41 protein-coding genes (1 of these 41 cut by a window edge) are annotated in these 42,375 nt (G+C 60.1%); 16 read left to right on the plus strand and 25 right to left on the minus strand.

Going from position 1 to position 42,375, the window contains the following annotated elements:
• The 5 genes from FBY04_RS04530 to FBY04_RS04550 all read right to left on the minus strand — a co-directional run.
• A protein-coding gene (locus FBY04_RS04530; protein ID WP_084321453.1) for a LysR family transcriptional regulator crosses the window boundary here: on the minus strand, nucleotides 1-844 show its 5' portion. Its footprint begins 56 nt before the window's first position; 844 of the gene's 900 nt are visible here — the first part of the coding sequence; it begins with the start codon at nucleotides 842-844; its stop codon lies off the left edge, out of view.
• Between the two features lie 121 nt (nucleotides 845-965).
• Nucleotides 966-2,102 (minus strand): FAD binding domain-containing protein, encoded by a 1,137-nt coding sequence (locus tag FBY04_RS04535; protein ID WP_145314641.1) that lies wholly within the window; start codon nucleotides 2,100-2,102, stop codon nucleotides 966-968.
• Between the two features lie 38 nt (nucleotides 2,103-2,140).
• Nucleotides 2,141-3,253, minus strand: a complete 1,113-nt coding sequence (locus FBY04_RS04540) for an alkene reductase (protein ID WP_145314642.1) — start codon at nucleotides 3,251-3,253, stop codon at nucleotides 2,141-2,143.
• A 37-nt stretch (nucleotides 3,254-3,290) separates the two neighbouring features.
• Nucleotides 3,291-3,935, minus strand: a complete 645-nt coding sequence (locus FBY04_RS04545; protein WP_084321459.1) for a DsbA family oxidoreductase — start codon at nucleotides 3,933-3,935, stop codon at nucleotides 3,291-3,293.
• 112 nt (nucleotides 3,936-4,047) lie between these two features.
• The gene (locus FBY04_RS04550; RefSeq protein ID WP_145314643.1) at nucleotides 4,048-4,965 is read right to left on the minus strand and encodes a LysR family transcriptional regulator; all 918 of its coding nucleotides are present in this window, start codon (nucleotides 4,963-4,965) and stop codon (nucleotides 4,048-4,050) included.
• 240 nt (nucleotides 4,966-5,205) lie between these two features.
• Here FBY04_RS04550 and FBY04_RS04555 point away from each other — a divergent pair, with 240 nt between their 5' ends.
• From FBY04_RS04555 to FBY04_RS04565, 3 genes are read left to right on the plus strand one after another with little or no spacing between them, the layout of a single operon-like run.
• Nucleotides 5,206-6,480 carry a c-type cytochrome gene (locus tag FBY04_RS04555; RefSeq protein WP_145314644.1) on the plus strand — a complete coding sequence of 425 codons (1,275 nt, stop codon included), beginning with the start codon at nucleotides 5,206-5,208 and terminating at the stop codon, nucleotides 6,478-6,480.
• Nucleotides 6,477-6,941 (plus strand): (2Fe-2S)-binding protein, encoded by a 465-nt coding sequence (locus FBY04_RS04560; RefSeq protein ID WP_145314645.1) that lies wholly within the window; start codon nucleotides 6,477-6,479, stop codon nucleotides 6,939-6,941. The genes FBY04_RS04555 and FBY04_RS04560 overlap by 4 nt, the downstream gene beginning before the upstream one ends.
• Nucleotides 6,938-9,193, plus strand: a complete 2,256-nt coding sequence (locus tag FBY04_RS04565) for a molybdopterin cofactor-binding domain-containing protein (RefSeq protein ID WP_145314646.1) — start codon at nucleotides 6,938-6,940, stop codon at nucleotides 9,191-9,193. The genes FBY04_RS04560 and FBY04_RS04565 overlap by 4 nt, the downstream gene beginning before the upstream one ends.
• A gap of 144 nt (nucleotides 9,194-9,337) precedes the next feature.
• Here the strand turns inward: FBY04_RS04565 and FBY04_RS04570 are convergent, their stop codons facing one another.
• The 3 genes from FBY04_RS04570 to FBY04_RS04580 all read right to left on the minus strand — a co-directional run bounded on the left by FBY04_RS04570 (nucleotide 9,338) and on the right by FBY04_RS04580 (nucleotide 13,795).
• Nucleotides 9,338-10,288, minus strand: a complete 951-nt coding sequence (locus tag FBY04_RS04570) for a LysR family transcriptional regulator (RefSeq protein WP_145314647.1) — start codon at nucleotides 10,286-10,288, stop codon at nucleotides 9,338-9,340.
• Nucleotides 10,289-10,328: 40 nt separating this feature from the next.
• Complete coding sequence (locus FBY04_RS04575; protein WP_145314648.1) at nucleotides 10,329-11,543, minus strand: MFS transporter; 1,215 nt, start codon at nucleotides 11,541-11,543, stop codon at nucleotides 10,329-10,331.
• Nucleotides 11,544-11,794: 251 nt separating this feature from the next.
• Nucleotides 11,795-13,795: a U32 family peptidase gene (locus FBY04_RS04580; protein ID WP_145314649.1), complete on the minus strand. Its 2,001-nt coding sequence runs from the start codon at nucleotides 13,793-13,795 to the stop codon at nucleotides 11,795-11,797.
• A 280-nt stretch (nucleotides 13,796-14,075) separates the two neighbouring features.
• Here FBY04_RS04580 and FBY04_RS04585 point away from each other — a divergent pair, with 280 nt between their 5' ends.
• The 4 genes from FBY04_RS04585 to FBY04_RS04600 all read left to right on the plus strand — a co-directional run bounded on the left by FBY04_RS04585 (nucleotide 14,076) and on the right by FBY04_RS04600 (nucleotide 17,621).
• Nucleotides 14,076-15,524, plus strand: a complete 1,449-nt coding sequence (locus FBY04_RS04585; RefSeq protein ID WP_145314650.1) for a DUF3300 domain-containing protein — start codon at nucleotides 14,076-14,078, stop codon at nucleotides 15,522-15,524.
• A 26-nt stretch (nucleotides 15,525-15,550) separates the two neighbouring features.
• Nucleotides 15,551-16,438 carry a DUF2950 domain-containing protein gene (locus tag FBY04_RS04590; protein ID WP_145314651.1) on the plus strand — a complete coding sequence of 296 codons (888 nt, stop codon included), beginning with the start codon at nucleotides 15,551-15,553 and terminating at the stop codon, nucleotides 16,436-16,438.
• Nucleotides 16,439-16,581: 143 nt separating this feature from the next.
• The gene (gene gfa, locus FBY04_RS04595) at nucleotides 16,582-17,160 is read left to right on the plus strand and encodes an S-(hydroxymethyl)glutathione synthase (RefSeq protein WP_145314652.1); all 579 of its coding nucleotides are present in this window, start codon (nucleotides 16,582-16,584) and stop codon (nucleotides 17,158-17,160) included.
• A 170-nt stretch (nucleotides 17,161-17,330) separates the two neighbouring features.
• A complete protein-coding gene (locus FBY04_RS04600; RefSeq protein WP_084321493.1) occupies nucleotides 17,331-17,621 on the plus strand; it encodes a hypothetical protein in 291 nt (96 codons plus the stop codon).
• Between the two features lie 51 nt (nucleotides 17,622-17,672).
• Here FBY04_RS04600 and FBY04_RS04605 read toward each other — a convergent pair whose 3' ends face one another.
• Nucleotides 17,673-17,945 (minus strand): hypothetical protein, encoded by a 273-nt coding sequence (locus FBY04_RS04605; protein WP_145314653.1) that lies wholly within the window; start codon nucleotides 17,943-17,945, stop codon nucleotides 17,673-17,675.
• A gap of 28 nt (nucleotides 17,946-17,973) precedes the next feature.
• The gene (locus FBY04_RS04610; protein WP_145314654.1) at nucleotides 17,974-18,369 is read right to left on the minus strand and encodes a hypothetical protein; all 396 of its coding nucleotides are present in this window, start codon (nucleotides 18,367-18,369) and stop codon (nucleotides 17,974-17,976) included.
• 182 nt (nucleotides 18,370-18,551) lie between these two features.
• On the opposite strand from FBY04_RS04610, the gene FBY04_RS32615 reads away from it, so the two are divergent.
• A complete protein-coding gene (locus tag FBY04_RS32615) occupies nucleotides 18,552-18,779 on the plus strand; it encodes a DUF6555 family protein (protein ID WP_307641305.1) in 228 nt (75 codons plus the stop codon).
• 381 nt (nucleotides 18,780-19,160) lie between these two features.
• Nucleotides 19,161-19,463, plus strand: a complete 303-nt coding sequence (locus tag FBY04_RS04620; protein ID WP_145314655.1) for a hypothetical protein — start codon at nucleotides 19,161-19,163, stop codon at nucleotides 19,461-19,463.
• A 59-nt stretch (nucleotides 19,464-19,522) separates the two neighbouring features.
• On the opposite strand, the gene FBY04_RS04625 is transcribed toward FBY04_RS04620, so the two are convergent.
• A complete protein-coding gene (locus FBY04_RS04625) occupies nucleotides 19,523-19,720 on the minus strand; it encodes a YbdD/YjiX family protein (RefSeq protein ID WP_007900300.1) in 198 nt (65 codons plus the stop codon).
• A 14-nt stretch (nucleotides 19,721-19,734) separates the two neighbouring features.
• Entirely contained in the window at nucleotides 19,735-21,792 is a 2,058-nt protein-coding gene (locus FBY04_RS04630; RefSeq protein WP_084321503.1) for a carbon starvation CstA family protein, read from the minus strand.
• 360 nt (nucleotides 21,793-22,152) lie between these two features.
• Here FBY04_RS04630 and FBY04_RS04635 point away from each other — a divergent pair, with 360 nt between their 5' ends.
• The 3 genes from FBY04_RS04635 (at nucleotide 22,153) to FBY04_RS04645 (ending at nucleotide 24,650) form a co-directional block, all read left to right on the plus strand.
• Complete coding sequence (locus FBY04_RS04635) at nucleotides 22,153-23,514, plus strand: cache domain-containing protein (RefSeq protein ID WP_084321505.1); 1,362 nt, start codon at nucleotides 22,153-22,155, stop codon at nucleotides 23,512-23,514.
• 26 nt (nucleotides 23,515-23,540) lie between these two features.
• A complete protein-coding gene (locus tag FBY04_RS04640; protein ID WP_017339266.1) occupies nucleotides 23,541-24,173 on the plus strand; it encodes a response regulator transcription factor in 633 nt (210 codons plus the stop codon).
• Between the two features lie 168 nt (nucleotides 24,174-24,341).
• The gene (locus FBY04_RS04645) at nucleotides 24,342-24,650 is read left to right on the plus strand and encodes a hypothetical protein (RefSeq protein ID WP_084321507.1); all 309 of its coding nucleotides are present in this window, start codon (nucleotides 24,342-24,344) and stop codon (nucleotides 24,648-24,650) included.
• On the opposite strand, the gene FBY04_RS04650 is transcribed toward FBY04_RS04645, so the two are convergent.
• Entirely contained in the window at nucleotides 24,634-25,908 is a 1,275-nt protein-coding gene (locus FBY04_RS04650) for a glucarate dehydratase family protein (protein WP_145314656.1), read from the minus strand. The two genes, FBY04_RS04645 and FBY04_RS04650, sit on opposite strands and share 17 nt — an antisense overlap.
• A complete protein-coding gene (locus FBY04_RS04655) occupies nucleotides 25,905-27,302 on the minus strand; it encodes an MFS transporter (protein ID WP_145314657.1) in 1,398 nt (465 codons plus the stop codon). The genes FBY04_RS04650 and FBY04_RS04655 overlap by 4 nt, the downstream gene beginning before the upstream one ends.
• Nucleotides 27,303-27,408: 106 nt before the next feature.
• On the opposite strand from FBY04_RS04655, the gene FBY04_RS04660 reads away from it, so the two are divergent.
• Entirely contained in the window at nucleotides 27,409-28,311 is a 903-nt protein-coding gene (locus tag FBY04_RS04660; protein ID WP_145314658.1) for a LysR substrate-binding domain-containing protein, read from the plus strand.
• A gap of 376 nt (nucleotides 28,312-28,687) precedes the next feature.
• Entirely contained in the window at nucleotides 28,688-29,548 is an 861-nt protein-coding gene (locus FBY04_RS04665) for a CAP domain-containing protein (protein WP_084321515.1), read from the plus strand.
• A gap of 30 nt (nucleotides 29,549-29,578) precedes the next feature.
• On the opposite strand, the gene FBY04_RS04670 is transcribed toward FBY04_RS04665, so the two are convergent.
• The 10 genes from FBY04_RS04670 to FBY04_RS04720 form a co-directional block, all read right to left on the minus strand.
• Complete coding sequence (locus FBY04_RS04670) at nucleotides 29,579-30,211, minus strand: glutaminyl-peptide cyclotransferase (protein WP_145314659.1); 633 nt, start codon at nucleotides 30,209-30,211, stop codon at nucleotides 29,579-29,581.
• Between the two features lie 35 nt (nucleotides 30,212-30,246).
• Nucleotides 30,247-31,467: a helix-turn-helix domain-containing protein gene (locus FBY04_RS04675; protein WP_145314660.1), complete on the minus strand. Its 1,221-nt coding sequence runs from the start codon at nucleotides 31,465-31,467 to the stop codon at nucleotides 30,247-30,249.
• A gap of 586 nt (nucleotides 31,468-32,053) precedes the next feature.
• Complete coding sequence (locus tag FBY04_RS04680) at nucleotides 32,054-32,536, minus strand: GNAT family N-acetyltransferase (protein ID WP_145314661.1); 483 nt, start codon at nucleotides 32,534-32,536, stop codon at nucleotides 32,054-32,056.
• 147 nt (nucleotides 32,537-32,683) lie between these two features.
• Nucleotides 32,684-32,884, minus strand: coding sequence for a YbdD/YjiX family protein (locus tag FBY04_RS04685; RefSeq protein ID WP_145314662.1), 201 nt, complete (start codon nucleotides 32,882-32,884; stop codon nucleotides 32,684-32,686).
• A 102-nt stretch (nucleotides 32,885-32,986) separates the two neighbouring features.
• Nucleotides 32,987-34,231 carry a dihydrolipoyllysine-residue acetyltransferase gene (locus FBY04_RS04690; RefSeq protein ID WP_145314663.1) on the minus strand — a complete coding sequence of 415 codons (1,245 nt, stop codon included), beginning with the start codon at nucleotides 34,229-34,231 and terminating at the stop codon, nucleotides 32,987-32,989.
• A gap of 40 nt (nucleotides 34,232-34,271) precedes the next feature.
• Nucleotides 34,272-36,971, minus strand: a complete 2,700-nt coding sequence (gene mdeB / locus FBY04_RS04695) for an alpha-ketoglutarate dehydrogenase (protein WP_145314664.1) — start codon at nucleotides 36,969-36,971, stop codon at nucleotides 34,272-34,274.
• Nucleotides 36,968-37,258, minus strand: a complete 291-nt coding sequence (locus tag FBY04_RS04700) for a hypothetical protein (protein WP_178118255.1) — start codon at nucleotides 37,256-37,258, stop codon at nucleotides 36,968-36,970. The genes mdeB and FBY04_RS04700 overlap by 4 nt, the downstream gene beginning before the upstream one ends.
• Nucleotides 37,259-37,293: 35 nt before the next feature.
• Nucleotides 37,294-37,758, minus strand: coding sequence for a transketolase (locus FBY04_RS04705; RefSeq protein ID WP_084321529.1), 465 nt, complete (start codon nucleotides 37,756-37,758; stop codon nucleotides 37,294-37,296).
• Nucleotides 37,759-37,955: 197 nt separating this feature from the next.
• Nucleotides 37,956-38,972 (minus strand): 1-aminocyclopropane-1-carboxylate deaminase, encoded by a 1,017-nt coding sequence (locus FBY04_RS04715; protein WP_145314665.1) that lies wholly within the window; start codon nucleotides 38,970-38,972, stop codon nucleotides 37,956-37,958.
• Entirely contained in the window at nucleotides 38,953-39,141 is a 189-nt protein-coding gene (locus tag FBY04_RS04720; RefSeq protein ID WP_145314666.1) for a hypothetical protein, read from the minus strand. Before FBY04_RS04720 ends, FBY04_RS04715 begins: the two co-directional genes overlap by 20 nt.
• Nucleotides 39,142-39,173: 32 nt before the next feature.
• Here FBY04_RS04720 and FBY04_RS04725 point away from each other — a divergent pair, with 32 nt between their 5' ends.
• A complete protein-coding gene (locus FBY04_RS04725; protein ID WP_145314667.1) occupies nucleotides 39,174-39,683 on the plus strand; it encodes an Lrp/AsnC family transcriptional regulator in 510 nt (169 codons plus the stop codon).
• 3 nt (nucleotides 39,684-39,686) lie between these two features.
• Here the strand turns inward: FBY04_RS04725 and FBY04_RS04730 are convergent, their stop codons facing one another.
• On the minus strand, nucleotides 39,687-41,123 hold the full coding sequence (locus FBY04_RS04730; RefSeq protein ID WP_145314668.1) for an HD domain-containing phosphohydrolase: 1,437 nt from the start codon (nucleotides 41,121-41,123) through the stop codon (nucleotides 39,687-39,689).
• A 109-nt stretch (nucleotides 41,124-41,232) separates the two neighbouring features.
• Between FBY04_RS04730 and FBY04_RS04735 the strand changes: the two genes are divergently transcribed.
• A complete protein-coding gene (locus FBY04_RS04735) occupies nucleotides 41,233-42,063 on the plus strand; it encodes an alpha/beta fold hydrolase (protein ID WP_145314669.1) in 831 nt (276 codons plus the stop codon).
• The last annotated feature ends 312 nt before the right edge of the window (nucleotides 42,064-42,375 follow it).

Below are 42,375 nucleotides of genomic sequence, written 5' to 3' on the forward strand. Positions count from 1 at the left end.
CGCGATGGTTGGGCAGATACAGCGCATTGATGCAGGTGCTCGCACTACCGGGGTTGACCTCATACTGCTCCAGCACGCGGGTCAGCCGACCCGCGCCAACATCGTCACGCACCAGCCAATCGGCCAGCAGCGTCACCCCGCCACCGGCCAACGCCGCCTCCCGCAGAATGTCGGCATTGTTGCTTTGCAGCCTGCCCTGCACATTCAAGCGGATGACTTCCTCATCGCCCTGGAATGTCCAATTGTGGTGGCCGGTGCGGTAATCAAAACGCAAGCACTGATGGTCCAGCAGATCACGGGGGTGTCGGGGTAATCCGGTACGCGTCAGGTATTCGGGACTCGCCACCACCCAACGCTGGAAATCACCCACCTTCTTGCTGACGATGTCATCACTGACAACCGATGAACCGAGACGCACCGACACATCGATCTGCTCGCTCAGCAGGTCACTGACCTCGTCACTCAGCGAGAGGCTGATCTCCAGGCCCGGATGGCGATCGAGCAGCCGACTCAAATGGGGAGCGATGATACGCCGGCCGAATTCCACTGGAACGCTGGCCCGTAAACGCCCTTGGGCTTCGCTGCCACGGTCGGCAACGACGGCGTCGGCTTCATCGATTGCTTCGAGGATCGCCACGGCTTTGTCGAAATAGCTCTGCCCCGCCACCGTGACGCTGGTATTGCGCGTGGTGCGGTTAAGCAGGCTGGCGCCCAGCTCACTTTCCAGCCCCGCGACCTGCCGCGTCACCGACGAAGTGGAGATGCCAAGCTTGCGCGCTGCTGCCGAATAACCACCACAGCGTACCGTTTCGACAAACATTTTCAGCGCCAGCAACTTGTCCATAAGCGGAGTCCATGATCGAAAAGTGAAGTTGATGACTATGCATGACCAGGCTCTGAGTGTCTTGCATGGCTGTGCTCAACCCCGGGACTCACCGGAACGAAACGCACAATGCCAATCAGGATCAACTGATGCCCATGATCCGGTTGCCCATGCTCACACCCCAGTCCCCCATGCGCTTGCCTTCTGCAAGTTGCAGTCGCTGCCAGGCCAGCAAGGCTTTATCGATGTCGCCAATGTCTTCGATCGCTTGCGCCAGGGCCAGTGCATTGCGGGCCGCCTTGGCCGTGCTTCCCGCCGTGTGAGGGCGCGGCACAAAAGCAGCGTCGCCCGTCAACAGCACGCGGCCAAACACCATTCGGGGGACGTTGAGATCAAGAATCGCCTGTACAAATATATCCTTGGTCTGGCGAATCAGTTCACGAAAAGCAGGGTTGGCATGCTGCTCACCCCTCTCTCGAATATAGGCATCCTGCTCGGAGGCCAAAGCCCCGGGTGGAACAGAGTGGCTACGGCGATGGCCATGTTTATCAGTGAGCACAGCGTCCAGTTCCGGCCCTTGTGCCGCTTTCAGATACCAGAGCCAGTTGAACCGTCGCTCGCCAGGATTAACCGAGCCGTTCAGGCCCGGCACCATGTATTCCAGCATCAGCGACTCAGGGTCCTGCTGAAACACAAAGTCCTCGTAGATTTGCGCCTGTGCGAAGTCTGGAAGCCGGTGCTCATCGACCAGACCACGCCAGACCACATAGCCGGAATAGGAATACCCTGTGCCTGGCAACACCAGGCTTCGCACGGTTGAACCCGCGCCATCGGCACCGATCAACAGATCCCCCTCGACGCGGCTGCCATCCTCAAAAATCGCCGTCACGCGTTGCTCATTCTCAATCAGGTCAACCAACGTCTTGCCACGGTGATAGTGCTCGGCAGGGAACGCTGAGAACAATGCGTTGTAAAGCGTGTTCCAGGACGTCTGGGTTTGCGGCATCGGCTCTTTGTGCACGACGGTGCCGGCGCGATCCAGATAGAGACGATCATGGGACCGGACACCGAGCGCATTGGCATGATCGATGCGCGCATAGCGAAAATGTTGCAAGACATCCGCTTGCAGAACGATGCCACCGCCACGGCTATCCATCGCTGCGGGGGATCGCTCGAAAATGTCGACGTGCCAGCCAATCGCACGCAACGCCGTCGCGGCGAACAATCCGCCCAGGGAACCACCAATGACCAGGGCCTTCGGAACGTCTGGACTCTTCATTACCTTTCTCCTCGTAGCCTGGTGATTCCCACCCTGCGTTATGCCAACACCGGATAGTCGATGTAGCCCTTGGCGTCGCCGCCAAAAAAGCTGCTGCCGTCTGCCAGATTGAGTTCGTTACGGCCACGCAAGCGAGCCGGCAAGTCGGGGTTGGCAATGAACGGGCGACCGAAAGCGATCAGGTCGGCACGCCCCTGCGCAATGGCCTGTTCGGCCGTTTCGCCGGTGTAACCACCCGCCAGCATCAGGACGCCGTGGAAATCGCTGCGCAGTTGTTTGATGATCGCGTCCCAGCGTGGATCGTTACTTTCGTCGAGCACGGTGCCGACCATCATCGGTTCTACCAGGTGCAGGTAAGCGAGATTCCAGTGGTTGAGCCGGGATGCAATGTAGCCAAAGGTCTGTTCCGGGGTGTCATCGTCCATCCCCATGAAACGCCCCATCGGTGTCAGGCGAACGGCAACACGCTCGGCACCGGCTTCTTCGGTCACGGCCTCCACGACTTCAAGCAACAGCCGTGCACGGTTTTCGATACTTCCACCGTAGCGATCACTGCGCTGATTGCTGGCACTGTTGATGAATTGATCGAGCAGGTAGCCATTACCCGCGTGGATTTCCACACCGTCCATACCGGCAAGCAGCGCATTGCGAGCGGCCTTGCGGTAATCGGCAACGATCGCTTCAATGCCCGGAATATCAAGTTCCTGGGGAATCGGTACATCACCCCAGACGCCCTCGCCCTTTTCATTCAGGATGAACGTCTTGCCGGGCACCGGCTGCGCGGTCGGTGCCACCGGCAAGCCGCCGTTGGGTTGAAACACCGGGTGTGACACCCTCCCCACATGCCAGAGCTGCAGGAAAATACGCCCGCCTTCTGCGTGTACGGCCTCGCTGACCGCTTTCCAGCCCTGAATCTGCTCGTCGCTATGAATGCCGGGCGTCCAGGCGTATCCCTGGCCCTGCTGCGAAATCTGGGTAGCCTCGGTAATGATCAACGCCGCACTGGCACGCTGACGGTAGTACTCGACGTTCATCGAGGTCGGTACGTTGCCAGGTTGCCCCGCACGGGAGCGAGTCAGCGGCGCCATGGCGACGCGGTGATCGAGGGAGAGCTGGCCTAGTTTGATGGGGCTGAACAAATGGTGGGTCATGATGAATTCCTGATGAATAAGGTTTGAAAAAAACGGCTTACGCAGCCTGATTTCGTCTGAGTATCTGGATCATTACTTCGACGGGCTGGGCGCCACTGATCATGTCGTCTGCGATCTGAATGCTCGGAACCGAGCGCACGCCGGATGCCTTGGTTATCGCTTCAAGCTTCAACACCTCAGCAGTGCCTTCATCGGTGTTGAGAAAGTCGACAGTGGCCGCGCGGTCCAGCCCTGTTTCGGCTGCGATGTCCGCCAGCACATTGAGGTCGCCGATATCCCGCCCTTCGCTGAAGTAGGCCTTGAAAATGGTCTTGACCAGCAAGGAAGCGTCTCGGCCCGCCTGTTGTTCCCGCCATACCAGGCGATGACCCGCCAGGGTATTGGGGGTCCTTTCGATACGCTCATAATCGAATTCAAGACCGACAGCCCTGCCGGCGTGGGTAACCTGTGCGTCCATGGCCTGGCTACGCGCCCAGCTGCCGAACTTGCCGGAGCGATAGGTTTTACGATCCATGCCCTGAACAGGCATGTCCGGGTTCAACTGATACGGCAGGAAAACAACCTGGCGGTCAGTTGGAAAATTCGCAGCGACAAGTGCGCGTTCCAGATGCTCTTCACCGATCCAGCACCATGGGCAGATGAAGTCGTAAGTCACGTGAATCGTGGATGGGTGCACACTCATGAGGGTCTCCATGGTTGAATGTTTTCACACCCCCAAGGTAGGCACCCGGGCTCCGTCAGAGAATCCACCTGTTGCACAACGCAGCGTTTCGTAAAACGCAAAGGTGCGCAGATCACCCCTCGAGATGACTTTCCGATCCGAGCAGTTCGGTCAGGAAATCAATGAACGCATTGATACGTTTCGACCCGCGATGATTGGGCAGGTACAGGGCCGAGATCGCCGAACTTGCGCGGTTCGGATTGACGACAAAAGCCTCGAACAAAGAGGTCAGGCGACCACTGTCAATGTCGTCGTCGACCAGCCAGTCTGCCAACAGCGCCACTCCGCTGCCGGCCAGCACGACTTCACGCAAGACCTCGGCATTGTTGCTCCTGAATGGCCCATTGACGGGCACACGGAGCTCTTGACCCTTATCGGCAAATGTCCAGACCTGCTGCGGCGCGCCATAGTTGAAGCACAGGCACTCGTGTTGCATGAGGTCCATGGGCCGGTCGGGAAATCCTCGCGCATTCAGATACTCAGGGCTGGCAACTACCCGGCGGCGAAAGCTGCCGATACGGCGACTGATCACCGCTTCCATCGCCGCAGGCGACCCCAGCCGGATCGATAGATCGATGCGTTCGCCGAGCAAATCGACGATGTCGTCGGACAGGGTCATGTCCAGGATGAGCAGTGGATAACGCGTCAAAAGCGCACGGATATGAGGGGCGATGAGGCGGTGTCCAAACGCCACGGGCACTGAAATACGCAGCTCGCCAGCAGGGACTTCTCCTCGATCCGACACCGATTCGTCTGCGTCCGCCATGGCGTTCAGGATATCCCGGGTCTTCAGGTAGTAAGCACCACCGGCATCGGTCAACGTGATTTGCCGGGTAGAACGATTCAGCAACACGGCACCGAGCTCATCCTCAAGCCTGTCGATCATTCGGGTCACTGAAGAGGTGGCCAGATTGAGTTGTCTGGCGGCAGACGAAAAGCCCTTGGACTCGACCGACTGGACGAACATCTTCAGCGCGAGCAGCTTGTCCATGAAACTCCTTCAACGTCATCGGTACGCTCCTTAAGGACCTATCTTTGGACATCGACCGAGGCTGCGCGAGTTAACCGTTGTTAATTCTGCCGCCGTTGCGCCGAGCGCAATGTAGCGTTGCGTCTTGGTGGGGTACTCCATCACAACCGCCCTCTCTAAGCTCCCTCCCAGAAAGTCGCCGTGCGCCAATCGCAAGCGGTGGATTGAAAAATCTGTCGTTAACTCAGGAGAGGTGAGGCGATGAAGCGCAAGACGATCATCGGTGCCGTTCTGGCAATCGGCGTCGTGGGGATAGGGTTTGCATTCTGGATGATGTGGAGGCCGGAAATTCCCGTAGCCAGTCAGCATCAGAATGCTGGCCGCGAATCCCTGGACAGGGGCCGACGCGTTGTCGAAGCGGGAGACTGCGCGGTCTGCCACACCCGGCCAGGCGGCGCTTACATGGCGGGCGGTTTGCCGCTGGTAACGCCCTTCGGAACACTCTTCACCACCAACATCACACCGGACCGGGAAACCGGTATCGGTGAATGGTCGCTGGACGCCTTTGAGCGGGCCATGCGTGAAGGCATCGCGCGCGATGGCCATTTTCTCTATCCGGCCTTCCCCTATGTGCATTACCGCAAGATGAGCAACGCCGATATCGCGGATGCCTACGCCTTCCTGATGAGCGTGGACCCGGTCAAATACACCGCACCGGAAAACCACATGATTTTCCCCATGAACTTCCGGCCGCTGGTGTCTTTCTGGAACCTGTTGTTCCTTCAAGGGAAGCCGCTGGAACCACTGCCCGAGCGGTCAGCGCTCTGGAACCGTGGACGCTATCTGGTCGAAGGCGCCGGGCACTGCTCATCCTGCCATTCACCCCTGAATTTGATTGGCGGGGAGAAAAGCAGCGAGCTATTCAACGGGGGTGTCGTCGATGGCTGGACGGCCCCTGCCCTGCGAGGAATGGCAACGGCGGAACATCCCTGGAATGAAGCCCAGTTGGTCGCCTATCTGACGGGCGAGGTTGCCCAAGGACACGGCGCAGCGGCGGGCCCGATGTTGCCGGTCAGCCTGAGCATCGCGCAAATGCCAACGGAAGATGCCCATGCCATTGCGCAGTACATTCTTGACCTCGAAAAAACCTCTTCAGCAGTGACATTGCCGCCCTGCGCCTCGACGGCCAAGCCCGGTGCCAAGGCGCTATCGGGCGCCTCATTGTTCGACGGCGCCTGCGCAAGCTGCCACGGCAGCGCCGCACCGATGCGCGTCATTGAAGCAAGGCCGGCGCTGGCAAACACCTCGGCAGTGACGGCCGACTCGCCACGCAATTTGATCCAGACAATCCTGCAGGGCATTCCGATGTCCACCGCTGCGCCGAGCCATTACATGCCTGCTTTCGCCCATAGCCTGGACGATGCCCAGGTGGCCGCGCTTGCCGAGTACTTGCGCAACGAGAGCTGCGCGACCAGACCCTGGAAGGACCTGGAGAAAACCATCGAGAGCATTCGGGCACAGGAGCAGCAACCGTGATCACACTCGACATCAACGGCAAGACTCATGAACTGGACATCCCGGAGGACATGCCGTTGCTGTATGCCTTGCGCAACCAGGTGGGACTCAATGGCGCCAAATACGGCTGCGGTCTGGGTCAATGCGGCGCCTGCACTGTGTTAGTGAACGACAAACCGGTGTTTTCCTGCCTGACGCCGTGCGGCGCGCTGGCGGGCAAATCCGTGCGTACCGTCGAGAGCCTGGGCAACGCCGAGCAACCGGGACCGCTGCAAAAAGCGTTTATCGATGTCCAGGCGGCCCAGTGCGGTTATTGCATCGCGGGAATGATCGTACGGGCACAGGCGCTGCTGGAGGCCAACCCTCAGCCGGACGATGAAACGATCCGTCGCCACATGGCGCCCAACTTGTGTCGTTGCGGTACCCATGTGCGGATCCTCGCCGCGATCAAGTCGGTCATCGCGCAGGGAGCCAAGGGATGAAAACCTCACCGAAAGACGTCAATCTGAGCCGCCGTGCCTTCGTGATAAACGGCGCATTGGTGATGGGCTTCGCGATGCTTCCCGGTATTCCGCGCGCCTTCGCTGACACCGAAGTGGATACCTTGGGCACCGAAATCCTGGCGCCTGATCTGCCGGGCAGTCTGCGGGCCACGCCCTATCTCGACGCCTGGATCCGCATCGATGCGAAAGACGGCATCACCGTCTACACCGGCAAAGTGGAGCTGGGCACCGGCGTCAAAACTGCGCTGTTGCAGATCGCCGCCGAACGCCTGGAAGTGCCGCCAGGCCTTATCCGTTTTCTCACCGCCGACACCGCGCTGACACCCAATGAAGGTTACACCGCGGGCAGCCATACGATGGTCGACAGCGGCACTGCGCTTTTCAACGCCGCGGCCCAGGTGCGTCAACTTTTACTCGAATCTGCGGCACGGCAATGGCAGCAGAAAATCGACAGCCTGAGCACGCGAGACGCCGTCATCTACGATGCGCAAGGCCGCAGCATGACCTACGCACAAGCGGTTGTCGGGGTTCAATTGCATCGCTTCGCATCGGCCAGTTCCCCCTTCAAGCCAGCCAGCACATTCACCCTGATCGGCACATCATTGCCTCGACTGGACATTCCAGCCAAGGTCAGCGGCGGTGCAGCTTATGTGCAAGACATGCGTCTGCCCGGAATGCTGCATGCGCGAGTGATACGTCCCCCCCGGCGCGGCAGTCAGTTACTGGACATCGACGAGACCGCCCTCAGGAAACTCCCCGGTGTGGTGAAACTGGTCCGCAACGGCAGTTACCTAGCCGTGGTCGCCACCGATGAATGGATGGCGATCAAAGCCATGCGCGAGGGCTATGCCACTGCCCGCTGGACAGAAGGTAATCCGCTACCCGACTCGACACACATCCATCAACTGCTCACCGAGTTACCGGCGCGGCGCTACCCGGTGAGCGCCAAGGGCAACATCGCGCAACCTGCGCCACGCGCCTACAAAGCACGGGTGACCAAGCAATACCTCATGCACGGTTCTATCGGGCCGTCCTGCGCAGTGGCTCGATTCCATGAAGGAACACTGACCGTCTGGACCCACACTCAAGGCGTCTATCCTCTGCGCATGGGCATCGCCGAGATGGTCGGCCTGCCAGTGGCCCAGGTGCGTTGCATCCACACCGAAGGCTCCGGTTGCTATGGCCACAACGGCGCGGATGACGCGGCAGCCGATGCCGCGCTGATCGCCATGGCCACACCGGGCAAACCGATACGGGTGCAATGGATGCGCGAACAGGAAAATCTCTGGGAACCCTACAGCTCGGCGATGCTTGCCGAAGTGGAAGCGGGACTGGACAGCAGCGGGCGCCTTCGTGACTGGACATACGAGCTCTGGAGTACGCCGCACAACGAACGCATCGTCAATGCCGGGCGCCTGTTGCCTGCCTGGCTGTTGGCAAGCCCCTTCACCCCTGCCCCTTCGATCCCGATCGCCCAACCCGAAGGCGACGGTGACCGTAACGCGGTTCCGCTGTATGAGATACCCAACCTTAAGGTCGATCTGAACTTCGTACTGACCATGCCCTTCAGGACCTCGGCCATGCGTTCGCTCGGTGCCCATATCAACGTGTTCGCCATCGAGAGCACCGTCGATGAACTGGCGGCGCAGGCCAGCGTGGATCCGGTGCAGTTTCGCCTGAGTCACTTGATCGATCCGCGTGCTCGGGCGGTGGTGGAGCGCGTGGCCCGTGAGTTCCGCTGGCCGCAAAAAGCAACCGGCCCCGGCAGCGGGATCGGCTTCGCCTTCGCCCGCTATAAAAACATCATGGGCTACTGCGCAATCGCCGTGCAGGTGCATGTGCAGCGCCAGACCGGGCAGGTCACGATTGATCGAGTGGTTGCTGCCGTCGATGTGGGGCAAATCGTCAGCCCCGATGGGCTGCTCAATCAAATCCAGGGTGGCATCGTGCAGTCCGCCAGCTGGACGCTCTATGAACGAATCCTCTATGACGCCAGTGGCATGCACAGCTTCGACTGGAGCGGCTATCCGATCATGCGTTTTCCCGAGTTGCCGCAACAGGTCGAGGTCCACATGATTGATCAGCCGGACCAGCCTTTTCTCGGTGCAGCGGAAATCGTCCAGGGCCCCATGGCTGCGGCGCTGGGCAATGCCATCAGCGATGCCACCGGCAAGCGTTTGCTGGACCTGCCGCTGGCGCGACGGGGCTGGCAGGATGCGCTGGGATCGTGATCGATCCGGATTCAGAATAAAAAAAGGGCGGTGAAGGATCACTTGCACCGCCCTAGCCCAATCAAGGGACCTAAAGCGTGACCGACAACCGCGTAGGTAAATAATCAGCTAAAAAGATCAATGTCGACTTTGCCTTTTAACGTATTACCGCCGTAGTAGCCTGTCGTGAAATACGTCAGATCTTTGATGTCTGCCTTCAGGCCCCAGCAATTCGCTGATGAAATCGATAAACGCATTGACGCGTCTGGAGCCACGATGATTGGGGAGATACAGCGCAGAGATGGCCGAACTCGCATCGTTCGGATTGACAACAAATGACTCGAACAACGACGTCAATTGACCGCCACCAATATCATCGCTGACGAGCCAGTCAGGTAACAACGCCACCCCACCGCCCGCCAGCGCGACCTCCCGCAAAACCTCCGCATTGTTGCTTTTAAAGCGTCCCTCCACGGGGACTCGGGCCTCTTCACCGTCCCTCAGGAAAGTCCAAAGCTGTTGCTTGGTTCCGTAACTGAAGCGCAGGCATTCGTGCTGCAAGAGGTCAGCTGGATGCTCAGGGAGGCCACGGGTTTTCAGGTACTCGGCACTGGCAACCACCCGACGTCTGAAATGGCCGACAGAACGACTGACTACGCCATCCATCGCTGCTGCCGAGCCCAATCGGATCGATAAATCGACGCGCTCGCCCAGCAACTCGACAATGTCGTCAGAAAGCGTCATGTCCAATATCAGTTGCGGGTAACGCTTCAGAAACGAATCGATATGAGGCGCGATCAGGCGGCGTCCAAATGCCACCGGAACGGAAATACGCAGATGCCCTGCGGGAACTTCCCCACGGTCAGTCACCGAAGCATCCGCTTCGGCTACAGCGTTCAAGACCTCCCGGGCTTTCAAGTAGTAGGCGGCCCCGGCATCTGACAACGAGATTTGACGCGTGGAGCGGTTGAGCAGGACGGCGCCCAGCTCCGCCTCAAGTCCATCGATCATCCGGGTCACGGAAGATGTCGCCAGGCCTAACTGTCGAGCGGCAGAAGAAAAGCCCTTCGAGTCCACAGCCTGGACGAACATCTTCAAGGCGAGCAACTTGTCCATGACACTCCTTGGCTAATGCGCGTTGTAGTGACCGATGGACTCACTGCCCCTGCCCGGCTGCTCGACGAGAAACTATCGAGAAGACGACCAGAGAGACCAGTGACAATCCACTCCCCACCGCTGCAATCGCCAACCAGCTGGCGTGTTCATAAAGCGAACTGGCCACCGAGGAACCGATTGCACCGCCAATGAAGATACTGATCATGTACAACGCGTTCAGACGGCCTCTGTTGGCGGTGCCCAGGGCGTAGACGGCTCTTTGGCCCAGCACCATGTTCATCTGCACCGCAAAATCCAGTGCAACACCGGTGACTGCCAAACCAATCACACCGTATAAAGGATTGACGAAGGCCGGAAGGAAACTCACCACGCCCAGCACCATGGCCAACCGTGAGGCCCGTCGAGTGAGCCCTGCATCAGCGAGTCGGCCACTGATCGGTGCGGCGACGGCACCGATGGCGCCGACCAGAGAGAACATCGCGATCTGACTTTGCGTCAGGCCAAACTCACGGCTCAATACCAGCGGCACCGCGGTCCAGAACAAACTGAACGCCGCAAACATCAACCCTTGATAAAGCGCACGCTGACGCAATACCGGCTCGCGGCAAAACAGTTGTCCGAGGGACATCAGCAACTGACCATATGACGCGCGGTGGGCCGGCTGCCATTTGGGCATGGTCATGCTGATCACGATGGAGATGATGAGCATCAAGCCAGCAGCCCCGATGAACACTGCCCGCCAGCCGAAATGATCTGCCACCAGGCTCGACAGCGGCCGCGCAAGCAGAATCCCCAGCAGCAGGCCCCCCATGATCCCGCCCACCACCCGGCCACGAGATTCTTCCGGTGCCAGATGCGCGGCCAACGGGATAAGCATTTGCACCGAGACCGAGCTGAAACCGATGAGTGCCGATACGACAAGAAACACGCTCGGCTGCTTGGCCAGACCCGCGGCAACCAGGCTGAAGATCGTCATCACGATCGTCGCGATCATCAGCCGGCGGTTTTCTACCAGGTCCGCCAAGGGCACCAGGAAAAACAATCCAAGGGCATAACCAATCTGAGTCAGCGAAACAATAAAGCTCGCGCTGCCATTCGACATGCCGATATCCGGGGCGATCAAGCTGATGATCGGTTGTGCGTAATAGATGTTGGCGACGATGGCACCGCAACAAAACGCAAACAGAAGTACCAGCCCTCTGGTCATTGAAGCCTTTTGTATCGTCGTTGCTGTACCGCTTGTAGAAACGCCCATTCCATAAACTCCTGAGATTCGACAGCGGTGACTCTCCAGGAGAGATCACTCGCATTGATGGTTTTCAGGGCTACAAAATAGGCGGCACTACCCCTTCAGAGAATAGGGGCGGGACGCAACGTCATGTTGCGTCAAGCGCAAAAGACGCCGGGCCTCGTCAACGTCCCTTCTGACGTTGGCATCCGATGAGGCCAAGCAGACGCGAAACCAATGCGAGCGCAACAGGACACCTGCACGCTCGCCTGTCACGCTCAGTGAGGGGCGCGAGGGATCGTCTTGAGCAGGTCTTCTGGGCTGATGTGACCGACGATCGGTTCCATGACGCTGCCCGGTTGCGGCAGATCGAGGATGTGCCCCTTGATCTTGCCGATGACGTGCATCTCACACGGCTTGCAGTCGAACTTCAGCGTCAGCACCTCGTCACCGTGTACCAGTTGCATCGGCGCGACCTTGGTGCGCACACCGGTGACGCCTTTGGCTTGCTTGGGGCAAAGGTTGAAGGAGAAACGCAGGCAGTGCTTGGTGATCATCACCGGCACCTCGCCGGTTTCCTCGTGAGCCTCGAACGCCGCGTCGATCAGCTTCACACCATGACGGTGATAGAAGTCGCGGGCCTTCTGGTTGTAGACGTTGGCCAGGAACGACAGGTGCGATTCCGGGTACACCGGCGGCGGGTTGGTTTCGGCCTTGCGACCTCCACGTGGGTGGGCCAGCAGGCGAGCCGCGGTCAACGCTTCGATCGCTTCGCGGCGCAAGGCCTTGAGTTGCGAATTGGGGATAAAGAACGCCTGGGGCGCATCCAGTTCAATGGCGGTGGCGTGGTAGTCGGTGGTGCCCAGTTGACCGAGCAGGTCTCGCAGTTGCTCCAGTGCCTGCTCCGGCTTGTTGGCCAGACCGAACGGGCCGCCCAGGGACACGCTGGCGCTGACGCCCTCCTCGCTGGTGGCGGTCAGTTGCAGACGCTGCTCGTCCAGCCGTGCGACCCAGGTCAGGCCGATACGACGTTCGGCGGACGTCTTCTGCAAGGCTTGCTGCCAGTTATGGTCCAGGTTGCGGCTCAGTGGATGGTTGGGCCGTAGCTTGTACATGCCGTCCGGCATCTCGTTGGGCTCGACGCGATAGCGGTAGCGCTTCTGGCCATCTTCGTCGAACTCGCCCTTGGGCTCCGCGATATTGGCGCGAAAACCCACCACTTCGCGCTTGACCTGCACATTGAGGCCATCGCCGTTGGACAACGGCTCAAAGGTCACTACCTGCATGTCGCGCTTGCCAACCTTCTCCACCACGCCCACCGGCAAGCCGGTGAAGGTCGGTGAGTCGAAGGCGCCGATGTCGATCTTGCGCTCGCTGACGAAGTAGTCGGTGCTGCCACGGTGGAAGGTCTTGTCCGGGTCGGGCACGAAGAAGTGCGCCGTGCGGCCACTGGAAGCGCGGGCCAGGTCCGGACGATCTTCAAGAACATCGTCCAGGCGCTGGCGGTAGTAGGCCGTGATGTTCTTCACATAGCCCATGTCCTTGTAGCGCCCTTCGATCTTGAACGAGCGAACGCCGGCTTCCACCAACGCGCGGATGTTGGCGCTCTGGTTGTTGTCCTTCATCGACAGCAGGTGTTTTTCGTAGGCGACAACGCGCCCCTGATCGTCCTTGAGGGTGTACGGCAAACGGCAGGCCTGGGAGCAGTCGCCACGGTTGGCACTACGGCCGTTCTGCGCGTGGGAAATATTGCACTGGCCGGAGAACGCCACACACAGCGCGCCGTGAATGAAGAACTCGATCGCCGCGTCGGTCTCGTCGGCAATGGCGCGAATCTCTTGCAGGTTCAGTTCGCGGGCGAGTACCAGTTGGGAGAAGCCAGCCTGATCAAGGAACTTCGCCCGCGCCAGGGTGCGGATGTCGGTCTGGGTGCTGGCGTGCAGCTCGATCGGCGGGATATCCAGCTCCATCACGCCCAGGTCCTGGACAATCAACGCATCGACACCGGCATCGTACAGTTCGTGGATCAGCTTGCGCGCCGGCTCCAGCTCGTTGTCATGCAGGATCGTGTTGAGAGTGGTAAACACCCGGGCGTGGTAACGACGGGCGAACTCCACCAGTCCGGCGATTTCACTCACCTCATTGCAGGCGTTGTGGCGGGCGCCGAAGCTTGGGCCACCGATATACACGGCGTCGGCACCATGCAGGATGGCTTCGCGGGCGATGCTCACGTCACGGGCGGGACTGAGCAGCTCCAGGTGATGTTTAGGTAGAGACATGTTTTTTTATCTGGTTTGTCACGGTCGAGGCACGCATTGTAGCGGCGAAACGCTTGACCGGCACCCGTGGCCTACCGAGTGGTAGCCGCCCCAAACCGTCAACCCGATTCCCCCGGCGCTGACCACTCGGCCATTCGCCACCGTGAATCAATGGCAACAAAAATATGTTTGCTACCATTAGAGAGCAGCATCGAGGCTGAGGCCTGGCTTGCGAAATCGGCTTTAACCTTCCTGACATTGATCCATTCCGTTCCAGCCTGCCTGAGCAGGTGGGGGGCCAATGCGCATTCCATTATTTTTCGCGGTGTCCGCGGCACTGTTGTTACACGGATATTCCTGTCTGGCGCAGCCATTGGATGCGACCGCGAACGGTGCCGATTCCGCGCCCGTCACGGCAGCCGTCAAAGACGCCGTGTTCAATCAGGAGCAGCTGGATCAAATGCTGGCGCCCATTGCGCTCTACCCGGATCCGCTGCTGGCCCAGGTACTGATGGCCACCACGTACCCCGGCGAAGTCACCGAGGCGGTGACCTGGTCCAAGTCACACCCGGACGCCAAGGGCGACGATGCGGTCAAACAAGTGGCGAGCCAGACGTGGGACCCGAGTGTGCAGGCGCTGGTCGCCTTCCCGCAGGTGCTGGCAACGCTGGGGCAGGATCCCGTTTGGGTACAACGCCTGGGGGATGCCTTTCTAGCGCAGCCCGACGATACCATGGAGGCAGTGCAACGCCTGCGTCATCAGGCGCAAGCGGCAGGCAATCTGCAGAGCAATCAATATCAGAACGTGACGGTCGAAACCGTTGCGGCACCGGCACCCACCACCGCCACTTCGGCGTCTGCGCCTGCCAGCAGCACCTCCACCATCATCATTCAGCCCTCCGATCCACAGGTGGTGTACGTCCCCAGTTACAACCCGACCACCACATACGGGACCTGGTCCTATCCCGCGTCCCCCCCTGTTTACTACCCGCCACCGCCCGCCTATTACCCCGGCTCGGCGTTAATGGCCGGACTGGCGTTTGGTACCGGTGTGGCGATCGTCGGCGCGCTATGGGGTGACTGTGACTGGGATAACAACGACATCGACATCGACGTCAACCGCTACAACAACATCAACGCCAACAACCGAATCACCAATAATCAGAACAAGTGGCAGCACAACACCCTTCATCGCGACGGTGTTCCTTACCGAGACAGAAAGAGCCGCGAACAGTACGGCCGACAACTGGACGGTGCCAGTCAGCGTGAGGCGTATCGAGGGGACAATGTCGAGCGGGCCCAGGCTCGTGAACGGGCCCGTGGAGCCATGGACAAGCGCGGCTTCGAACAACCTGCCACCAGCAACCGCGAAGCCCGGGATCGCGCGCGCGAAGCCCAGTCCGCAACCTCGGCCAACAATCGGATGCAAGGCACAGACAGAGCGAAGTCGTCCGACAGAAGTCAGGGTAATGCCAGAAACACTCGGGAGAGCCAGCAAGCCAGGCAGCAGACCGCTCAGGTGAACCCGCGCGGACAGGGCATGGCGCAAAACAGGCCATCCGCCAGCGCGGGCAGTGCCCGCAACAATGCATTCGCCGGCGCGCGATCACCGGCCCAGTCCAACGCACAAGCCAGTCGTGGCCGGGCCAGTCAGGTATCCGCCCAGCGCGCCAGTGCTTCGCGACCTGCCGGCCACCAGATCAGTCGGCCGTCGAATCCACCCGCGCGTCAACGAGGGGGCCGTCGTTGAAAAACAATCCTCGAATAATGTTACTCATGGGCGTGTTCCCCCAGGTATTGGCGATGGCTGCCGGCATGGCCTGGTCGTGTGTCGTTACGGCACAGCAGACATTCCCGACGCCGGAAAAGGCCGCTCAAGCGTTCGTCGAAGCACTGGGTACGGAACACGCCGATCAGGTGCGCCTGACAGAGTTGCTGGGCAATGAATGGCACAGCTACATCCCCCGCGAAGGGGTTCAGCGCAGTGATGTGGATGCGTTTTTGAAGCAATACCGCGATCAACATTCCATCGAAAAAACCAGCGACCGCAAGGCGCTTCTGTCGGTCGGCAGCGACCACTGGACACTGCCGATACCCATGGTCAAAGTCGATAAAGGTTGGCGCTTCGACATCAAGGCCGGCCAGGCCGAAATCCGTGCCCGTCGAATTGGCCGCAACGAACTCGCTGCGTTGCAATCGGTACGGACTTATCACGACGCCCAGATGGACTATTCGTCAGAGGACCGTGACGGTGACGGCGCACTCGAGTATGCGCAGAAAATCTTCAGCACCGCCGGCAAGCACGACGGTCTCTACTGGGCCGACGACGATAGCGATCAGATCAGCCCGTTGGGATCCTCGTTCGGCAAAGCCATTGCCGGCGAAGACTGGCACGGTTACCACTTCCGTATTCTTGATGGCCAAGGTCCTTCGGCACCTGGCGGCGCCTACAGCTACCTCATCGGTGACAAGATGAGCCGTGGCTTTGCACTGATCGCCTGGCCGGCGAAATACGCTGACACCGGGGTCATGAGTTTCATGATCAGCCATGAAGGTCAGGTGTTCGAGAAAGACCTGGGAGCCGAGGGTGAGAAACTGGCACGGTCAATGAAGCGTTTTGACCCGGATGACAGCTGGAAGGTGGTGCCTGCCGACCAAGAGTAAACACTTCGAACGGCGCGCTATCCTTGATCAGGGTACTGAACTGACCGGTCGCACCGAAGGAGGTCATCACGTTCTGATGAACTACCGGCCTGGATCACGGCACCAGGCACTTTTGTCTGACACCCTGAAACGGAGACGCCAGCATGAGCACCTTGAAACTTCACCCAATACTGGACAATGGTTTCCAACCCGCCGCCGCGGATTTCAAAGGTGGCACCCTGCAATGCCTGTGTGCGACCGACAAGGTCGAGGTCAGGATCGACGCGCAAACCCTGCATAACCACGCGTGCGGCTGCAGCAAATGCTGGAAACCGCAAAATGCGATATTCGCCGTCATTGCCGTGGTACCCCGGGATAAGGTCAGCGTCACGGCCCACGGCGAAAAACTGGCCATCGTCGACGAAACCGCCACCATCCAGCGGCACGCCTGCAAACAGTGCCACGCTCACCTCTTCGGGCGCATCGAAAACAAGGACCATGCCTTTTATGGCCTGGACTTCGTCCACACCGAGCTCTCTCCCCAGAGCGGATGGGCGCCACCGGGCTTCGCAGCGTTCGTGTCCTCCATCATCGAAACCGGCACACCGCCCTCGCAAATGAAGGCCATCCGTGAGCGTCTTCGCTCGATCGGCCTGGAGCCCTATGACTGCCTGTCTCCGGACTTGATGGACGCACTGGCGACTCATGTCGCCAGACAGAAAGGCCTGCTCCCCGCCGCCTGATTGATCGACCGCCGCGGCTCTGGGCCGGGAGCTGCCGGTGGTCGTTGCCTTTGGCTTGTCACCGGCGTTTGACTAAGCTGAATAGATCAGGACGAACTGAAATCCAAGTGATAGCGGCCACCCGCGAATCCGGACGGGTATCAAGACGGTAACTCGCAAAGGAGATGACCATGTACGCGGTCATAAGAACCTACTCGGGTCGTGACGCAAAAAAACTTTTCGATTTTCTCGAAGAGCAAAAGGCCGACGTCGAGGCTGCCCTGCGCAAAGTGCCTGGCCTCGCCAGCTACACACTGCTGCCTCTCGGTGATGGCGGTATATCGATAACGGTTTGCACGGACAAGGCCGGCACCGATGAGAGCATGAAAGTCGCACGCGAATGGATTGAGAAAAACGCCTCGCACATCCATGCGTTCCCACCGGTCATCACGGAAGGTCCGGTCATTGTGCAGATCAATTAGCGCGCCCTGATGCCCCCTCACGACATTATCGCTGTCACAACGATTGGAGGTTCACGCCCCCCCCTTTTCATCGACAGTGTTCATCCCGGTATCAATCCGGAACAAACGCCCCAATCGCGCCCGCGCCGTTGGAATGATTTCCTCCAACAGCTCCAGCGGCACATCCTGCATGAACAGGGTGACTTCGAACTTGAGTGTTTGATCATTTCGAAACACTTCAAACACCATATCCCCTCCTCGCCAGCACTCAATGCCGAGTCCGTCATGCCCTGGCGTTACGCTCGATGCGATCTCAAACCGGTATTCCATGCCATCAATCAGCAAGCGCTCGTCTCCTTTGCCTGTCAATCAACTATTGGGGAGTCAGTGTGTAGTGATAGTGCACCGCTCCGGTATCCGGATGCACCAGCCAGTAATCGTCATTGTCCTTCTTCAGTCGATAGCATTCTTTCTTGATTTTGGCGCCCGTGAAACAAATCACGCCGTCCTTGGTTGTCCAGTGTTCTGTCTCTGGAGGATTGCCCTGCAGCGCAAAAATTTCGGTGCCGTCTGCATTGAAGCTCAATGAATAGGGCAATCCGGTCTTGCCGATATTGTTCAGTTTGTGGCCGATCAGCGTGCTGCGGATCTGAGCATCATCAAGTGCCACAGCTATTGGGGTGACAGGCTTGATGACGCGTTGTGGCGTAGAGGCGCAACCGCTCAGGGCAATGGCGATGACCACGCAGTACAACGTCTTCCGGTTCATGTTGCACCTCAGGATTATGCGGGATTCGGGTGCAGATGAAGCTTAGGCTGTTACGACGGGAACGCTTTTCCAGGATAAAAAAAACCTCCGCGCGATGCAGAGTCAGAAAGACGCCCGAAAAATAAAAGGGAACTGGCACTAAGCCACTAATGTCGGAGCCGCATCACCTGGAGAATTGGCTGATGCGCTCTCGGCATTTTGAAATCACTTACTGTTTGAATGGCTCGCGTCGAAAGTTTGTCCAGCCGGACACTCACATGACCGATGAAGATGCGTGGTACTACGCGTGTCTGCACGCAGGCGTGGGCCTTTTGTACGGGGAAGACAACGTCCAGGACAATCACGCGAAGTTGCTCGACCATGCTGAAAAATCCGATTTGGCCGATGTCAAATGGGAGGAGTTGCCGTAAACCGCGATTGAGTGCCCTTCCCTGCACGGGCAAAGATTTAAACCTCCCGCTACGCTCAACACAACGCATCTTCCTCTCCATGAAAAGAGGTCGACCTTCCTATGCCGTTATATCCGAGATTATCCGCCCGGGTCCTAGGCGGACTCCTTCTTGCTGCATCGCTTGCAAGCAACGCTCTGGCCGATGGCAAAACCTGCGAGTGCGAGTTCAGCAGCCGGGACTATCAAGCCTACGGCACGAGTGGCGCCTGTGGCGTATTCATGTACGCAAAGGCCAGTATCTGCGAGATCTCCTTCGCCGGTATCGGCGCCAATCCAGATGTGCTGACCAATCCGACGCTGGGCGCGTTCTTTACTTCTCGCCAGCACAGAGGTGAAGGTCATGAATTTCACATGCCTCGAAGAGTTATCGGACCTTGACCGGACGGGTTTGATGGTGGCGATGATCGGCGCCGCGATCTTGCTGCTTGTGGGCCTTGGCTTGTCCTTTCGCCTGAAACTCTGGCAAGCGCTCACGGAAATCATCTATGACAAAGTCCACTTGAAGTTGCCGCCTCCCCTGCTTCGAATGAGCCCGGGCGAACCATTATCGAACGTAAACCCTGAGAGTCGCTGCGTACAAAACAAATGTGGGAGCGGGCTTGCTCGCGAAGAGGTCGTGTCAGTCGACATTAATGTTGAATGACACACCGCTTTCGCGAGCAAGCCCGCTCCCACAGGGATTGCATCAAGCCGGCTGTTGTATTAACAGCACTTCGGCCCGGCCTTGCTGCCATAACGAGCTTCCTGGCGCTCCCGGAAGAACACCTCGTAACTCATCACCGGTTTGTCCGGGTGTTTGGTCTGCATGTGCTCGACGTAAGTGTCGTAGTCGGGCATGCCGACCATCAGGCGCGCGGCCTGACCGAGGTATTTGCCTAGGCGACTCAGGTCATTGAACATGCTGCGCTCCTCGATCAAGCATCCGGCAAGGCCTGGAATGGCGCTTCTTTATCCGTGCGTTCCTTGGTTCCCCAGGCGGCGATACCGACCTTGAGCGCGAAGAACAGGATGCTGAAGACCACCAGCAGGAACAGCGCCGTCAACGTCGCGTTGGTGTAAGCGTTGTAGATTACGTGCTGCATCTGCTCGATGCTCTTGGCCGGTGCGAGTACCTGACCGTTGGCCAGGGCATCGCTGTACTTCTTGGCCAGCGCGAGGAAACCGATGGCCGGGTTGGCGTCGAACAGCTTGATGAAGCCGGCGGTGGTGGTGCAAATCAGCAACCAGACTGCAGGCAGCATGGTCACCCAGACGTAGCGTTGACGCTTCATTTTGATCAGCACAACCGTCGCCAACATCAGCGCGATACCGGCCAGCATCTGGTTGGAGATGCCGAACAGCGGCCACAAGGTGTTGATGCCACCCAGCGGATCGATCACGCCTTGGTAGAGCAAGTAACCCCACATCGCCACACAACCGGCGGTGGCGATCAGGTTGGCGGTCCAGGATTCGGTGCGTTTCAGCGCCGGCACGAAGGAGCCGAGCAAGTCCTGGAGCATGAAGCGTCCGGCACGGGTGCCGGCGTCTACCGCGGTCAGGATGAACAGCGCCTCGAACAGGATCGCGAAGTGGTACCAGAACGCCATGGTGTTTTCACCCGGCAGGACGTGGTGCAGGATCTGCGCGATACCGACCGCCAGGGTCGGCGCACCGCCGGCACGGGCCAGGATGGTGGTTTCACCGATGTCCCTGGCCACCGCTTCCAGCGCTTCCGGAGTAATCAGGAAACCCCAACTGCTGACGGTTTGAGCAACCGAAACTGCATCAGCGCCGACAATGGCTGCTGGGCTGTTCATGGCGAAATACACGCCTGGCTCGATCACTGAAGCGGCAACCATCGCCATGATGGCCACGAAGGATTCCATCAGCATGCCGCCGTAACCGATGTAGCGGGCATGGCCTTCACTCGCCAGCAACTTCGGCGTGGTGCCGGAAGCAATCAGCGCATGGAAACCGGAAACCGCGCCACAGGCGATGGTAATGAACAGGAACGGGAACAGACCGCCCTTCCACACCGGGCCGGTGCCGTCGATGAATTGGGTCAATGCCGGCATTTTCAGATCAGGCATGGTGATCAGGATGCCGATCGCCAACGCAATGATGGTGCCGATTTTCAGGAACGTGGAGAGGTAATCACGCGGTGCCAGGATCAGCCATACCGGCAGTACCGCAGCCACGAAACCGTAGCCGATCAACATCCAGGTGATCTGGATGCCCGTGAAGGTGAAGGCCTTGGCCCAGACCGGATCGGCGGCAATCTGCCCGCCCAGCCAGATCGAACCGAGCAGCAGCAATACACCGATCACGGAGATTTCGCCGATGCGGCCCGGACGGATGTAGCGCATGTAGATGCCCATGAACATCGCGATCGGGATGGTCGCCATCACCGTGAAAATGCCCCATGGGCTTTCGGCCAGGGCTTTGACCACGATCAGCGCCAGCACCGCGAGGATGATGATCATGATCAGGAAGCAGCCAAACAGCGCGATGGTACCGGGGATGCGGCCCATTTCTTCACGGACCATGTCACCGAGTGAACGGCCGTTGCGGCGGGTGGACATGAACAGGACCATGAAGTCCTGAACCGCACCGGCCAGCACCACGCCGGCAATCAGCCACAGCGTGCCGGGCAGATAACCCATCTGCGCCGCCAGAACCGGACCGACCAGCGGGCCCGCGCCAGCGATGGCCGCGAAGTGGTGACCGAACAGCACGTGTTTGTTGGTGGGGACGTAGTCCAGACCATCGTTATTGAGTACAGCGGGCGTGGCTCGATTGGGGTCGAGTTGCATCACCTTGTTGGCGATGAACAGGCTGTAGTAGCGATAAGCGACGAGGTAGATAGCGACGGCTGCGACTACGATCCAGAGGGCGTTGATCGCTTCGCCGCGGCGCAGGGCCACGACACTCAGCGCAAACGCTCCCAGAACAGCCACGGCAAACCAGGCAAGGTGTTTAGCCAGACGGGGCATAGCGTGTCTCCTGCCGACAGCCAGTGACTGCGGCGGTAATTTTTATAATTGTGTCCGCTGTGCGGAGCTGGCCCAATATCCGCGCATGCCGTCCACAAATAAATCCGCGTTACTACGTACGCGACCTCTACGTAGTTCTACGTAGAGGCGCGCAATCTGTAGGAGCCGGCTTGCTGGCGATCCAGGCGATCCAGGCGATGCGGTGTATCAGTTACGCCGCCATCGCCAGCAAGCCGGCTCCTACAATTCGGTGTCGCACGGATAACCACAGGTCATTCCGTCCAGCAGCGCTACTGGACGCGCGTATCTTTGGCATATGATGCCGGCCTTCGCCTTCCCCCGGTCCGGACAGGAGCCCAGATGCAGCTCAAACACAAAATCGTCGCGCTCGGGATTCTGCCGCTGGTGCTGGCGATCGCTGTCATCTGTGCACTGGTGATTTCCCTGAACCGCCAGCTGGGTGATCAACAGGCGCAGCTGATCGAAGACAGCATCCTGGCCAGCAAGCGCGCCGAACTGAAAAACTACGTGGAAATGGCCCAGAGCCTGATCGCGCCGCTATACGACAATGGCCAAGGTGACGCGCGCGCCCAGCAGCAAGTGCTGGAAGAACTGCGCAAACTCAGCTTTGGCATCAATGGCTACTTCTTCGTGTACGACCGCGAGGGCCGCAGCCTGATGCACGCGCGGCAATCGGAGCTGGTGGGCCAGTATTTGTGGGACATGAAAGACCCGCACGGCCTGCCGGTGATCCAGGCCTTGCTCCAGAGTGCGCAATCGGGCGAAGGTTTTCAGCGCTACGCCTGGAACAAACCCTCCTCCGGCCAAGTGACCGACAAACTCGCCTACGTGGTGATGCTGGATCGCTGGGGCTGGATGCTCGGCACCGGCATTTACCTTGAAGACGTTGAACGCGCCACTCAGCAGGCCCGTGACGAAGTGGCGATGGGCATCCGCAAAACCATGCTGGCGATTGCCGCCGTCGCCCTTGTGGCCGTGCTGTTCGTGTTTGCCAGCGGCATGACGCTGAATGTCAGCGAACACCGTCTGGCCGACAAGAAACTCCAACGCCTGACCCAACGCATCGTCAGTCTGCAGGAGGAAGAGCGCTCGCGGGTTTCCCGAGAGCTGCACGACGGGATCAGTCAGGTACTGGTCTCGATCAAGTTCCAGTTCGAACTGGCCAGCCATGTCCTGGAGAACGGACAGGACAAAGGCTTGAGCATTTTGAGAGAGGCCACCGAGCGGCTGGGGGAAGCGATTGGCGAAGTTCGCAGCCTCTCCCACGACCTGCGCTCATCCTTGCTCGACACCCTGGGGCTGTCGGCGGCCATCGGCCAACTTGCCGAGGAGTTCGAGCAGCGCAGCGGCCTCACGGTGACTTACAACGACAACGAATTCGACTGCCATCTGGTCGAAGGCGCGGCGGTCTCGCTGTTCCGCATCGTGCAGGAAGGCCTGACCAATATTGAACGCCATGCCCAGGCGAAAAACGTTTCCATTACCCTGCACGGGTCTGAAGAATCCATACGGCTGACGGTGGTCGATGACGGTGTCGGCTTCAACGTCGCCCAGGTCGAACGTCGTCACGCCGGCATTGGCCTGCGCAATATCCGTGAGCGTGTCGAGCATTTCGGGGGTCGATTCGACCTGATTTCGATGCCGGGAAGAAGTGAACTGGACGTGCTGCTGCCGATGAAAATGCCCGGCGCAAAACGCTGACCTGACAATAAGAGTGAATGCCCGTGATAAACCTGCCCTCCCCGATCCGCGTCGCCCTGGTCGACGATCACTCTTTGGTCCGAGACGGGATCAAGGCGCTGCTGTCCGTCATGGCCCCGCTGGAAGTGGTCGGCGAAGCGGAAAATGGTGCGGACGCCATCGAGATGGTCGGTCGCTGCCAGCCAGACCTGTTGCTGGTGGATATCAGCCTCAAGGACATGAACGGCCTGGAGTTGACCCGGTTGCTGCGCAGCCAGTACCCGTCGCTCAAAGTGCTGGTGCTCAGCATGTATGACAATTACGAATACGTGAGTGAGTCCGTGCGCTCGGGTGCCAGCGGGTATGTGCTGAAGAACGCGCCGTCACGGGAAATCATTGCAGCCATCGAAGCCATTGCCAGCGGCGGAACGTTCTACAGCGCCGAAATCGCCCAGCGGCTGATCGCCGATAAAAGTACCGACAACGAGCTGACACCCCGTGAAAGCCAGGTGTTGTACAAAATGGCCCAAGGGATGAACAACAAGGAAATGGCCCGCGACCTGGACATCAGCGTGCGCACCGTAGAAACCCATCGCCTGAGCATTCGCCGCAAACTCAACATCGACAAACCGGCGGCGCTGGTCAAATACGCGATCGATCACGGGATCATTTCCCCATAAACCGTCTGAACGCCTGCTCCCTTGTAGGAGCCGGCTTGCTGGCGATAGCGGTGGGTCAGCCAACCTGTTTTTTGACTGATCCGACGCTATCGCCAGCAAGCCGGCTCCTACAAGGTTTATGTCGTCCCGGACTCCTCATACATCCCGACCTGCCCACCGGAGAACCCCGTGCCACCGCTGATCGCCCGCGAGATTTACCAGGTATTGCGCGATGCCTCGCTGGAGGTTCGTCCGCTGCGACTAGTGGGCGAACAATCCGAGTCCGGCGTGGTGCACGTCGACATCGAGGGCTGGCGCCTGACCCTCGATCTCGATGGCACCCACCTTCGCCACTGCCAGCATTGCCAGTGCCCGGATGGCCGCGAGGGGACCTTCGACAGCTGGCAACGTTATGGCACCGACCCGGTGAGTTTGCTCAGCACCTGGGAACTGGCGCAAATAGAACGTTTGCTGACCGAACTCAAAACCGCGGCTTGACTGCCTTCCAGTCCGGTTTGTAGCGCTGCATCTGTTTCACGTCATCGCGCTGGCGTATGCCGCAGGACAGGTATTGATCGTGCAGCTTGCCCAACTGATCCTGATCCAGTTCGAGTCCCAGCCCGGGTGCGCGGGTGATTTTCACGCAGCCATCGACGATCGGCAGCTTGCCGCCCTTGATCACTTCTTCATCCGGTTCCTGCCACGGGTAATGGGTGTCGCAGGCGTAATCCAGATTGGGCACCGCCGCCGCCACATGCGCCATCGCCATCAGGCTGATGCCCAGGTGCGAGTTGGAATGCATCGACACGCCAAGACCAAAGGTGTCGCACATTTTCGCCAGCGCCTGAGTGTCGCGCAGGCCTCCCCAGTAATGGTGGTCGGCGAGGACGATCTGCACGCTGTTCAACGCCACGCTGCGACGAAGCTCATCGAAATCGGTGACCACCATGTTGGTCGCCAGCGGCAGCGCGGTGCGTTTGTGCAGCTCGGCCATGCCGTCGAGGCCCGGCGTCGGGTCTTCGTAATACTGCAAGTCATCGCCAAGCAATTCAGCCATGCGGATCGAGGTTTCCAGTGACCAGTTGCCATTCGGGTCGATGCGCAGCGGGTAACCGGGGAAGGCTTTTTTCAGGGCCTTGATGCACGACACTTCGTGCTCAGGCGGCAACGTGCCAGACTTGAGCTTGATGCTTTTGAAGCCATAAGCCTCGATCATCCGCCGCGCCTGGGCGACGATCTGTTCTTCGTTCAACGCCTCACCCCAGTTGTCTGGCTTGTAGGGTGAATCGACATGTTGCGCGTACTTGAAAAACAGGTAGGCACTGAACGGAATCTCATCGCGGATCGCCCCGCCCAGCAAGTCCACCAACGGCACGTTCAACGAATGCGCCTGCAAATCCAGGAACGCCACTTCGAACGCCGAATACGCGTTGCTCACCGCTTTGCTGGCGTGTGAGCCCGGAGCCAGTTCGGCACCGGCAATGCTCGCGGGCTTGTTCGCCGCCACCGTGGCCTGGACGATGCGGCGCAGCTGATTGAGGTTGAACGGGTCGAGGCCGATCAGTTGCGATTGCAGTTGTTGCTGGATCAACAGCGCTGGCGCGTCGCCGTAACTTTCACCCAGACCGATGTAGCCATTGTCGCTCTCGATTTCGATGATCGAGCGCAGCGCGAAAGGCTCGTGAATCCCGCTGGCATTGAGCAGCGGCGGATCACGGAAAGCGATGGGGGTGACGGTGACTCGTTTGATTTTCAAGAGGTTGCTCCCTTTGGATCAGGTTTCAAAGCGGGGTGACTTAAAGAGGTGGACGCTGATACGGTGTCGACCGGCTTGCCCTTCAATACGCTGTGGGCATTGCCCCGCGGGGCGGTGCGGGCAAAGAAGATCACCACCGCCGCCACCAGCGAAGTGGCCGCCAGACCGTAGAGGCCGCCTTCGATGGAACCGGTTTTTTGCTCGAGGAAACCGAACGCCGTCGGCGCCACGAAACCGCCAAGGTTGCCGATGGAGTTGATCAAGGCGATCACTGCCGCGGCGATGCGTGCGTCCAGATAGCCTTGGGGAATCGGCCAGAACAACGCCGAGGCGGCCTTGAAACCGATCGCCGCAAAACAGATGGCGACGAAGGCGAAAACCGGCCCGCCGGTGGTGGACATGAACATGCCGAACGCGGCAATCACCAGCGTCAAGGCAACCCAGGCCTGCTGGTGCTTCCATTTGCTGGCCATGGCGGCGAAGCCATACATCGCGATGATGGAAATGATCCACGGAATCGAGTTGAACAGGCCCACCTGGAAGTCGCCGAGGTTGCCCATTTTCTTGATCATGCTCGGCAGCCAGAACGTGGCGCCGTAGATGGTCAGGGCGATGGAAAAGTAGATGAAGCAGAACAGTGCGATCTGTTTGTCGGCGAGCAATTTGAACATCGACGGCTTGACCGTCTGCGTGGCTTCGCGGGCCTGCTGTTCGAAGGCGATGGCGCCCACCAGCGCGTCCTTTTCTTCCGTGCTCAGCCAGTTCGCCTGGCGTGGATGGGACTGCAGCCAGAACCAAACGAAACCACACAGCACGATCGAGGCAAAGCCTTCGATCAGGAACATCCACTGCCAGCCGTGCAGGCTGAAACCGCTGACGTTCAGCAATGCACCGGAAACCGGCCCGGAAATCACCGAGGCAATGGCCGAGCCGCTGAGGAAGATCGCCATGGCCTTGCCGCGTTCGGTCGACGGCAGCCATTGGGTGAAGTAGTAAATGATGCCGGGGAAGAAACCCGCCTCGGCCGCGCCGAGTATGAAACGCAGCACATAGAAGCTGGTTTCACCGCGCACGAACGCCATGGCCATGGCCGCCGCGCCCCAGGTGAACATGATGCGCGTCAGCCAGGCGCGGGCACCGTAGCGCTGCAGCAGCAGGTTGGAGGGGACTTCGAAGATTGCGTAACCGATGAAGAACAGCCCGGCGCCGAGGCCGTAAGCGGCGGCGCCGATGCCCAGGTCAGTTTCCAAGTGGCTGCGCACGAAGCCGATATTGACGCGATCGATGTAGTTGACGATGAACATCACCACGAACAGCGGCAGCACATGGCGCTTGACCTTGGCCGCTGCGCGGGCGAGCACAGTCGGGTCCGGCGGACTCTGGAGGGTATTCAAGGGGCGACTCCCGTTCATTGTTTTTTTAGGGACGGGCCGATCATGGACGCGGACATTGATCCCGTCTAATCTAACTTGGCATTCGATTGATACCTGGATTAGATCAATGTTCGAACTGACCCAACTGCGCTGCTTCACCACGGTGGCAACCGAACTGAACTTCCGTCGCGCCGCCGAACGGTTGAACATGACGCAACCGCCGCTCAGCCGGCAGATTCAACTGTTGGAACACCACTTGGGCGTGGAGCTGTTCACCCGCACCACCCGCAGCGTCGCCCTGACCGCTGCCGGCCGCGCTTTCTTTATCGAAGCGCAGAACCTGCTGGAGCGCGCCCAGCAAGCCGCCGCCACCGCCCGCCGCTTTGCCGAAGGCGATATCGGCTCGGTGAACATCAGTTTCGTCGGCAGCGCGGTGTACGAGTTCCTGCCCAAGGTGATTGCCGAAGCCCGGCTCAAACAGCCACACGTGAAAATCGACCTGTCGGAAATGAACACCTACCAGCAACACGAAGCCCTGCGCGCCCGCCGTATCGATCTGGGCATCGTCCGTGCGCCGTTGCTGGAGCCGGGTTACGCCACCGAATGCCTGGTGCGCGAGCCGTTTGTCCTCGCCGTGCCCAGCAATCACCGGCTGGCCAACGCTGAAAACGTGTCGGTCAATGACCTCGATGCACAACCGTTTCTAATGTACTCCCACGCCGCTTACCCGCCATTCAACGAACTGCTGACCGGTATGCTGCGCTCGGCCCGCGTCGCCCCGGAATACGTGCAATGGCTCGGCTCGTCGCTGACGATTCTGGCGTTGGTCAACGCCGGCATGGGGTTGGCGCTGGTGCCGCGTTGCGCGACCAGTGTGGTGTTCAAGAATGTGGTGTTTCGCGACATCGACCTGGGCGAAGGTGCGCAGAGCGAGTTACATCTGATCTGGCGGGAGAACAACGACAACCCGGCGTTTGCGATGTTGCTGGAGGGCATTCGCACAGCGGTGCGGGAGGGTTGGGGGGGGTGAATCTAGCTTCAAAGGTGGCGGTGTATGTGAAGCCGCCTTCGCGGGCAAGCCTTGCTCCTACGGAACATGAACATGCCTGTTTTTTCGGACAACATCGGAGTGTAGGAGCCGGCTTGCTGGCGAAGGCGGTCTCGAAGACACCATCGCCAGCAAGCCGGCTCCTACAGGTTTAGCGGTGTTTTTTCGCCAGCGGTGATTCATGTGGGCCGTCGCACCGCCCTCTCCTTCCCGCTGCCGCCGCAGTACGTCTGTCGGACGCAATGCTGTCGCCGGTAAATATGCCCTCCTGCGCCGTGAACCTTGTTTCAGCTCCTCAGTCTTACAGCGGCGCCAATTCCTCCCCAAACCGTTGTCATCTCTTCAGAGCTGTCTCTCCATGCGCCAAACCGCCCACGCCTTGCGCTTGACTTCGCTGTGCCTGTTTACCCTGCTTGCTGTTATCACCCGCCCCGCCCACGCCGGCGCGGAACGGCAACTGGTGGAAGCCATCAACGATTACCGTGCCCACCCCGAGCATTGCGAGCGACGTCCCGCCCAACGGTTGTCGCCGCTCACGCTGAAATCCAACCTGGCCCTGCCGATCGGCTACGGCGGCGGTTTGCGCGACCGATTGAAAGCGTCCGGTTACCAAGCCGTCAGCGTGCGTACCCTGCGCGTGGTCGGCGCACAAGATGCCGATGAGGCGTTCGATCTGCTGCAAAGCGACTACTGCACGGCATTGCTGGATAGCCAATACGCCGATATCGGCGTCAGCCGCAGCCGTAGCGAATGGCAAGTGGTGCTGGCGCGACCGGTGCTGGACAGCCAAATGGACGACACGCGAGCCGTCAGCCGGGCCTTGCTCGCCCAGGTCAACGCTGCACGGGCGAAACCGCGCCTTTGCGGGCGTCAGCGCTTCGCCGCTGCCCGACCACTGGCCTGGAATGCCAGCCTCGGGGCAGCCGCGCAGGGCCACAGCAAGGCCATGGCTTACGGAAATTACTTCGCCCATCGCGATCCCGACGGTGATACGCCCGCCGACCGTGCAAGAGCTGCCGGATTCCGTGGTCGCCAGATCGGCGAAAACATCGCCGCGGGCCAAGGCTCACCGAGCAAGGCAATGGCAGGCTGGCTCGCCAGCCCCGGACATTGCGCCAACCTGATGAGCCCGCTGTTCACTCAAGTAGGGTTCGCCTACGCGACGGACTCGCGCAGTGACGAAGGGGTTTACTGGACGATGTTGTTTGGAGCGCCTTGAGGCCGGTCGCGCAGTGAATATCATGCGGTGTCACGCAGGCCGTCGCACCGCCCTCACCTTTCCACTGCCACCACCGCCGCAGAAGAACTGATCGCCGCCGTCGGATTCCAGCCCCGACACGCCGACACCGGCTGGCATCCTGACGCTGTGCAGCACTTCCCCAGTTTTGGCGTCCACGCGACGCAGTTCGCTTTCATCCCCTTCCCAGGTCCCATGCCACAACTGCCCGTCCACCCAGGTCACGCCGGTGACGAAGCGGTTCGACTCAATCGTACGCAGAATCGCACCGGTCTCTGGGTCGATCTGGTGGATTTTCCGGTCGCGATAGCGGCCGACCCACAACGTGCCTTCGGCCCAGGTCAGCCCGGAATCATTGCCGCCGCCCGGGGCCGGAATGGTGTTGAGTACCTTGCCGGTCTGCGGATCGATTTTCTGAATGCGGTCGGCGGCGATCTGGAACAGATGCCGGCCGTCGAAGGCCGTGCCCGCGTCGGCGGTGACATCGATTGAACGCAAGGTCTTGCCGCTTTGCGGGTCGAGGGCGATGAGCTTTTCACCACTGGCAAACCAGACGCGCTCGCCGTCCCAAGTCACGCCATGCACGCTGTCGACACCGCTGAACGGGCCATATTCACGGAGGATTTCTGCGGTTGAATGTTTCATGTCAGTTTCCTTTTCCGGGGTTCGTGGCGTTGATCCTAATCACTTGGCAGAGGCGCCGGGAGTAACAAGGTCGTCGCGAAACCCGGCACCGGCGGCGTCATCCAGCGCCGCGCCCGTCCATGCCCGAATGACTGCACCTTGCCGGCCGCCGCCAGTGTGTCGAGCGAGCGTTGCACCGTGCGCTGACTGGTGCCAAGGGCCAAGGCCAGCGCTGAACTCGACCAGGATTCGCCATCGGCGAGGAAGGCAAACAGCGCCGCAAACTTCTCTTCAACCGGTTGAGCCAGCACCACGACATCGGATGAAACCAGCGCCACCAACGCAAACCCGTGTTGGGTGGCGATGATACCGGCCAAGGGTTTCAGCGCCGCGCGCAGGCGCCCGACTTCGACGCGCAGCCGTGCCCGGTGGGACTCGTCCGAGAGCTTCAGGCGGAACGCCCGACGGATCAGTACTTCCCTCGGCACGTCGCCCGGCCAGGCTTCGGCCAACGCGCGCGCGAGGGTAAACAACACGGGACGTTTGGCGAGCGACACCGACATGCCGGCGCCGCGCACGACATACCGGCACGCGTCGATTACCAGCGAGGTCGAACCGAGCAAGGCTTCGACTTCTTCCAGCAGTAAAGGTCGCTCTTCACCGTGGACGATCAGCCGTGCTGCCGGGGTGTCGAGAACGAGAAATGCGTTTTCGACTTCCGCCGTCAGCGCCGGAATACCGGCTTCACGCGCAGCATGCTCGGCCCTCGTCAGGGCATGCCGAGCCATTTTCGATTGCAGCCGCCGGATGGCAATCCCGGCCACCACCAATTCATGGGCGGCGCGCAAAGCAGGCGGCAACGGTGCAGGATCCAGCGTGGCCAGCAGAACATCCGCCTCGTCGAGCCGGCCGATCAGCAACAATCGCCGAATCTGCAGACAGCGCGCATGAGCCGCGTTGACCCGGTCACTGTGCGCCTCAAGCGTGATCCGCGCCGCCTCAAGGGCTTTCACCGGCCAGCCCAGGTCTCGCGAAGCCAGGGCAATCTCGGCCTCGGCCACGACGCACCGCGCCCGCGCCAACGCCTCCTTTGGCCCGAATGCACGCGCCGCACTTTTTACCAGCGCCTTCGCCCGAACCAGATCGCCGAGCTGCGCCATCGCAATGCCGCGCAAGGCGAGCGCTGGCGCGTCATCGCGCAACGCGATCCGGTCCAGCGCACCCAGCGGATCACCCGCCGCCAGTGCCCGTGCAGCCGCGGTGATCAACGAGTCCATTTGAATAGCGCCACGCTGGTTGCTCCCACCGTTCAATGTGGGACTCAGTCTAGTTCACGACCGGAGTGGGTCGAAAAGTTGCGGTGCTTGGGCAGACGTTATCGCCAGCAAGCCGGCTCCTACAGGTTTTGTGTGATGCGGGAGTCTGATGCACGACACCGATTTCGTAGGCGCCGGCTTACTGGCGATGAGGCCTCCCTATACACCGAAACTGCCAGCCCTCAGTTCGGGTCGAGCAAGCCACCGCTCCAGTTGCGCGGGTGACCCAGGCGATACCGTTTTCAACCCGGCTGAGCAGTGACGATTGGGAAGTCATGAAAGGTCCTCGTCGTTCTTGTTGTTGGACAGGAGGTACGAACTGTTGCCGATACTAAACAAGTGCTCGGTAACACGGCAAGGAAGCCGTTATAAGTTGTTAACTACTTGATTTAAATAGAGATTTTCAATAAACGAGGAGAGTATCCGGGAAAAACTGTTACATCTTCGAACAACAACTTTCGGAGAGCGGCTGAAGGGGAATCTCCATCCGCTCGATGTTGCGCACCCGCGGGGCAAGCTTTGTCCAAGGGATTGAAATGTCCGAGAGTCAGGCCTGGGTCATTAATCGCATGTTCACAAGCGCGACCCGACGACCGTCCGGCGATAACCGTTCTTCAATCTCAAACGGCACAAACCCGAGTTGCGGATACAGCAACAGCCTCGCCGTGTTTTCGTTGAAGCACGAAATCTGCACTTCACTTGCCCGGTGACGGTCAATCGCCAGCCCTACCATCGTCTCCACCAGAAATTTCGCCACACCTTTTCCCCGGGTCTTGGGGGACACGATCACGTTGCCGATCGTGCACACACCTTCGCGCTCGAACTTGTAAAAGTTTGCAAAACCAATCACGGAGCCGTTCTCTTCAACCACCGTTGAGTCAGAACGCTGGGCAATCGATGCAAGCAGCTGGGTGTCCGTCAGCGGGTACTGCGCCTTCGGAAACATGAAAAAGAGTTCCTCAGGGGTTTGCGGGAAGTTGCAGATCGCCTGAACATCTTCAGCGCGTACGGGACGGTGGGTGAGTGTCATGATTCGGCTCCATCCAAATGTCGGTGTGACAGACTACTGATTGCAGGCCCCTGATAAAAGCGGACGGCCTGCTGATCCTGAAAACGCAAAAAGCCCCGCCCTCTCGAAGAGGACGGGGCTTTTCGTTGCCCGTCGATCAACCGGCGTTCAGCAGCACCGCGTCGTGCAGCTGCGTTTGCCGTAGCGCGCTTCCTGACGTTCGCGAAAGAACGCCGAATAGCTCATGACCGGCTCGCCGGGATGATTCAGCGCCATCTGCGCGACGTAGTTGTCGTAATCCGGAACGCCCACCATCAGGCGCGTGCTTTGGCTGAGGAGCCTGGCGGCATGCTGCAGTTTGCGGAACATGGCAAAAGCCTCTTTATGGTTTTGGACAGTCCCATGAAACCGCGCTCATGTATCTGGAATGTGTCCGCGTGACGGGAATTTGTATGATCAAGTAGCCGCCCGTCACAGCACCAGCCGCCGGTAATCCGCCAGGACACTGCCCAGATAGGCGTTGAAACGCCCGGCAGTGGCGCCATCGATCACACGATGATCCCAACTCAGGCTCAACGGCAGAATGTTACGCGTGACCACCTGCCCGCCTTCCAGCGCAAGCCGCTCCCGGCTTTTGCCCACCCCCAGAATGGCGACCTCGGGGGCATTGATGATCGGCGTGAAATACGTCCCGCCAATGCCGCCCAACGACGAAATCGAAAAACAGCCGCCACTCATCTCGGCAACGCTCAACTTGCCCTCGCGTGCCTTTTCAGCGAGCGCCGACATTTCCCGGGCAATCGCCAGCACACCTTTCTGATCGACGTCCTTGATGACGGGTACGACCAGCCCTTGCGGCGTATCGGCGGCAAAACCGATGTGGCAGTAACGCTTCAATACCAGCTCGTCGCCGTTGAGACTGGCGTTGAACTCCGGGAATTTTTTCAAGGCGGCCGCACAGGCTTTCATCAACAAGGCCAGCAACGTCAGCTTGACCCCGCTCTGCGCTTTTTCCTTGTTCACCTGCACGCGGAACTGTTCGAGCTGCGTGATATCCGCATCGTCATGATTGGTCACGTGGGGAATCATGACCCAGTTGCGATGCAGGTTGGCCCCGCTGATTTTCCGGATGCGCGACAGTGCCCGGGTTTCCACCGGCCCGTATTTGGCAAAATCAACCACCGGCCAGGGCAGCACGCCGCCCAACGGTTGGGCACCCGCTTCGGATACTTTCAGTGCGCCTTTCACATGGGCCAACACGTCTTCTTTGGTGATGCGACAGCGCAGCCCCGTCCCCTGAATGGCCTTGAGCGACACACCGAGTTCTCGAGAAAACTTGCGAACCGAGGGTGATGCCAGCGGCATATCGGTGGGTGGCTCACGCACTTCGATGAGCGCCGGTGCCGACGCCAGCTGCCGAGGTTCCGCGAGCGTTGCAACGGGCTCGATCATGGGTGCAGGCGCAGGCGAGCGCCCTTCACTCTCGATCAAGGCGATCGGCGATCCTTCGCTGACCTTGTCGTCCAGCCCGACCGTCAACGATTGCAATACACCCGTCGTGGGCGACGGAATTTCCATGGCCGCCTTGTCGGTTTCGACAATGATCAAGGTCTGCCCTTCGAGCACCGCATCGCCCGCCTTGACCCGTATTTCGATGACACCGACATCCCTGGCATCGCCGATGTCGGGCATTCGCACTTCATGCACATTCTTCATAAGCGTTTCCTGAACATTCGACTCGACCTGAAGCACGGCTTCAAGCTTCCCAAGGCGCGACGGCGTCAACCTCAATGGCGTACCGCGCAATCGCTTCGGCACACACACGGGCGTCGAGGCGCCCTTCCTGAACCAGTGACGTCAGGGCACTCAGGACGATCTGATGGCGATCCACTTCAAAGAACGCGCGCAGCCTGCCGCGGGTATCGCTGCGGCCGAAACCGTCGGTGCCGAGCACGCTGTAGCGAGCCCCCAGATAACTGGCGATCAACTGGGGCAATGCGCGGACGTAATCGGTACAGGCAATGATCGGCGCCGTGTCGTTGAGTGACTCCTGTACGTGGCTGCGTCGCGCCGGGTGTCCGGGATGCAGGCGATTCCAGCGCTCCACCTCGCGGGCATCGCGGGCCAGTTCGGTGAAGCTGGTCACGCTCCACACCTCGCTGTCGATGTTCCAGTCGCTGGCCAGCAACTCGGCCGCCGCGATCACTTCAAGCAGGATCGCGCCGGAACCCAACAACTGGACACTGCCACGTGCATCCTCGACTTCATGCCGGGCGAACAGATACATGCCCTTGATAATCGCCTGCTCGACACCGTCGGGAAGGTTGGGCTGCGGGTAATTTTCGTTCATCAGCGTGACGTAATAGAACTCGTCGACCTGACGCTCCAGCATCTGGCGCATGCCGTGATCGAGGATCACCGCGAACTCTCCGGCGAACGCCGGATCGTAGGCACGGCAGTTGGGCACCATCGCCGCCATCATGTGACTGTTGCCGTCCTGGTGCTGCAGACCTTCGCCACCCAGCGTGGTGCGACCCGCCGTGGCGCCGAGCAGGAACCCGCGCGCCCGCTGGTCAGCCGCCGCCCAGATCAGGTCGCCGATGCGCTGGAAGCCGAACATCGAGTAGTAGATGTAGAACGGCAGCATGGGCAGGCCATGCACCGAATAGCTGGTCGCCGCCGCTACCCAGGAACTGATCGCCCCGGCCTCGCTGATGCCTTCTTCGAGAATCTGGCCATCCAGGGCTTCCCGATAACTCAGGATCGAACCGATGTCCTCCGGTTCATAACGCTGGCCCACGCTGGAATAGATACCGATCTGCTTGAACAGGCTGGCCATGCCGAACGTGCGCGCCTCATCCGCCACGATCGGCACGATGCGCGGCCCCAGTTGCTTGTCTCGCAGCAAACCGCTGAGCATCCGCACGAATGCCATGGTGGTGGACATTTCCTTGCCTTCAGCGGCAATGGCAAACCCGGCGTAGCTATTGATGTCGGGCACCGCCAACGCCGCCGACGTGGTGGGCCGCGACGGCATATACCCGCCCAAGGCCCGGCGACGCTCATGCAGGTAGCGCATTTCGGCACTGTCGTCGGCGGGTTTGAAGAAGCTCAGCGAGGTGGCCTGCTCATCGGTCAACGGCAAATTGAAACGGTTGCGGAAGGCGATCAAGGCGTCCTTGTCGAGTTTCTTCTGCTGGTGCACGGTCATCTTGCCTTGCCCGGCGTCGCCCATGCCGAAGCCTTTCTTGGTCTGCGCCAGAATCACCGTGGGCTTTCTGCTCTCGCGCATTGCACTGTGGTAGGCGGCAAAAATCTTCACCACGTCGTGGCCACCGCGTTTGAGGCGGTCAATCTGTTCGTCGGTCAGGCCTTGGGCGAGATGAGTCAAGGCTTCGTTCTGGCCAAAGAACTGATCGCGGTTGAAGCGCCCGTCTTTTGCGGCAAAGGTCTGGAACTGGCCGTCGACCGTAGCGGACAAGGCCTTGACCAGCGCGCCGTCATGATCCCGGGCAAACAGGCCGTCCCAGTCGGAACCCCAGACCAGTTTGATGACGTTCCAGCCGGCACCACCAAACAATGCTTCCAGTTCGTCGATGATGCGACCGTTACCCCGCACCGGACCGTCCAGCCGCTGAAGGTTGCAGTTGACCACCCACACCAGGTTATCCAGCCCTTCACGCGCCGCCAGCGTGAGGGCGGACATGCTTTCCGGCTCATCCATTTCACCGTCGCCAAACACGCCCCAGACGGTGCGCCCGGCGGTGTCTTGCAAGCCGCGGTGCTCCAGGTATCGCATGAAGCGCGCCTGATAGATCGAACTGATTGGACCGATGCCCATCGAGCCGGTCGGGAACTGCCAGAAGTCCGGCATCAACCATGGGTGCGGATAACTCGACAGCCCCCGGGCCCCCTGGGCGCGCGCGCCTATTTCTTGCCGATAATGCTGCAGGTCCTTTTCCTCGAGGCGACCTTCCAGAAAAGCTCGTGCATAGACGCCCGGCGCCGAGTGCGGCTGGTAGAACACCAGGTCTCCCCCGCAGGTGTCGGTGCGCGCCTTGAAGAAGTGATTGAAGCCCACCTCGAACAGATCGGCAGCGCTGGCATAACTGGCGATGTGGCCACCGAGTTCCCCATAAGCCTGGTTGGCCCGGGCCACCATGACCAGCGCATTCCAGCGCATGATCGAGGCCAGGCGTTCTTCCATCGCCAGATCACCCGGAAACACCGGCTGCCGCTCGACGCTGATGGTGTTGATGTAGGGCGTGCCGTGGCGCGGCCGCCAGTTCATCTCGCAGGTGCTGGCCAGTGTCACCAGCATGTCCATGATCTGCGCGGCTTGCCCGGCGCCGCCATGGGCGATGACCGATAGCAAGGCATCCCGCCACTCAGCGATTTCCTGTGCATCTTCAGCGGTCTGGCCCGGCAATTGGGCATGAATATCGGACGGGTTCATGGGCAACTCCTGCAGGTGTCGGGAAACACTTCAAGGCGGCGCGAATGACTTGCTCGGGCGAGGCTTTTAACCTGATCGACCGCCTCGAGGATGGAACGCTCGGCCGAGGCGACATTCGCGGTCTCGACATGGATCAGCGCAACATTTTCAAAACAGCTGAAACCCTGATGGATCAACTCAATATGATCGCTATCCAGTCCGGACGCGATGACAACGATGCGCGTACCACTTGAAGGCTCGCGCATCCATTTCAGGGCTTTGTTACGACAGTCGGCAGTTTGGCTCATAGGCTTTGCCTTTCTTGTTTGGGGTGGTTGATTCGCTAAATGACGCAGCGCTCCTGCAACACGCTTTTCGCCAGACTGCGGGTTGCCGATAAAACGTCTTCCACCTGTCGATCCATCGCCGCGCTGGAGGACGCTATCTCTCCCAGTTCGACGACGCGCAACGGGTGACCACAGACAGATCCCAGCCAGGTCAGGCCAGGGGCCGCGCCGACTTCGACATCCAGTAAAAAGCTGCCTTTGGAAACGTAGCGCAGCAATTGGCTGGCATCACAGACGTCGACTCGTGTCGATTGCTCGGGGTTGAACCCGACCCGCAGCCAGTCGAGCATCAACGCTCTGGATTGCAGGACGGCCAGATATGCCACCTGGTCCCAGTCGTCGATTGCCACGTGTAGCTTGTCGATCATGTATTTGGGCAAGGCTGCGCTGGTGACGATGACCACCCCGGCATCCGCGGAGGGTTCCTTGATCCAGACTGCGGATTGCGATGTCGCGTGCATGGCGTTACTCCCGGCGGTTGAACGGTCCGATTCGGCCTCGGTAGGAACGAACCTGTGTGGCGAGGGGACTTGCCCCCGTTCGGCTGCGAAGCAGTCGTAAAACATTGCATGCGGTGTAACTGATAGGCCGCGGCTGCAGGATTGGGGCCGCTTCGCGACCCAACGGGGGCGAGCCCCCTCGCCACTGAGGATCACCGTCAGCCGTTACGGAACAGGAAGCTGTAGGCATTCAGCGCCGGCGCCCCGCCCAAGTGTGCGTAAAGCACTTTCGAACCTTCGGGGAATTCGCCACGGCGAACCATCTCGATCATCCCGTGCATGGATTTCCCCTCATACACCGGATCAGTCAGCACGCCTTCAAGGCTCCCGCACAGGCGAATGGCTTCCAGCGTGCCTTCGTTCGGCAAACCGTATTCCGGATAGGCGAAGCGCGTGTCGAGCACCACATCCTCGTCGGTGATTTCGCGACCCAGTTCCACCAGTTCAGCAGTGTGACGGGCAATACGCAGAATCTGTGCCCTAGTCTTTTCCGGTTTGGCCGAGGCATCGATGCCGATGACGTTCTTCGAACGGCCGTCAGCGGCGAACCCGACGACCATGCCCGCCTGGGTACTGCCGGTCACGGAGCACACGACGATGTAGTCAAACTTGAAGCCCAGTTCTTTTTCCTGCTGCCGGACCTCTTCGGCAAAACCGACGAAGCCGAGACCGCCATAAGGATGCTCGGAACAACCTGCCGGAATCGGGAACGGCTTGCCGCCCCGCTCCACCACGTCGCTCATGGCCTTCTCCCAGCTGGGACGAATGCCGATGTCGAACCCGGCGGCGTCCAGTCGTACGTCTGCGCCCATGATGCGCGACATCTCGATATTGCCGACCCGGTCATACACGGCGTCGGAGTAGTTCACCCAGTTTTCCTGGACCAGCACACACTTCATGCCCAGGTGGGCGGCGACGGCAGCAACCTGACGGGTCTGGTTCGACTGGATCCCGCCGATCGACACCAGGGTGTCGCAACCCTGTTCGAGTGCCTCGGGAATCAGGTATTCGAGCTTGCGCGTCTTGTTGCCGCCGAAGGCCAGGCCGCTGTTGCAGTCTTCACGCTTGGCATACATCTCGACCTTGCCGCCCAGGTGTTCGCTGAGGCGTTTCAAGGGAGTAATGGGAGAAGGACCGAAGGTCAGCGGATAACGTTTAAAACGATTCAGGTTCATGACTCTGCTCCTTGTTTATTGGATATCCAAGCGCCAGACCGAAAGGCAAAAAAGGCTGCGTTCCAGGTGCTTTCAGAGGGTCTTCGATGAGTTCAATATTAAGAACAAAGGCAAAAATATGTGTTGCAAGTTTCAATTCATTAAAGAAACATAAATCATCGATTACCACTTAAAACATCTTTTTATTGTGTATAAATCACTATGAGCGCAACAAATAACCACAAGAAACCCGGCGCTTCAGGTGCAGAGCCGCACCCGCTGGACCGGACCGACCGCGCCATTCTCAAGACCCTGCAGCGAGACGCCTCCATCTCCAATGTGGCGCTCGCCGAGAAGGTGAAACTGAGCGCACCGGCCTGCCTGCGGCGCGTCGAACGCCTCAAGCAGGCGGGCCTGATCAAGGGCATTGTCGCGTTGCTGGACAATGAAGCGCTGGAGGCGGGGATGGTGGTGTTGATCGGCGTGGTGCTGGACCGCTCGACACCGGAATCCTTCGCCGCCTTCGAGGCTGCGGCGCAAAAGGTGTCCGGCTGCATGGAATGCCATGTGGTGACGGGGGAATTCGACTACTTCATGTTGATACGAACCAAGGACAGCAACAGCTTCAACCGCCTGCACGCGGAGCAGTTGCTTTACCTGCCGGGGGTTCGGCAGATCCGTTCGTTCATGGGGTTGCGCCAGGTGTTGTCGACCACACACATCCCCATTTGAGAGTCATATCAATCCGAGCGTCAGCGCCTTCAGTGTCGCTGCCGCACGGGTCGTGCACTGCAATTTGCGGAACACGCTCTCGACATGGGTGCGCACCGTGCTCGGGCTGATGCCGAGCTGGCGTGCCACCTCCTTGTTGCTGCCGCCCATGCTGATGCGCTGCAGGATTTGCGTCTCGCGGTCGCTCAGCGGGCTGGTGTTTCCCCTGGGCGCGACGGCGCTCTCGCCGCGAGCCGCCGCGATGACCGCCTGACAGGCCTGAGGGTCGAAACGCCCCAGCGCGGCTTCGTCGAGCAAGAGGCGCTCGGCGTCACTGTCGCTGAGGGCTGCACGCCACGGCCGGTTGCAACGCAATGCCTGCCAGACCAGCGTGGCTGCCAGCAAACGCTGCTCGGCGGGCAAGGCATCGCCCTCAAGTCCACGGAAGTAGCCACTGCCATCCAGTCGTTCATAGGCATTCGACGCCAGCCGCCCCGGCGCCGACAGTTCAGGAATCTGGCCGCAGGTGCGCGACGTCCAGTAAGGCACCAGCCGTACCTGTTCGAGATCACCGTCGAGCAATACGCCCGTCGTGTTCCAGATTCGGTTGGGCACCGCCGCCCGGCCGATGCCATGAATCAGCGCCGCTTTCGCGGCCTGGTCGACCGACTGCTCCGGCAAGCCCCACAACCTCGCAGCTTCCCGGACAAGTTCGGCCGACCGGCGTGAGTAGCCCGCCAGCCAAGGCAGCTTGAGGTCGATCACATCCCCGACCAGCGTAAGCGCAACCTGCCTCTCGTTTCGATGCGGTTGCGGAGGAACGTCTTGCGGCACGCGCAACGATTCCAGCCAGTCTTTGGCATTGTGCGCAAGTTCTGCGGCCAGCGATGCCGGATAGCGACGGTCGCCCTTGGTCGCAATCCATTCCAGCGCTGCCTCCAATCCGTGAACCCGGGAGAGGATTTCCAGATCACCGGCCAGCAGTACCTGATAGACCACCTCCGGCACCTCGGGATGGCGCAAGCCAAAGGGTTTGCCTTCACCGTCGAACTGTTCGAATACGTGTCGCAGCCCGTGTTCGACCGGCGCGCTCAGGCCGAGCGTGTGCGCGATATCGCCCGACACCTCGCAATGCACCACGGCCAGCGGCGTCGATTTGCGCATCGCGCGCAGGCCTGCCGCGCCCAGTGTCTGGCTGAGCATGGCGTTGCGGCCCTCGACGTCATCGCCCAGCAAACGAGTGAAACCCTCGGCATTGGCCGTACACCCCGACCAGCGCAGCAAGGCCACTTGCCGTGCGACCTCGGTGTGTTCACCGGCACCGTGGCAGGACTGCGCGAGCAACTGCACCAGGCGAGCCGTACGGCGTGACTGGTCGAAGGGTTGGCCCATGCTCAGGTCCCCGACCATGGACAACGCCAGGATCGCACTCTCCAGCTCGATACCGTCACTCTCGCGCATGACTCTCCCCTTTCTTCACTTGTTTTTGGTCTGCCTCGGATAAACGACCGATACCGGACCGCCCCCGTATTCCTGAAACTGCGTCACACCAACCACAGGAGTTCCAACCATGTTCAAACCCAAGGCTATCGCCCTCGCACTCGCCATGACCACTTCACTGTTCGCCGTCGGCAGCCAGGCCGCCGCCCCTCAACCGTCGGTGGTGATCGTACACGGCGCTTTCGCTGACGGCTCCGACTGGGGCAAGGTTGTCCCGCTGCTGCAGGCCGAAGGTATCAAGGTTACCGTGGTGCAAAACCCGCTGACTTCCCTGGCCGATGACGTAGCGGCTACGCAGCGCGTGTTGAACAATCAGGACAACAGCGTCGTGCTGGTCGGACACTCCTGGGGCGGTACAGTAATCAGTCAGGCCGGCACTGACCAGAAAGTCCGCGCCCTGGTGTACGTCGCCGCGTTTGCCCCGGATGCGGGCCAGGCCACTAAGGATCTGGGTAAAGACTACCCGGCACCGTCCGGCGTGAAAGACATCGCCGCGGATAAAAACGGTTTTCTCTACATGACCCCACAAGGCATGGCCACCGGTTTCGCACAGGATCTTCCCGCCGTACAGACCGCCGTCATGTCCGCCACACAGGGACCGATTCGCGCCTCGGCATTCGACGACAAAACCAGCGCCGCTGCCTGGAAGGGCAAACCGACCTGGTACGTCGTTGCTCGTGAAGACCGCATGATCCAACCCGATCTGCAGCGTGCGTTTGCCAAGAAGTTGAAAGCGCAGGTCACCGAAGTCGAGGCCAGCCATGTGCCGCAGCAGTCGCGTCCGGCGGACGTGGCCAAGGTCATTATCCAGGCGGTTCACAAGACTCAGGAGCAGACTGCGCAAGTGGCGGATGCAACCCAACAGCCCCGCGGACCGCAAAACAGCAAGAACGGGGTTTGAGCAGGCCACTTTGATGCTGCAATAAAAAAGCCCCGCTTATTGTGGGGCTTTTTGTATGGGTAGATCGGGTTGGGGTTGGGGTTGGGGGCATAACCGTTTTTGTGGTAACGGCTGCTATTGGTTCCGCTCTTACAGCGGGTCACTTGGAAAAGCCCCAAGTAACCAAAGGCTTTTGCCCCTTTCGTTCGGTGGCTCGCTAAGGCTCGCCATGCCCTCGTTCCGGTCCTGCTCCGTGGGCCCGCCGCCATCGGCCATCCATGGCCGGGGGCGGCTAACCCGGCATCCATGCCGGGTTGCCCACTGCGCAGAACC

Source organism: Pseudomonas sp. SJZ080 (genome assembly GCF_007828295.1).
GTDB classification, from domain to species: domain Bacteria; phylum Pseudomonadota; class Gammaproteobacteria; order Pseudomonadales; family Pseudomonadaceae; genus Aquipseudomonas; species Aquipseudomonas migulae_A.

Bases quoted from the DNA above. Each gene is read 5' to 3' on its own strand.
- FBY04_RS04535 (WP_145314641.1), bottom strand. From the start codon at position 2,102: ATGAAGAGTCCAGACGTTCCGAAGGCCCTGGTCATTGGTGGTTCCCTG.
- FBY04_RS04540 (WP_145314642.1), bottom strand. From the start codon at position 3,253: ATGACCCACCATTTGTTCAGCCCCATCAAACTAGGCCAGCTCTCCCTC.
- FBY04_RS04545 (WP_084321459.1), bottom strand. From the start codon at position 3,935: ATGAGTGTGCACCCATCCACGATTCACGTGACTTACGACTTCATCTGC.
- FBY04_RS04550 (WP_145314643.1), bottom strand. From the start codon at position 4,965: ATGGACAAGCTGCTCGCGCTGAAGATGTTCGTCCAGTCGGTCGAGTCC.
- FBY04_RS04555 (WP_145314644.1), top strand. From the start codon at position 5,206: ATGAAGCGCAAGACGATCATCGGTGCCGTTCTGGCAATCGGCGTCGTG.
- FBY04_RS04565 (WP_145314646.1), top strand. From the start codon at position 6,938: ATGAAAACCTCACCGAAAGACGTCAATCTGAGCCGCCGTGCCTTCGTG.
- FBY04_RS04570 (WP_145314647.1), bottom strand. From the start codon at position 10,288: ATGGACAAGTTGCTCGCCTTGAAGATGTTCGTCCAGGCTGTGGACTCG.
- FBY04_RS04575 (WP_145314648.1), bottom strand. From the start codon at position 11,543: ATGGGCGTTTCTACAAGCGGTACAGCAACGACGATACAAAAGGCTTCA.
- FBY04_RS04580 (WP_145314649.1), bottom strand. From the start codon at position 13,795: ATGTCTCTACCTAAACATCACCTGGAGCTGCTCAGTCCCGCCCGTGAC.
- FBY04_RS04585 (WP_145314650.1), top strand. From the start codon at position 14,076: ATGCGCATTCCATTATTTTTCGCGGTGTCCGCGGCACTGTTGTTACAC.
- FBY04_RS04590 (WP_145314651.1), top strand. From the start codon at position 15,551: ATGGGCGTGTTCCCCCAGGTATTGGCGATGGCTGCCGGCATGGCCTGG.
- gfa (WP_145314652.1), top strand. From the start codon at position 16,582: ATGAGCACCTTGAAACTTCACCCAATACTGGACAATGGTTTCCAACCC.
- FBY04_RS04600 (WP_084321493.1), top strand. From the start codon at position 17,331: ATGTACGCGGTCATAAGAACCTACTCGGGTCGTGACGCAAAAAAACTT.
- FBY04_RS04610 (WP_145314654.1), bottom strand. From the start codon at position 18,369: ATGAACCGGAAGACGTTGTACTGCGTGGTCATCGCCATTGCCCTGAGC.
- FBY04_RS32615 (WP_307641305.1), top strand. From the start codon at position 18,552: ATGCGCTCTCGGCATTTTGAAATCACTTACTGTTTGAATGGCTCGCGT.
- FBY04_RS04620 (WP_145314655.1), top strand. From the start codon at position 19,161: ATGAATTTCACATGCCTCGAAGAGTTATCGGACCTTGACCGGACGGGT.
- FBY04_RS04625 (WP_007900300.1), bottom strand. From the start codon at position 19,720: ATGTTCAATGACCTGAGTCGCCTAGGCAAATACCTCGGTCAGGCCGCG.
- FBY04_RS04630 (WP_084321503.1), bottom strand. From the start codon at position 21,792: ATGCCCCGTCTGGCTAAACACCTTGCCTGGTTTGCCGTGGCTGTTCTG.
- FBY04_RS04635 (WP_084321505.1), top strand. From the start codon at position 22,153: ATGCAGCTCAAACACAAAATCGTCGCGCTCGGGATTCTGCCGCTGGTG.
- FBY04_RS04660 (WP_145314658.1), top strand. From the start codon at position 27,409: ATGTTCGAACTGACCCAACTGCGCTGCTTCACCACGGTGGCAACCGAA.
- FBY04_RS04665 (WP_084321515.1), top strand. From the start codon at position 28,688: ATGCGCCAAACCGCCCACGCCTTGCGCTTGACTTCGCTGTGCCTGTTT.
- FBY04_RS04670 (WP_145314659.1), bottom strand. From the start codon at position 30,211: ATGAAACATTCAACCGCAGAAATCCTCCGTGAATATGGCCCGTTCAGC.
- FBY04_RS04675 (WP_145314660.1), bottom strand. From the start codon at position 31,467: ATGGACTCGTTGATCACCGCGGCTGCACGGGCACTGGCGGCGGGTGAT.
- FBY04_RS04680 (WP_145314661.1), bottom strand. From the start codon at position 32,536: ATGACACTCACCCACCGTCCCGTACGCGCTGAAGATGTTCAGGCGATC.
- FBY04_RS04685 (WP_145314662.1), bottom strand. From the start codon at position 32,884: ATGTTCCGCAAACTGCAGCATGCCGCCAGGCTCCTCAGCCAAAGCACG.
- FBY04_RS04690 (WP_145314663.1), bottom strand. From the start codon at position 34,231: ATGAAGAATGTGCATGAAGTGCGAATGCCCGACATCGGCGATGCCAGG.
- mdeB (WP_145314664.1), bottom strand. From the start codon at position 36,971: ATGAACCCGTCCGATATTCATGCCCAATTGCCGGGCCAGACCGCTGAA.
- FBY04_RS04700 (WP_178118255.1), bottom strand. From the start codon at position 37,258: ATGAGCCAAACTGCCGACTGTCGTAACAAAGCCCTGAAATGGATGCGC.
- FBY04_RS04705 (WP_084321529.1), bottom strand. From the start codon at position 37,758: ATGCACGCGACATCGCAATCCGCAGTCTGGATCAAGGAACCCTCCGCG.
- FBY04_RS04715 (WP_145314665.1), bottom strand. From the start codon at position 38,972: ATGAACCTGAATCGTTTTAAACGTTATCCGCTGACCTTCGGTCCTTCT.
- FBY04_RS04725 (WP_145314667.1), top strand. From the start codon at position 39,174: ATGAGCGCAACAAATAACCACAAGAAACCCGGCGCTTCAGGTGCAGAG.
- FBY04_RS04730 (WP_145314668.1), bottom strand. From the start codon at position 41,123: ATGCGCGAGAGTGACGGTATCGAGCTGGAGAGTGCGATCCTGGCGTTG.
- FBY04_RS04735 (WP_145314669.1), top strand. From the start codon at position 41,233: ATGTTCAAACCCAAGGCTATCGCCCTCGCACTCGCCATGACCACTTCA.